Source organism: Streptomyces sp. A0642, from assembly GCF_004795105.1.
GTDB lineage: Bacteria > Actinomycetota > Actinomycetes > Streptomycetales > Streptomycetaceae > Streptomyces.
In genome coordinates, this window is the sequence record NZ_SSBL01000029.1 from 1 (window position 1) to 56,636 (window position 56,636).

Here is a 56,636-nt window from a genome sequence, read left to right on the forward strand (position 1 = left end):
CCGGCCGTCCTGGTCAGCTCGGTTCGGAGCCCGGCTCGGCGCTCGGTTCGGCGTCCGGCTCGGCGCTCTGTTCGGCCTGGAGGCTCATCGGGCCGTAGATCTTCGTCGTGTCGTCGAAGAGCGTCACCTGGTCCGCCCCGCCCTCGAGGAGTTCCTTCCAGTACTCACCGATCCAGGACTCCGCGTCGCCCTGCGTCGTGAATTCCTCCGGCTGCAGGGCCGGCTCCGTCTCCGTACCGTCGGACTTTTCGAACCGCCACGTCCACGCCATGTCCGCCTCCTGGGTCACTTTGTTCCGTCCCGCAGCCTAGTGCTTACGACCAGCGCGGGAAGGGGCCCTGACACCACCGGTGACCCCCACGTCGCGCACCCGGTGCGGGGACGCGGGAGGATCGGAGCGTGGAACTGACTCTGCTCGGCACCGGAGCCCCCGACGGGCTGCCGCGGCCCGACTGTCCTTGTGCCGCCTGCGCCACCGCCCGCGGGGCGTGGGCCCGGGCCGCGACGGCCCTGCTGATCGACGACGCGCTCCTGCTCGATCTGACCCCCGGAGCGGTGTTCGCCGCCGCCCGTGCGGGGCATTCGCTCACCGGCGTACGGCAGGTGCTCCTCACCCATCCCCACGACGGCCCCGCGGTCGAACTGCCCGCCGGACTGCCCCCGGCGGGCCGGGTGCCGGACGGACAGGTGCTGACGCTGATCAGCGGACACCGGGTGCGTGCCGTGCCGATGGACGCGCCCGGCACGGGGTACGAGGTCACGTCGCCGGTCGGCGAGCGGCTGCTGTACCTGCCGCCGGGCGGCGCGCCGGCCGGTCTCGCCGACCGGATGGCGGAGCCGTACGACATGGTGGTCGCGGATGTCGTGGGGCGGCCCGACGCGGTGGCCCGGCTGCGGGCCGTCGAGGCGGTCGGGCCGGCCACCGAGGTGATCGCGGTCCATCTGGACCATGACGCGCCGCCCGGCCCCGAACTCGACCGCCGGCTGGCGGCGGGCGGGGCCCGTGCCGTACCCGACGGGACGACGCTGACCGTCGGCGGCTATCACGCCGAGCCGTTCCTCCCCCGGCGCACGCTGGTCACCGGCGGCGCCCGGTCCGGGAAGTCGGTCGAGGCCGAACGGCGGCTGGAGACGTACCCCGAGGTCGTGTACGTGGCGACCGGCGGCGGCCGGGCGGGCGATGCGGAGTGGGCCGCCAGGATCGGGGTGCACCGGGAGCGCAGACCGGCGGCCTGGCGCACCGAGGAGACCTGCGAGCTGGTGGAACTGCTGGAGGCGGACGGACCGCCGCTGCTGATCGACTGCCTGTCGCTCTGGCTGACGGACGCGATGGACCGGGTGGACGCCTGGGACGACGCGGCCTGGGCGGGCGGCGGCGAGCGCGCGCTGCGGGAGCGGACGGCCGAGCTCGTCGCCGCGGTGCGCGGGACGCGCCGCACGATGGTCGCGGTGACCAACGAGACCGGTTCCGGCGTGGTGCCGGCGACCGCCGCGGGGCGGCGGTTCCGGGACGAGCTGGGCCGGCTGAACGCCGCCTTCGCCGACGAGTGCGAGCAGGTGCTGCTGGTGGTGGCCGGGCAGGCGCTGACGCTGCGCGGCTGAGGGCCGGCGGCCCGTCGGCGGGTGGCCCGAGGGAGGCGGAAGGGGGCCGGTGGCGGGCGGCGGACCGGAGGCGCCCGCGGCCACCCGGCGCGCTCGGCGGACCGCACCACGCACCGAGGCGGGCCGGAAATCGCGGCAGGTACTGTTCAGCGGTACGAGGCTTTCCGGTCGCAGGCCACCCGGCCGCCTCCGAGACCGACCGTCACCCGGGGGTGGAAGAAGGTGCGTACCCAGCCCCGTGACGCCGCCCCCCAGGTGACGGTCGGTGTGAGCCCGCCGCCGGGCTCCCCGGTCCCCATCACGTATCGACCCGCGAGGCAGACCCCCGTGAATCTGGACGACTTCTCCGACCTGATCGAACGCCCCGACGGGGGTGTACGGCGAGACGCCGAGGAACGCCGGGAGCGGTTCAGCGTGCCGCCGGGCGCGCTCGGCCGCCTCGACGAGCTGGGCGAATGGCTCTCGGCGGCCCAGCAGGCGGTGCCGGTCAGGCCGGTCGAGCAGGCCCGTGTGGTGCTGTTCGCCGGTGATCACGGGGTGGCGGAGCTGGGCGTCTCCGGCCGTGCGGCCGGCAGTGCGCACGAGCTGGTGCGCGCCACGCTGGACGGCTCGACGCCGCTCGCCGTGCTGGCGCGCCGGTTCGCCGTACCGGTGCGGATCGTCGACGCCGGTCTGGACTGCGAGCCGGAGCTGTTGCCGGAAGCGGTCGTGCGGACCCGGGTGCGGCGCGGCAGCGGCCGGATCGACGTCGAGGACGCCATGACGGTCGAGGAGGCCCGGGAGGCGGTGCGCCTCGGCATGGCGATCGCCGACGAGGAGGCCGACTCGGGTACCGACCTGGTGGTGCTCGGTGATCTGAGCGTCGGCGGTACGACGGCGGCGGCCACCCTGATCGCGGCGCTCTGCGGCACCGACGCCTCGGTGGTCACGGGGCGCGGCGGTGCGGGCATCGACGACCTGGCCTGGATGCGCAAGTGCGCGGCGATCCGTGACGCGCTGCGCCGGGCCCGGCCGGTGCTGGGCGACCAGGTGGAGCTGCTGGCCACGGTGGGCGGTGCGGACCTCGCGGCGATGACCGGCTTCCTGCTGCAGTGCGCGGTGCGCCGGCTCCCGGTGATCCTGGACGGTGTGGTCTCCGCGGCGTGTGCGCTGGTCGGTCAGCGGGCCGCGTTCCGGGCGCCGGACTGGTGGCTGGCGGGCCAGCTGAGCGGTGAACCGGCGCAGGCGAAGGCGCTGGACCGGATGGCGCTCAACCCGCTGCTGGACCACGGCGTCATCGTCGGTGAGGGAAGCGGGGCGCTGCTCGCGCTTCCGTTCGTGCAGGCCGCGGCGGCGCTGGCGGCGGAGCTGCCCGAACGCGCACCGGAGACCGACGAGGACGACACGCAGGACGACGGCGAGGAGGCATCCGCCGACGGAGAGGCCGGCCAGGGCGACCCGGCCGGGGAGTGACGAGCGGCAGCTGACCCCTGCGGCCGTCCGGACACCGGCCGCAGCGCGGCCCCTTTCATGCAGCGCGATGCCCCATATGATCGCTTTTCATGGGAGAGGTCCGATTGGCCAGCGAGGAATCCGGGCGGAGTGCCGCCCGGCCGCAGAACAACGACCGGCCGCGGAGCGACGGGCGGGTACGGAGCACGGGGCGGGTGCGGAGCGGCGAACGGCCGCGGAGCACCGACCGCTCGCGCCACAGCGCGGCCTTCGCGATCTGGTACCTGCGCGTCGTGTCGTTCATCAATTTCCTGAGCGCCGTCTGGGTCACCTTCGGCCAGGACCTCCGCCGCCACAACACCGAGAACTACTTCACGCCCTACCTGCTCACCGCGGGCTTCTCCTCCGGAGTCGTCGCCCTGTTCCTCGCGGTCACGATGCGGCGGCGCAAACGGGCCGCGTGGATCGTCAACCTGGTGCTGAGCGGGCTCACGCTGCTGCTCTTCGCGGCCGTGATCGGCTTCCCCGAGATCCGCCGGTACCCGCAGAACTGGATCTCGCTCGGGCTGACCGCGGCCTTCGTGCTCGCGCTCGTCCTCGGGCGGCGCGAGTTCTACGCGAAGGGCGACCGGTCCAACCCGAAGCTCGCCGCGCTGGTGGCGGTCGGCGGGCTGCTGGCCACCTCGCTGATCGCCGCCGGCCTGGTCACGCTCACCAACACCGCGCACGACGAGCACCGTTCGACGTTCCTGGACCGCTGGCGCTACGGCGCGCTGCGGCTGGTCTCCGTCGCCGCCGACGACGCCCGGTTCCCGGGCATCACGACGCCGGGGTGGGTGAACGTCGTCATCAACATCCTCTCCACCCTGCTGCTCATCGCCGTCGTGTACGCGGCTTTCCGGGCCCGGCGCGCGGTCGACCGGATCACTCCGGGGGACGAGGCGTCCCTGCGGGCCCTGCTCGACAAGCACGGCGAGCGGGACTCGCTCGGCTACTTCGCGCTGCGCCGCGAGAAGAGCGTCGTCTGGTCGCCGACCGGGAAGGCCGCCGTCGCCTACCGGGTGGTCGGCGGCGTCTCACTGGCCTCCGGCGACCCGATCGGCGACCCCGAGGCCTGGCCCGGGGCGATCGAGCCCTGGCTGGCCGAGGCCCGCGAGCACGGCTGGATCCCGGCGGCGATGGGGGTCAGCGAGGAGGGCGGCACGGTCTACGCCCGCCACGGCCTCGACGCCCTTGAGCTGGGGGACGAGGCGATCGTGGAGACCGCCGAGTTCACCCTGGAGGGGCGGGCGATGCGGACGGTCCGCCAGGCCTACAACCGGGTCAAGCGGGCCGGTTACGAGGTGAGGATCCGCCGGCACGCCGAGATCCCCGAGACCGAGATGGCCGAACTGGTGCGCCGGGCCGACGACTGGCGCGACGGCGCGACCGAACGCGGCTTCTCGATGGCGCTGGGCAGGCTCGGCGATCCGGCCGACGGGCAGTGCGTAATGCTCGAATGCCGTGACGCCGCTCCCGCCGCGGACGGCGGGGCCGGTGAACTGCGCGCCGTACTGAGCTTCGTCCCCTGGGGTCCGCACGGCCTGTCGCTCGACCTGATGCGCCGTGACCGGGACGCGGAGAACGGCCTGATGGAGTTCATGGTCATCGAACTCCTGCAACGGGCCGGGGAGATCGGCGTCACCCAGGTGTCGCTGAACTTCGCCATGTTCCGCTCCGTCTTCGAGCGCGGATCCCGGCTCGGCGCGGGGCCGGTGCTGAGGCTGTGGCGTTCCCTGCTCAGCTTCTTCTCCCGGTGGTGGCAGATCGAGTCGCTCTACCGGGCCAACGCCAAGTACCGGCCGATCTGGGAGCCGCGCTACCTGCTCTTCGAGAAGAGCGCGGACCTGCCCCGCATCGGCATCGCCGCCGGCCGCGCCGAGGGGTTCCTGGAGGCGCCCGGGCTGCCCAAGTGGCTGCACCGCGCGAGGCTCGGACCGCGTGGATGAACCCGTCGCGTTCAATCGGCCGGGCGGCCCGCCGGGAGTGGGGTCCGTTGTGGACGACCGTACGCGCCGCGCTCGCCGCCGAGCGGCTGCGGGCCGTCCCGATGACCCTGGCGGCGGTCGGTCTGACGGCGGTGCTCCACCTGGTGCAGAACACCTCCTGGGGCTACGGGCCGGTGCAGGCGCTCGGCGCGGTGCGGGCCGAGGATCCGCTCCTGCCGGCCCTGCTGCGCACCCCCCTGTCCCTCTTCGTTCCGGCGCTCGACCTGCCGGTGTGGGGCGCCCTGGCGCAGGTGCTGCTGGTGTTCGGGATCGCCGAGATCTGCCTGGGCCGGCGGCGGACGCTGCTGATCGCGTACGTCGCGACGCTCGCCGGGACGCTGTACGCGCGGATCGGCGTCGCCGTGGGCCCCGGGGGGTTCCTGGGCCTGCCGGGCTCCGACGCCCGGATCGTCGACACCGGCCCCTCGGCCGCGGTGGTCGCCCTCGCGGTCTGCGTCTGCTGGGCCTACCGGGCCCGGTTCACCGGCGGGCTGGTGGTCGTGGCGATGGCGGCGGAGGTCGCGGTGAAGGGGAACCTGGCGGGCAAGGAACACCTGGCGGCCATCGCGGCGGCGCTCGTGCTGTGCACGGTCCCCGCCCTGTGCCGCCGGCGCGGTCAGGGTTTGGACGAGGGCGCCGGGAGCCGGTCGGGCGCACCGCCGATCAAGTCCTGAAACCTGCGGCGCGGTCCGGCCCAGCGGACGTCGTGGTGGTAGGCGCGCAGCACCGAGCGGGCCCTGGCCCGGTGCCGGTTGCGGTAGAACCGCTTGGCCCACATCGAGGCCGGCCGGGCCAGCCGGACGGCCCCGATCAGGGCGACGAACGGGACCAGGGCGCCGACCACCGCCATCCGCACCTTGCCCTTGAACAGGGCGATCAGCACGAAGCAGAAGTTGACGACGAGGGTGAGGACGAGGCCGAGCCGGCCCTGCTCCTGATCGTCGCTCAGGTCGTCCACGCCGAGCGGCGAGAAGCCGCCGAGCAGGAGCAGGACCAGGGCGGCGGTCAGGACGACGACCTCCACGCTCTGTCTGCCCTGCTCCGTCCAGTACACGTCGTCCATGTGCAGGATCAGGGCGAACTCGTCAAGCACCAGCCCCGCACCGATGCCGAAGACGACCGCACAGGCGCCGGCCGCGAAGCCGTGGTTGCCACTGGCCACCGCCCCGAACCCGCCGATCACGCTCAGCACCACGCCCGGCACCACATGATGGACATGGACCCCGCCCGGCGTGATGTTGCCGAACGGCCCCTTGCCCGCCCGGATCATCCGGGTGATGACCCGCGTGATGGCGAAGGTCAGCACGAAGGCGGCCAGCGACAGGAGCAGGGGCAGCTTCCCCGGCTCGATGACGTTCCGATCGAACCAGTGACCCATCCCACCCACTCCCGATACGTCGCTTCCGACCCGGTTTCCGCCGTTCCGCACAATCTAGCGGCCGCGCCCACCGGTTAGCCTGCGCGCCGTGACCTCCCTGAACAGCCACGGCCTGCGTTTCGCCTTCGGCACCCTCACCGTGCTCCCCGTCCGCGTCACCCGCTGGGACCGCGGGACCGCCCGGGCCGGGATGCTGTGCGCCCCGCTGGCCGGCCTCGTCGTGGGGGTGCTCGCGGCGGTGCCCGGCACCCTGTTGCTGCTGCTGGGCGCGGGGCCGCTGCTCGCCGCGGTCGCCTCCGCCGCACTGCCCGCGGCCCTCACCCGGGGGCTGCACCTGGACGGTCTCGCGGACACGGCGGACGGCCTGGGCAGCGGCAAGCCGGCCGCCGAGGCGCTGCGGATCATGAAGCAGTCGGACATTGGGCCGTTCGGTGTGATCACCCTGCTGTTCGTCCTGCTCGCCCAGGTGGCGGTCCTTCAGCAGCTGTACGCCCAGGGCTGGGCGCAGGGCGCGGTGGCGGCCGTCGCGTCCGCCGTCGTCGCCCGGCTCACCCTCACGCTGGCCTCCCGCCGAGGTGTCCCGGCGGCCCGCCCGGAGGGACTGGGGGCCGCGGTCGCGGGCACCGTCCCGGCCGTCGGCGCGGGGGCGGCCGCGGCGCTGACGGTGGCGGTGTGCGCGGGCGCCGGGGCCCTGCTCGGCGGGTACGGGGCGGTGCGCTACGCCCTCGCCGCCGTGGCCGCGCTCGCGGTGGCCCAGGTGCTGCTGCGGCACTGCGTACGGCGCTTCGGCGGGGTGACCGGCGATGTGTTCGGCGCGCTGGCGGAGACGGCGGCGACGGTGACGCTGGTGGGTCTGGCCCTCGGCTGAGGCCGGCCGTCCGGCCCCTCCGTCAGCTCCCGCCCGCCGGGCACGGCTCCCGCCAGACTCCGAGCTCGTACTTCTTGAGCAGCGAGCTCAGCCGCAGCTTCCGGGACTGCGGGCAGAACCGTGCCACGGGCAGCTCGTACTCCACGTGGAAGACGGCCTTGCCCGCCTCGATGAACGGGGAGAGCTCCTCGCACTCCTCGTACTGGGCGCACTGTTCGTTCACCGCGAAGTCGAAGTCGCCGACGAGTCCGGGAATCTGCGGGAGGTCGTTCTTCAGGCCGACGGCGAGGTGGTGTCGGTGGGCGACGCGCGCGATGAGGCGGTTGTAGCGCAGCTGGTCGGCGGCGGTCAGCGGGAAGCCGCTCGGGTTGCGGTAGCCGTCCATGTTGTCGGGCTCGACCGCGTCGAAGCCCTTCTTCGCGCACATGGAGATCCGGCGCTCCATCAGCGGCTCCAGGACGTCGGTGCGCCGGATGTCGAGCCAGCGCTCCCCCTTCCAGCCGTTGCCCCTGCCGAGGACCGCGGCGGGGAACTCCGCCGCGTCCGGACGGAATTCCTCCCAGGCGCCCGTGGACAGGTAGCAGATGACCTTGCGCCCCTTGCGGTGCAGCTCCGCCACCTGAGCCGCGTCGCGGTCGAAGCCGTCGATGTCGTACACCGGGGCGTCCACCGTCGTGTCCAGCGGCCCGGAGAGCTGCCACTGCCAGGCGGTGCCCGGCTCCGGCTGCCAGCGCGCCTGGGCGGACCGCCCGGAGGGGGCGGGCGACGGGGCGGCCCCGGGCGCCGAGGTGCAGCCGGCCAGCATCATCCACAGAATCAGTACGGTGACGGGCAGCGCCGCCGGCCGGCCGCTCATCCGGGCGGCCATCCGGTCGTCCATCGCTCTCCCCAGGGTCCGCCGACGCCGTTGCGCAGGCCGTCCGTTCCACCGGAAAAGATCATCCCGGCGTGACAACGGTACGACTGCCGCGGAGCGCTGTCGGCCCGCCGCCGTAATCGGGCAGCAAAGGCGCGCGTAGGCTCATTCCCGGCACATCGCGGCGGCGTCTACGATGCGCCGGGCACGGTCGGCCACCCCCTCGACCAACACAGGCCGGAACAGAACTCAACGGAAGCGAGATTTCACCACCGTGACTGCTCTCACTCTCAGCACTGCCGGTGCGGCGACGCTGCGCGCCGACGCGCTCGTCGTCGGCGTCGCCAAGGCCGCCGGCTCCAAGTCCGGGGACCTGGTCCTCGCGCCTGGCGCCGAGGCCGTGGACAAGGCGTTCGGCGGAAAGCTCGCCGCCGTCCTGGCGACCCTGGGCGCCTCCGGTGCCGAGGGCGAGCTCACCAAGCTCCCCGCGCCCGACGGCCTGAAGGTCCCGGTCGTCATCGCGGCCGGGCTCGGCCCGGTCCCGGAGAAGGACGGCGCGTACGACGCCGAGGCGCTGCGCCGGGCCGCGGGCGCGGCCGCCCGCGCGCTCGCCGGATCGAAGAAGGCCGGCTTCGCCCTGCCCGTCGGTTCCGTCGAGGACGCCGAGGCCATCGCGGAGGGCGCCCTGCTGGGCGCGTACGCCTTCACCGCCTACCAGGCCGGCGAGAACAAGCTGGCCCCCAAGGGCGCCAAGCCCAACGGTGCGAAGCTGCCGCTCGCCGAGGTCGCCCTCCTCGGCGCCAAGCCGCGCGACAAGGCCTTCAAGGCCGCCGCCGAGCGCGCCCTCGCGCTGGCCGAGGAGATCAACCGCGCCCGCGACCTGGTCAACACCCCGCCCAACGACCTGTACCCCGAGTCCTTCGCCGCCGTGGCCACCGCCGCCGGCAAGGAGCACGGCATCAAGGTGCAGGTCCTCGACGAGAAGGCGCTCGTCAAGGGCGGCTTCGGCGGTCTGCTCGGCGTCGGCCAGGGCGCGGCCCGCGGCCCGCGCCTGGTGAAGCTGGCGTACACGCACCCGAAGGCGGAGAAGACCCTGGCCCTCGTGGGCAAGGGCATCACCTACGACTCGGGCGGCATCTCGCTGAAGCCGGCCGGCCACAACGAGACGATGAAGTGCGACATGGCCGGCGCCGCCGCCGTGTTCGCGACCGTCGTCGCGGCCGCCCGTCTGGGCCTGCGGGTCAACGTCACCGGCTGGCTGGCGCTCGCGGAGAACATGCCGTCGGGCACCGCCACCCGCCCGGGTGACGTGCTGCGCATGTACAGCGGCAAGACCGTCGAGGTCCTCAACACGGACGCCGAGGGCCGGCTCGTCCTCGCCGACGCGCTGACCCGCGCCTCCGAGGAGAACCCGGACGCGATCGTCGACGTGGCGACCCTGACCGGCGCGATGGTGCTGGCGCTGGGCAACCGCACCTTCGGCATCATGGCGAACGACGACGCCTTCCGTACCTCGATCCACGAGATCGCCGAAGAGGTCGGCGAGGCCTCCTGGCCGATGCCGCTCCCGGCCGACCTGCGCAAGGGCATGGACTCCCCGACCGCCGACATCGCCAACATGGGCGAGCGGATGGGCGGCGGCCTGGTGGCGGGTCTGTTCCTGCAGGAGTTCGTGGGCGAGGGCATCGCCTGGGCGCACCTGGACATCGCCGGGCCGGCCTTCCACGAGGGCGCCCCGTACGGCTACACGCCGAAGGGCGGCACCGGATCGGCGGTCCGCACCCTGGTGAAGCTGGCGGAGCGCACCGCGGCCGGCGACCTCGGCTGAGGTCACCGCTGTCGTACGGCCCCGGGCATACGTCCGGGGCCGTACGTGTTGCCTCCACGGCACCGCGGCAGGGGCCGGGCGGGTTTCGCTCTCGACGAAATCCGTACGTCTCTACGCAGCGGTAACCCCCTGGGACGGACGATCATCCGTCCCAGACACGGGCCCCGCGTCCCGCCCGCCGTCGACAAGTGCGAAGATGGGTTCTCGGCAGGACAGGGCCCCCACCACAGGGCCGAATGACAAAAGCGGCCGCACACCAGCCGACCGGCCGGTCACACCCCGATGACGGGGCCCCGGCGTACGGCGCACATGCATGGAGGACGTGACGTGGCGAACGACGCCAGCACCGTTTTCGACCTAGTGATCCTCGGCGGTGGTAGCGGCGGTTATGCCGCGGCCCTGCGCGGAGCGCAGCTGGGCCTGGACGTCGCTCTGATCGAGAAGGGCAAGGTCGGCGGCACCTGCCTGCACAACGGCTGTATCCCCACGAAGGCCCTGCTGCACGCCGGTGAGATCGCGGACCAGGCGCGCGAGGCCGACCAGTTCGGCGTCAAGGCCACCTTCGAGGGCATCGACATGGCGGCCGTCCACAAGTACAAGGACGACGTGATCTCGGGCCTGTACAAGGGTCTCCAGGGTCTCATCGCCTCCCGCAAGGTGCACTACATCGAGGGTGAGGGACGTCTCTCCTCCGCCACCTCGGTGGATGTGAACGGCCAGCGCATCCAGGGCCGCCACGTGCTCCTGGCGACCGGCTCCGTACCGAAGTCGCTCCCGGGCCTGGAGATCGACGGCAACCGCGTCATCTCCTCGGACCACGCGCTGAAGCTGGACCGCGTGCCCAAGTCGGCGATCGTGCTGGGCGGCGGCGTCATCGGCGTCGAGTTCGCCTCCGCGTGGAAGTCCTTCGGCACCGACGTCACCATCGTCGAGGGCCTGAAGCACCTCGTCCCGGTCGAGGACGAGAACAGCTCGAAGCTTCTTGAGCGCGCTTTCCGCAAGCGCGGCATCAAGTTCAACCTCGGCACCTTCTTCCAGGGTGTCGAGTACACCCAGGACGGCGTCCGGGTGACCCTCGCCGACGGCAAGACCTTCGAGGCGGAGCTGCTCCTCGTCGCGATCGGCCGCGGCCCGGTCTCCCAGGGCCTCGGTTACGAGGAGGCGGGCGTCGCGATGGACCGCGGCTACGTCCTCGTCGACGAGTACATGCAGACCAACGTTCCGACGATCTCGGCCGTGGGCGACCTGGTCCCGACCCTTCAGCTGGCGCACGTCGGCTTCGCCGAGGGCATCCTCGTGGCGGAGCGCCTGGCCGGCATGAAGACCGTCCCGATCGACTACGACGGTGTCCCGAAGGTGACGTACTGCCACCCCGAGGTCGCCTCCGTCGGGATCACCGAGGCCAAGGCCAAGGAGCTCTACGGCGCGGACAAGGTCGTCGCGCTGAAGTACAACCTCGCGGGCAACGGCAAGAGCAAGATCCTCAAGACCGCGGGCGAGATCAAGCTCGTCCAGGTCAAGGACGGTGCCGTGGTCGGCGTCCACATGGTGGGTGACCGTATGGGCGAGCAGGTCGGCGAAGCCCAGCTGATCTACAACTGGGAGGCGCTGCCGGCCGAGGTCGCGCAGCTCATCCACGCCCACCCGACGCAGAACGAGGCGATGGGCGAGGCCCACCTGGCCCTCGCCGGCAAGCCGCTGCACTCCCACGACTGATCAGTCGACCGGGCGCGACGACCGACCACTTCCGCATTTTCGTTAGGAGCAACTGAAACCATGTCGGTTTCCGTAACCCTGCCGGCGCTCGGCGAGAGCGTCACCGAGGGCACTGTCACCCGCTGGCTGAAGGCCGAGGGCGAGCGCGTCGAGGCCGACGAGCCGCTGCTGGAGGTGTCGACCGACAAGGTCGACACCGAGATCCCGGCTCCCGCCTCGGGCATTCTGGCCTCCATCAAGGTCGCCGAGGACGAGACCGTCGAGGTCGGCGCCGAGCTGGCCGTCATCGACGACGGCACCGGCGCTCCGGCGGCCGAGGCCGCTCCGGCCGCCGAACCCGCCGCCGAGCCCGCGGCGGTGCCCGCCCCGGCCGCCGCCGAGGCGCCGACCGCCCCGTCGACCGAGACCGCGGCTCCGGCCGAGGCCCCGACCGCCGAGGCCACGACCGGCGCTTCCTCGGCCTCCGGCACCGACGTCACCCTTCCGGCGCTCGGCGAGAGCGTCACCGAGGGCACCGTCACCCGCTGGCTGAAGGAGGTCGGCGAGGAGGTCACGGAGGACGAGCCCCTCCTCGAGGTCTCCACGGACAAGGTCGACACCGAGATCCCGGCCCCGGTCTCCGGCGTGCTGCTGGAGATCGTCGTCGGCGAGGACGAGACCGCGGAGGTCGGCGCGAAGCTGGCCGTCATCGGTGCTCCCGGCGCCGCTCCGGCCGCCGCCGCTCCGGCCCCGGCTGCTCCGGCGCCCGCGCCCGCCGCTCCTGCTCCGGTCACTCCGGCCCCGGCCGCTCCGGCCGCGACCTCCGGTGACGACGGCGCGTACGTCACGCCGCTGGTCCGCAAGCTCGCCTCCGAGAACGGCGTCGACCTGGGCGCGGTCAAGGGCACCGGCGTCGGTGGCCGTATCCGCAAGCAGGACGTCGTCGCCGCCGCGGAGGCCGCCAAGGCCGCCGCCGCCGCTCCGGCTCCGGCCCCGGCCGCCGCCCCGGCGGCGAAGGCCGCGCCGAAGCTCGAGGTGTCCCCGCTGCGCGGTCAGACCGTCAAGATGACCCGCATGCGCAAGGTCATCGGCGACAACATGATGAAGGCGCTGCACTCGCAGGCCCAGCTGACCTCTGTCGTCGAGGTCGACGTCACCAAGCTGATGAAGCTGCGCAACAAGGCGAAGGACGCGTTCGCGGCCCGTGAGGGCGTCAAGCTCTCCCCGATGCCGTTCTACGTGAAGGCCGCCGCCCAGGCACTGAAGGCCCACCCGGTCATCAACGCCCGGATCAACGAGGACGAAGGCACGATCACGTACTTCGACTCGGAGAACATCGGCATCGCCGTGGACGCCGAGAAGGGCCTGATGACCCCGGTCATCAAGGGCGCGGGCGACCTCAACCTCGCCGGCATCTCGAAGAAGACCGCCGAGCTGGCCGGCAAGGCCCGCGGTGGCGGCCTGACGCCGGACGACATGTCCGGCGCCACCTTCACCATCAGCAACACCGGCTCGCGCGGTGCGCTGTTCGACACCGTCATCGTGCCGCCGAACCAGGCAGCCATCCTGGGCATCGGCGCCACCGTCAAGCGTCCGGCAGTCATCGAGACCGCCGAGGGCACCGTCATCGGCGTCCGCGACATGACGTACCTCTCGCTCTCCTACGACCACCGTCTGGTGGACGGCGCGGACGCCGCCCGCTACCTGACCGCGGTCAAGGCGATCCTGGAGGCCGGTGAGTTCGAGGTCGAGCTCGGCCTCTGAGCACCACGGCTGTAACCAGCCTCACCAGCGGCGCCCCCGTCCGGAACACTCCCGGGCGGGGGCGCCGCCGTATTGTCTAGACACCACCGGTCGCCTCCGGCAGCCGTGTTGGTGCAGGCAGCACCGGTTTGCCCCGAAGGAGCCCCTCATGACCCCGCCCGTCGTCCACTCGCTGCGCGAACAGATCCGCGAGCACATCGTGGACGGGATCGTCAGCGGGCGCTGGAAGCCGGGCGAGCGGATCGTGGAGCGGCGCATCGCCACCGAGCTGGAGGTCAGCCAGACCCCCGTGCGCGAGGCGCTGCGCGAGCTGGAGACGCTCCGGCTCATCGAGTCGGCGCCCAACAAGGGCGTCCGGGTCCGGAACCTCACCGCTGCCGATCTCGAGGAGAGCTACCCGGTACGGGCCGGCCTGGAGCAGATCGCCGCCGAGCTGGCCGCCCCCGGACTCGGCGAGGACTGCTCGCTGCTCGCCCCCCACGTGGCGGCGCTGTACGAGGCGGACCGGCTGGCCGACGGCGAGGCGCAGGTGCGCCACACGGTCGGTTTCCACCGGGAGATGGTCCGTGCGGCCGGCAACGCGGTCCTGCTGCACACGTGGGAGGGGCTGGGCATCGAGGTGTTCACCGCGCTCTCGATCCGCTGGCTGGGCACGGTGCAGAAGTCGTACGCCGAGGAGCACGAAGCGCTCATCGAGGCGTTCCTGAGGAAGGACCCGGACATCGGGGTGCTGGTCAAGGCCCATGTGCTCGGCTGCGCGCCACGCGCCTGAGGCCGGTGCGCCGGGGGCGGTGACCGCACGGCGGGCCGGACCCCGGAGCAGCACCGCCCCGCCCCACCCCGGGCACCGCGCCGACCCACACCGGGCACAGGGCCGGCCTGCGCCGGGCACAGGGCCGACCTGCCCCTGACGCAGCGCCGTGGCGGAGCCGGGCGCAATGCCATGCCGGAGCCGTCCGGAGCCGGGCACAGTGCCGTGCCCCCAGCCGTGCCGTAGCCGGGCGCAGTGCCGTGGCTGGGGCCGACGCGCCTGAGGCGGCCGTGCCTCGCGGTGCGCATGTGTCATGCAGGGCGCTCGCTTGTGCAGCTGAGCGCCCCTTTTCCCCCGTTTAATCCCGTCACTCCGTGCCCCGTTTCGCGGCACCCCATGCCACTTTCTTCATATCGAGAAGTTTTGCCTTTCATCCTTTGATCGATCATCGATCGGAGCCTTACAGTTCACTCCGCGGGCCCACCGGCCCCATCGCCCTGTCCTGCCAGTCAGGGACTTCTCCACCCCCCTCCTCACCGGAAGGCGGCGATCATGACCGACCCCGTAGGAAAGCTTCCGAGCGAGCTCGACCAGCTCCCGGACCGCGACCCGGAGGAGACCGCTGAATGGGCGGCCTCCCTGGATGCCGTCACCAAGGCCGCGGGCCCGCACCGTGCCGCGTATCTGATGCGCCGCTCGCTCCAGCACGCCGAGGGCGCCGGTCTCGCGCTGCCCAAACTGCTGGAGACCGACTACGTCAACTCCATCCCCACCGCCGCGGAGCCCGACTTCGACGGCGACCTGGAGATGGAGTCCCGGATCACCGCGTGGAACCGCTGGAACGCGGCCGCGATGGTCACCCGTGGCTCCCGCTTCGGCGTCGGCGGCCACATAGCCACCTTCGCCTCGGCGGCCTGGCTGTACGAGACCGGCTTCAACCACTTCTTCCGCGGCAAGGAGGGGGACGGCTCCGGCGACCAGCTCTACATCCAGGGCCATGCCTCCCCCGGCATCTACGCCCGCGCCTTCCTCGACGGCCGGCTCAGCGAGCAGCAGCTCGACAACTTCCGCCAGGAGGCGGGCGGCGAGGGCCTCCCCTCCTACCCGCACCCGCGCCGGCTGCCCTGGCTGTGGGAGTTCCCCACCGTGTCGATGGGCCTCGGCCCGCTCTCGGCGATCTACCAGGCGCGCTTCAACCGCTACCTGACCAACCGCAGCATCAAGGACACGTCGAACTCGCACGTCTGGGCCTTCCTCGGCGACGGCGAGATGGACGAGCCCGAGTCGACCGCCGCCCTCGCCCTCGCGGCGCGCGAGCAGCTCGACAACCTGACCTTCGTCATCAACTGCAACCTGCAGCGCCTCGACGGCCCGGTACGCGCCAACTTCCGCGTCGTGCAGGAGCTGGAGGGCGCCTTCCGCGGCGCCGGCTGGAACGTCATCAAGACGCTCTGGGGCAACGCCTGGGACGAGCTGTTCCAGCTCGACACCACGGGCGCGCTGGTCCGCCGGCTCCGCGAGGTCCCGGACGCGCAGTTCCAGACGTACGCCACCCGCGACGTCGCCTACATCCGTGAGCACTTCTTCGGTGCCGAGCCCGCGCTCGCCGAGCTGGCGAAGCTGCTCACGGACGCGAAGATCGCCGAGTGCTTCTACACCTCCCGCGGCGGCCACGAGGCCCGCAAGGTGTACGCCGCCTACCGCGCCGCCGTCGAACACAAGGGCGCGCCGACCGTGATCCTCGCCCAGACGGTGAAGGGTTACACGCTCGGCAAGGGCTTCGAGTCCAAGAACGCCAACCACCAGATGAAGAAGCTGTCGACCGACGAGTTCAAGAGCATGCGCGAGCTGCTCGGACTCCCGATCCCGGACAGCGCCTTCGCCGACGGCCTGGTGCCTTACGGCCACCCGGGCGCCGACTCCCCGGAGGTCCGCTACCTCCAGGAGCGCCGCGCCGCCCTCGGCGGTCCGGCCCCGGCCCGCCGGGTGCACGCGGTGGCGCTGCCCGAGCCCGAGGAGCGCGCGTTCGCCGCGCTCAAGAAGGGCTCCGGCAAGCAGGAGATGGCCACCACCATGGCCTTCGTCCGCCTGGTCAAGGACCTGATGCGGGACAAGCAGACCGGAAAGCGCTGGGTGCCGATCGTCCCGGACGAGGCCCGTACCTTCGGTATGGAGTCGCTGTTCCCCTCGGCCGGCATCTACTCGCCGCTGGGTCAGACGTACGAGCCGGTCGACCGCGACCAGCTGATGTACTACAAGGAGGCCAAGGACGGCCAGATCCTCAACGAGGGGATCACCGAGGCCGGGGCCATGGCCGATTTCATCGCCGCCTCCACGTCCTACGCGACGCACGGCGAGACGATGATCCCCTTCTACATCTTCTACTCGATGTTCGGCTGGCAGCGGACCGGCGACCAGATGTGGCAGCTCGCCGACCAGCTCGGCAAGGGCTTCATCGTCGGCGCCACCGCCGGCCGGACCACCCTGACGGGCGAGGGCCTCCAGCACGCGGACGGCCACTCGCACCTGATCGCGTCCACGAACCCGGCGTCGCTCAACTACGACCCGGCGTTCGCCTACGAGATCGCGGTCATCGTCAAGGACGGTCTGCGGCGGATGTACGGCCCCGAGGCCGAGAACGTCTTCTACTACCTGACGGTCTACAACGAGCCGAAGCAGCAGCCCGCGATGCCGGAGGGTGTCGAGGAGGGCATCCGCAAGGGCCTCTACCGCTTCAAGGAGGGCACGCCGGCGAAGGCGGACGCGCCGCGCGTCCAGCTGCTGGCCTCCGGCACGGCGATCCACTGGGCCCTGGAGGCCCAGCAGCTGCTGGCCGCGGACTGGGGTGTCACGGCCGACGTCTGGTCCGCCACCTCGTGGGGCGAGCTGCGCCGGGACGCGCTGGAGTGCGACGAGGCGCTGCTCCGCGGTGAGCTGCGGGTGCCGTACGTGACCCAGGCGCTGGAAGGCGCACCGGGTCCGGTCCTCGCGGTCAGCGACTGGATGCGCGCGGTCCCGGACCAGATCAGCCAGTGGGTGCCGCAGGACTGGTCCTCGCTCGGTACGGACGGCTTCGGCCTCTCCGACACCCGTGAGGCGGCCCGCCGCCACTTCGGCGTCGACGCGCAGTCGGTCACGGTCGCGGCCCTGGCCCAGCTGGCCCGCCGCGGCGAGGTGCCGGCGTCGGCCGTCAAGGAGGCCCGCGAGCGGTACGGGCTCTGACGGCCCGGAGGACGGGGCGCGGGCGTCTGCCCCACGCCCCGTCCTCCGCGCGTCTGCCCCGCGCCCGTCCCGTCCTCCGCGCGTCTGCCCCGCGCCGGCAGAGGCCTTTCGTCCTCCATCGCCGGACGGGCTGATGTGCATGCCCGAGCACTGTGACGGGCGGCCGACGCGGCTGCCTGCCCCTCAGCCCCCGCCCGGAGGACCAGCGGTCTGCCCGGCCCAGGCACCGGCTCTGTCCTCCATCGCCGGACGGGCTTGATGTGCCGGTCCGAGCGCTGTCATGGGCGGCTGCTTGCCGGCAGCCGGTCCGGGCTCAGTGATTCCCGGCCCGGTGCGGGCCCACTGTTCAAGCCCGGCCAGGCGTGCGATTCAAGCCCGTCCGGCGATCGAGGACATCTTTTGAGCCGGCCGGCGTTTGGGGCCACACCCCGGCCGGCCAGGCCCGGGGCGCGGCGACCGCGGCCACAATGGCCGCATGCGTGCTGCCCGGCTCATCAGAATGGTGCTGCTCCTGCAGTCCCGCCCCGCCATGACCGCCGCCGAGCTCGCCCGGGAGCTGGAGGTGTCCGAGCGGACCGTCGCCCGGGACGCCCAGGCGCTGTCCGAAGCCGGGGTCCCCGTGTACGCGGAGCGGGGGCGGGCCGGTGGGTACCGGCTCGTCGGCGGGTACCGCACCGGGCTGACCGGGCTCGCCCGTGACGAGGCCGAGGCCCTCTTCCTCTCCGGGCTGCCCTCGGCCCTGCGCGAGATGGGCCTGGAGGACGCCGCCTCCGCCGCCCGGCTGAAGGTGTCGGCCGCCCTCCTCCCCTCCCTCCGGAACGCCTCCGCCAGCGCTTCCCGGCGCTTCCACCTGGACGCGCCCGGCTGGTACCAGGAACCCGCCACCCCCGCCCTCCTGCCGGCCGTGGCCGAGGCGGTGTGGGACGACCGCACGGTCCGCGCCCGCTACCGTCGGGCCGGCCAGGACGCCGAGGTGGAGCGCGAGCTGGCCCCGTACGGTCTCGTGCTGAAGGCCGGGGTCTGGTACCTCTGTGCGCGCGCGGAGGAGGACTTCCGGGTGTACCGGATCGACCGCTTCACGGCGGTGACCGTGTCGGAGACCCGGTTCGCCCGGGACGAGGGCTTCGACCTGCCCGCCTTCTGGGACGAGCGCGCGGCCCAGTTCGCCCGGTCGATCCTGCGGACCGAGGTGACGCTGCGGCTCTCGGAAACGGCCGTGCGCCGGCTGCCGCACTCCGTGGACCGCGTCGCCGCCCGGGACGCCCTGGAGGCCGCCGGCCCGGCCGGCCCCGACGGGTGGACCACGGTCACCCTGCCGGTGGAGTCCCTGGACGTCGCATACGGTCAGCTGCTCGGTCTGGGACCGGAGTTGGAGGTCCTCGCGCCGGCCGCCCTGCGGGACAGGTTCGCGGCGGCCGCCCAAGCGCTGCACGCGCTCTATGTGAGGCCGTAAGGCTTCATTTCGGTGTCTCCGCGTGCATCGCCCGCTGCCAGGGCAGATGCTGGAGCGGTGATGGACGAGACGGAATTCTGGGAGCTCATCGACCGTACCCGCGAGGCCGCCGACGGCGACCCCGAGGACCATGCCGACCTGCTCGTCGAACGGCTGGTGCAGCTCGATCCCGATTCCGTGCTGGACTTCGCCCGGCACTTCGAGGCCCGCTACAACCGCGCCTACCGCTGGGACCTGTGGGGCGCCGCGAGCGTGCTGCTCGGCGGGGCGAGCGACGACGCCTTCGACTACTTCCGCTGCTGGCTGATCGGCCAGGGCCGGGAGATCTTCGAAGGCGCGGTGCACGATCCGGACGGCCTGGCCGAACTCCTCGACGACTTCGACGAGGAGCTCGACGGAGACGCCGAGGAGCTGGGTTACGCGGCCGACGAGGCGTACGAGCAGCTCACCGGCGTCGTCGCCCCGGATCTCGGGCTGCCGCCCCAGGCCGCCGAGCCGGAGGGCACCCCGTTGGACCTGGAGGACGACGCCGCACTCGCCGCGCGGCTGCCCGCCTTGTGGGAGCGGTTCGGCGCCGAGTGAGGGGCGGCCGCCCGGTCACGGGCCGAGCGGCCGGCCCATCAGCACGTCGTCCACGTAACGCCCGCCCAGGAAGAACTCACCGGGCAGCACCCCCTCGACGGTGAACCCCTCCGACTCGTACAGCGCACGGGCGGGCGCGTTGTGGCCCAGCACCCGCAGGGTGATCCGGTTCGCCCCCTGACCGCGTGCCGCCGTGCACGCCGCGCGGATCAGCGTGCGGCCCAGGCCGCGGCCCCGCGCCCAGGCGGCCACGGCGAGGCCCTGTATCTGCCGGACGTGCGCGTTGCAGGCGAGCGGGGTGGGCGGCACGATGCGGATGTAACCGGCGATGACCGTCTCGCCCGCCGGGTTCACCGCCTCGGCCACCAGGATGTCCTGCGGCCGGTGCCGGTCGTCGAAGAACGGCTTGTAGGGCGGCTGCGGACGCGGCATCACCTCGTGCAGCGTCGACCAGGTGCTCCGGTCGAGCTCCGCGAGGGCGGCGTCGTCGTCGAGGGCGGCAGGTCGGACGGACGGGGCGGGTGGAGTGAAGGACTCGGCCATGGGCGTCACTGTGCCACGCCCCTGGGGCGGCCCATGGGGCAGGATGGGACCCATGCCGCACTCCCGTATCGCCCTCACCGGATCGACCGGACTCATCGGAGCGGCGCTGGTGCGCTCGCTGCGGGCCGACGGGCACGAGGTGGTCCGGCTGACCCGGCGCCCGGCGCGGACCGGCGACGAGGTGGAGTGGGACCCCAAGCGGGGTTATGTGGACGTGGCCGGTCTGGTGGGCTGCGACGCCGTCGTCCATCTCGCCGGGGCGGGCGTCGGCGACCACCGCTGGACCGAGGCGTACAAGCGGGAGATCCGGGAGAGCCGGGTGCTCGGCACGGCCGCGATCGCCGAGGCCGTCGCCTCGCTGGACGTACCGCCGAAGGTGCTGCTGTCCGGGTCCGCGATCGGCTTCTACGGTGACACCGGGGACCGCGCGGTCGACGAGGGCGCGCCGCCCGGTGACGGTTTCCTGCCCTCGGTGTGCGTGGAGTGGGAGGAGGCCACGGCCGCCGCGGAGGAGGCCGGTGTACGGACCGTGCACGCGCGCACCGGACTGGTCGTCGCCCGTGAGGGGGGCGCCTGGGGCCGCCTCTTCCCGCTGTTCCGCGCGGGGCTCGGCGGCCGGCTCGGAAATGGCCGGCAGTACTGGAGCTTCATCGCGCTGCACGACGAGATCGCGGCGCTGCGGCACATCCTGGACACCCCGGAGCTGTCCGGGCCGGTGAATCTGACCGGGCCGGACCCGGTCACCAACGGCGAGGTGACGGCGGCGATGGGCCGGGTGCTGCGCCGGCCCACCCTGTTCACCGCGCCCGCGCCGGCGCTGCGGATCGCCCTGGGCGACTTCGCCGAGGACGTGCTCGGCAGTCAGCGGGTGCTGCCCGGCCGGCTGCTGGACTCGGGGTTCGCCTTCGCCTTCCCCGGAATCGACGCCGCCATCCGGGCCGCACTGCGCTGACGCGCGCCCCATTACCGTCCCCGGTCGCCCCGTTCGGACGGGCGTGCGACCCCGTGCACCGGTGCCCCGGTCCGCGCGCGACTGCGCGGAATCCCGCCACCCTCCTAGCCTCGTGCCGAACTCGCGCATTCCGGGGGCCGGTAGAGGGCAAGAGCCTCCCACCAGTTGCGCCGACTCGGGGAGGGGCACGTGCTCAGCACGGCACACCACGCGGACGTCGTCATCATCGGGGCCGGGATCGCCGGCCTGTCAGCGGCCCACCGACTGATCAGTGCGGGAGTGAGCGTCAGCGTCCTGGAGGCCGGCCCCCGGGTCGGCGGCCGGATGATGACGGACGAGGTGGACGGGTTCCTGCTCGACCACCTCGGACCGCTTCTCAACACCTCGTACCCGGAGCTGTCCACGACGCCCGGACTCGACGGACTCGTCCTGCGGAACTTCGATCCCGGCGTCCTCGTCCACAGCGAGGGACGCCGCTACCGGACGGGGGAGACACGCCGGCACCGGACCGGTGAGATACGCGGCCGCAGGGGCTCGCGCAGCGCACGGGGCGCATTCAAGGCGGCGCGCGCCCTCGCGAGCGCCCCCCGCGCGCCCCTGGCCGGAAACCTCACCGGGACCATGGGCGGGGCGATCGAGCAGGCCCGGCTCGGCGTGGCCCTGGCCCGACTCGCCGCCACCCCCCGCGACCGCGTCCTGGCCCGGCCCGAACGGGCGGCGCTCGACGCCCTGTCGGGCCGCGGCCTGTCCGCCCGGACACTCAACGGATTCGTGCGTCCCCTGCTCACGGCGCTGCTCAGCGACCCGGCGCTCGCCACGTCGAGCCGGTGCGCCGACCTCGCGCTGCGCGACTACGCGAGCGGCAGGCTCTGCGTACCGTCGGGTGGTTCGGCGACGCTGCCCGAACTGCTCGCGGCCGCGCTGCCCCCGGGCACCGTGAGAACCGGCGTGCACGTCACGGCGGCGGACATCACCTCGGTGCGCACCAAGGAACACGGCGAACTGGGCTGCCGCTCCCTGCTCCTGGCGACCGGCGCGAGCGCAGCGGCCGAACTGCTGCCCGGTCTGCGCGTGCCGCCCTTCCACCCGGTGACGGTGCTCCACCACACCGCCCCCGCTCCCCCGCCGGCCGGCGCCTCCCTGCTGCTGGACGCCGACCACTCGGGCCCGGTCGCGCACACCGCGGTGATGAGCGAGGTCGATCCGGCCCGCGCCCCGGACGGCCGGGTCCTGATCAGCTCGACGGTGCTCGGCGCCCGGCCGCCCGATCTGGACCGCACGGTCCGCGCGCACCTCGCGGCGCTCTACGGGACGCCCACCGACGATTGGGAGCTGCTGGCCGCCCATCACGACCCGGAGGCGGTGCCCGCGATGCCGCCCCCGCACGATCCGCGGCGCCCGGTGCGGCTGCTCGCGGGGCTGTACGTGTGCGGCGACCACCGCGACACCGGCTCGGTGCAGGGAGCCCTGTCCTCCGGCCGTCGCGCGGCCGGGGCGATCCTCACCGACCTGGGCGTACGGGCACCGTCCGGGAAGACCGCGGTGCTCCCGGAGGCGGCCTGAGGCCCCGCGTCACCCCAGGGCGGCCACCCGCTCGCGGTAGCCGCGGACCGCGGCGGCGTCCCGGAAGGGTTCGAGGCGCCGCTCGAAGTCCCGTACGTACTCCGTGGCGCGCACCGACCGCATCTCGGCGGCCTGTTGCGCGGCCTCGGCGCCCAGGCGGCAGGCCTGGTCGAGTTCACCGAGCCCGAGGCGGGCGGAGGCGAGGACCACCCGGCAGAACAGCCGGCTGCGGACGTAGGCCGGGGCCCGCAGCTGGAGCGAGCGCTCCGCGTGCTGGGCGGCGGCCCGGTGCTGCTGGAGGTCGCGGTGGCAGTGGGCGAACTCGTCGGCGAGCTGGGCCTCGTCGAAGTAGCGCGCCCAGTGGGGCACCTCGTCGCCGGGGCGGGTGGACTCCAGCGCGTGTTCGGCGCGCGCCAGCGAGGCCGCGCATGCCTTGGACTCTCCGAGGACGCCGTGTCCGCGTGCCTCGACCGCGTGCAGCAGGGCCAGGACGGCGTGGGGCGCCGAGGAGCCGACACCCTGCTGGGCCACCCGCGCCAGTTGCACCGCCTCCCGGCCGTGCCCGAGGTAGACCGCCTGCCGGCTCATGGTGATCAGGACGAAGCTGCCGTAGGCCCGGTCGCCGGCGGCCTGCGCCAGCCGCAGCGCCTGGACGAAGTAGCGCTGGGCGAGCCCGTGGGCCGCGATGTCGTACGACGTCCAGCCGGCGAGGCGGGTCAGATCGGCGGCGGCGGCGAAGAGCCGCCGCCCGGTGGCCTCCCCGTACGTCCCCCGGAGCATCGGCTCCGTCTCGTGTTCCAGGTACCGGACGAGGGCCTGCCGGGCATGGCCGCCGCCGTAGGCGTTGTCCAGGGTGCGGAAGAGTTCGGCGACCGAGCGCAGGGCGGCGACGTCGCCGCTGCCGACCTTCTGCCCGGAGCCCCGTTCCGACTGGCGCTGCCGGGGGAAGCCGGGGGCGGCCGGTGAGCCGCCCGGCGCGTGCGGTCCGGCGGGCCGGGACGGCGTGGGGCCGCGCAGGCCGTGGCGGGTGCCCGCCCCGGGAGCGCCGCCCTGCTCGGGCACGAGCGCGCCGCCGGGTCCGGGAGGTCCGCCGCCGTGCTGCCCGTTCGCCGCGCCGCCGTACGTCCCGGGGGCCGCGGGCGCGGTACGCGGCCCGGCGTGTGCCGGGACGGTCCCGTGCATCCGGCCGGCCGGCCCGGGCCCGCCTGCGGCCGGGGCGGCCTCGCCGGCCCGGCCCACCCACTCGTCGGCCCGTCCGATCAGCCAGTCCCGGCTGGGGACGACCAGGCCCGCCGGGGTGAAGGCGATCTTCCGCAGCTCCGCATGGCTGCCGGAGTCCTTGCGCCACAGTCCGCTGACGATGTCGACCGCCTCGGCGGGCGTGGCCGCGAACTCGAGCCCGGCGTAGACGGGCGCGCAGGCGTCCAGGCCGAGGTCCTGCGTGGAGAGCCGGCGGCCGAGCCTCCTGGTGAAGACCTCGGCGATCAGCGCGGGTGTGGTGCCCCGCGGCTGCTGGCCGCGCAGCCAGCGGGTCACGGAGGTCTTGTCGTACCGCAGGTCGAGGCCGTGCTCGAGACCGAGCTGGTCCACGCGGCGGGCGAGGCCGGCGTGGGAGAACCCGGCTTCGGCGATGAGCGACGCGAGTCGGCGGTTGGGGGTGCGCTGCGGAGGTCGTTCCGACATCAGCTGTACGGTCTCCTGCCTTCGGGGCCGGGCGGGCAGCCCTGAGGGCCTGCTCTGACGATTCCCCGCGCGGTCGTGGTGGGCGGGGGAACGGCGCGAATTTAGCCGCCTCCGGCGCAGCCCCGGCCACTCTCGCTTCACATTCATCCGATCGTGTGAGGATTCAGGACGGCGCTGACGGGAACCACCTGCCCGGCTCCCACTCCCGTGCCGGTCGTACAGTGGCGGGAGGCGCGATTCGGTGCATGGTGACGCGATGACGGGACACCCCCGGGCCCCGGCACCACGAGGAGAGAGGCTGCTGTCGTGACTGAGCTTCGGTTCGTCCGTCTGGGATTCGGCGAGAACGCCGTCGACTACCGGGAGGCATGGCAGAAGCAGCGCGAGGTGCACGCGGCACGGTTCGAGGACACCGTCCCCGACACCTGCCTGCTGCTGGAGCACCCGCCCGTCTACACGGCGGGCCGCCGCACCGCCGACAGCGAGCGTCCGCTGGACGGCACCCCCGTCATCGACGTGGACCGGGGCGGCAAGATCACCTGGCACGGCCCGGGCCAGCTGGTCGGCTACCCGATCCAGAAGCTGCCGCGCCCCGTGGACGTCGTCGCGCACGTCCGCCGGCTGGAGGAGGCGCTGATCCGTACGGCCGCCGAGTTCGGCGTGGAGACCAGCCGGGTCGAGGGCCGCAGCGGCGTCTGGGTCCTGGGCGACCCGGTCGAGCAGCGCCCGGCGATCGGCGGTCTTTCGCTCGACTTCGACCCGCGGTTGCAGGACGAGGAGTTCGACGCCCGCCTCAACGGCCCCGAGTACGCCCCGTCCAACGCCGGTCAGCGCCGCGAGGACCGCAAGCTCGCCGCGATCGGCATCCGGGTCGCCAAGGGCGTCACCATGCACGGCTTCGCCCTCAACGTGAACCCGGACAACACCTCCTTCGACCGGATCGTGCCGTGCGGCATCCGGGACGCGGGCGTCACCTCGCTCAGCTACGAACTCGGGCGCGAGATCACGATCGCCGAGGTGCTCCCGGTCGCCGAGAAGCACCTGCGGGACATCCTGGAGAACGCCGAGCTCGCGCCCCGCCTCATCGAGCGCCGGGACGAGGCCGTGGCCACGGTGTGACTCTCGGAGCACCCGTCCGGGAATAGGTCCTGTCGCCCACAGGTTGGGGAGACGTAAAGCCGTTTGAACAACGGGCGTACCCTGGGGTTCGCCGAAGAATCCAATGCAGCGAAAGCAAAGGGGAGTGCCGGAGTGTCCGCTGTCGCACCCGACGGGCGCAAGATGCTGCGCCTCGAGGTCCGGAACAGCCAGACCCCCATCGAGCGCAAGCCCGAGTGGATCAAAACCCGGGCGAAGATGGGCCCCGAGTACAACCAGCTGCAGAAGCTCGTGAAGAGCGAGGGTCTGCACACGGTGTGCCAGGAGGCCGGCTGCCCCAACATCTTCGAGTGCTGGGAGGACCGGGAGGCCACGTTCCTCATCGGTGGCGACCAGTGCACCCGGCGCTGTGACTTCTGTCAGATCGATACGGGCAAGCCGCAGGCGCTGGACCGTGACGAGCCCCGCCGCGTCGGAGAGTCCGTCGTCACGATGGACCTGAACTACGCCACCATCACGGGCGTCGCGCGCGACGACCTGGAGGACGGCGGCGCCTGGCTGTACGCCGAGACCGTGCGCCAGATCCACGCGCAGACGGCGGAGCGGGAGGGCGGCCACACCAAGGTCGAGCTGCTGATCCCCGACTTCAACGCGGAGCCCGGGCAGCTCGCCGAGGTCTTCGCCTCGCGCCCCGAGGTGCTGGGCCACAACGTCGAGACGGTGCCGCGGATCTTCAAGCGGATCCGCCCCGGCTTCCGTTACGAGCGCTCCCTGGAGGTCATCACCCGTGCCCGCGAGGCCGGTCTGGTGACCAAGTCCAACCTGATCCTCGGCATGGGCGAGACCCGCGAGGAAGTCAGCCAGGCGCTCCGGGACCTGCACGACGCGGGCTGCGAGCTCATCACGATCACCCAGTACCTGCGGCCCACCCCGCGCCACCACCCGGTCGAGCGCTGGGTGAAGCCGCACGAGTTCGTGGAGCTCCAGGAGGAGGCCGACGCGATCGGCTACTCCGGCGTGATGTCCGGACCGCTGGTCCGCTCCTCGTACCGCGCGGGCCGGCTGTTCCAGCAGGCGATGGAGCGGCGCGGCGCGGCAGCCCAGGCGCCGACCGCGTGACCGCACCCGTGTGAATCCGGGCACAAGAAGCTACTGAGCAGTAATGGCTGATTCGACGCGGCCCCTCCGCTCCTCGCAGGTCCGAGGCGCGGATGGGCCGCGTCGGCGTGCGCGGCACCGATATCAAGGTTTCATTGGTGTTTGACCGCCAGGTCATGCGCTGGTAACACCAAGCAGTGACCCTGGATGCACGCGGCACGGTGGCTCTCGCGGGCCGCTGTCACCCCGCGTCCCGTATCCAGTCCGCGCAGCACACACCGCCCGCCGGGCACCGACCGGTGAGCGCATCCGTTCCGAGGGGACTTCCACGATGCAGGCCGTGCCGGTACGCGCCACCGCCCTTCCGTCCGTCACCGATGCCCTCCGCGCCGTCGAGTCGCTGCTGCTGAGCAGCGGCCAGCGCACCGCCCGCCGCAACGCCTGGACCGCGGTCCTCGAGGACCGCCGACGGGCCAAGGACCGGGTCGAGTCCGAGTACGTACTGGAGGCCGTGGCCGACCACCGTTCCTAGGCCACGTAAACTTCATTGCATGGCGAGGAAGGCAGAATCCACTGAAGGCGCGGACAGCGCCGAGAACGCGGGGCGACTCAAGCAGATCGCCCTGACCTACAAGATGACCAGGCGGACCGACTCCAAGATCGGTCTTGTCGTCGCGGGTGTGGGAATCGTCACCTTCGGTGTCCTCCTCGCGATCGGTTTCTTGATCGACCACCCGATCTACCTGGGCATCCTGGGCTTCGTGCTCGCCCTCCTCGCTATGGCGATCGTCTTCGGGCGGCGCGCCGAGCGGGCGGCCTTCGGGCAGATGGAGGGACAGCCCGGCGCCGCGGCGGCCGTGCTGGACCGGGTGGGCCGTGGCTGGACCACGACGCCGGCGGTGGCGATGAACCGCAGCCAGGACGTGGTCCACCGTGCCGTGGGCAAGGCGGGCATCGTGCTGGTGGCCGAGGGGAACCCGAATCGGGTGAAGTCCCTGCTCGCGGCCGAGAAGAGGAAGATGGCCCGCATCGTGGTCGACGTACCCGTGCACGACATCATCGTCGGCAACGGCGAGGGTCAGGTGCCGCTCAAGAAGGTGCGCACCACGATGCTGAAGCTGCCGCGCGTCCTGACCGGCCCGCAGGTGACGGCCGCCAACGACCGGCTGCGCGCCATGGGCGACCTGATGAGCAACATGCCCCTGCCGAAGGGCCCCATGCCGAAGGGCGCGAGGATGCCGCGCGGCGGAAAGATGCGCTGAGGCGGAGAACGTGCGAAGGGGGCGGGCGGTGAACCACGCGGTTCACCGCCCGCCCCCTTTTCCTTCGCCTGGCGTGCTCGTTCCTCAGATCCGGACCTGCACGGCGCGGGCCAGCCGGTCGTGCAGCCCGCGGCCGTCCCGGTCCCAGACCAGGGCCGGGATCACCAGGCACAGCAGCACGCTGCGCACGAGCACCCGTCCGAACCCCAGACGCCCGCCGTCCTCGGCGACGACCCTGATGCCCAGCAGGCGCTTGCCGGGCGTGCAGCCGATGGTGCCGACGGTGAGCACGCTCAGTACGAGGAAGACGCCGAGCGCCCAGTTGCCCGTCGCCTGCTGGTCACCGCGAGCGAACAGCCCGTATGCGATCAGCATGCACAGGGCCCAGTCGATGAAGATCGCGCCGAAGCGCCGCCCGAGCGGCGCAATGGCTCCCGGCCCCGTCTCGGGAAGCCCGAGCCGCTTGCCCCGGTACCCGAAGTCGGCGCCCATCGCCTCGGCGGCCGCGCGCGGCCCGGAGAGCCACGATCCGATTGCTTGCCTGTTGTCCACCCGACCACGGTACTGCGCCCGCCTCCGGACCCTGCCGGGCGGGGCGGGGACGGACCGGGACACCGCGCCGAAACCGGGCCGGAACGTGCCCGGAACCGGCCGTTCCCCCGCTCGTGAGGCGCCGCCCACACCCGGCCCGGTTAACTTCCGCGAAACAAATGGGTCATGCTTGAGAAATCCGGTCTGCCTATGGTCGGGTCCAGCGTGTGCCACCGCACTGGCCACACAACGAGCTGCAACCCCGTCCCTCCCGGGCCGGGAGTAGGAGGAGTTGGATGTTCCAGAACGCCGACGACGTGAAGAAGTACATCGCCGACGAAGACGTCAAGTTCATCGACGTCCGGTTCTGCGACCTGCCCGGTGTGATGCAGCACTTCACCATCCCGGCGGCGGCCTTCGACCCGACCGAGGAGCTCGCCTTCGACGGTTCCTCGATCCGCGGCTTCCAGGCCATCCACGAGTCCGACATGGCGCTGCGCGCCGACCTGTCGACGGCCCGTGTCGACCCGTTCCGCCGCGACAAGACCGTCAACATCAACTTCTTCATCCACGACCCGATCACCGGCGAGCAGTACAGCCGTGACCCGCGGAACGTGGCCAAGAAGGCCGAGGCGTACCTGGCCTCCACCGGCATCGCCGACACCGCGTACTTCGGCCCCGAGGCCGAGTTCTACGTGTTCGACAACGTCCGCTTCCAGACCTCGGCGAACGAGTCCTTCTACCACATCGACTCCGAGGCGGGCGCCTGGAACACCGGGTCGGAGGAGAACAACCGCGGCTACAAGGTCCGCTACAAGGGCGGTTACTTCCCGACCCCGCCGGTCGACCACTTCGCCGACCTGCGTGCCGAGATCTCCATCGAGCTGGACAAGAACGGCCTCCAGGTCGAGCGCCAGCACCACGAGGTCGGCACCGCCGGCCAGGCGGAGATCAACTACAAGTTCAACACGCTGCTCGCCGCGGCCGACGACCTGATGCTCTTCAAGTACATCGTGAAGAACGTCGCCTGGCGCAACGGCAAGACCGCGACCTTCATGCCGAAGCCGATCTTCGGTGACAACGGCTCGGGCATGCACGTCCACCAGTCCCTGTGGGCCGGCGGCGACCCGCTGTTCTACGACGAGCAGGGCTACGCGGGCCTCTCGGACATGGCGCGCTACTACATCGGCGGCATCCTGAAGCACGCCCCGTCGCTGCTCGCCTTCACCAACCCGACGGTGAACTCCTACCACCGCCTGGTCCCGGGCTTCGAGGCCCCGGTCAACATGGTGTACTCGCAGCGCAACCGCTCCGCCGCGATGCGCATCCCGATCACGGGCTCCAACCCGAAGGCGAAGCGCGTCGAGTTCCGCGCCCCGGACCCGTCGTCCAACCCGTACCTCGCCTTCTCGGCCCTCCTGATGGCCGGCCTGGACGGCGTCAAGAACAAGATCGAGCCGCCGGAGCCGATCGACAAGGACCTGTACGAGCTGGCTCCCGAGGAGCACGCCAACGTCCAGCAGGTCCCGACCTCCCTCCCGGCCGTCCTCGACGCCCTCGAGGCCGACCACGAGTACCTCCTGGCGGGCGGCGTCTTCACGGCCGACCTCATCGAGACGTGGATCGACTTCAAGCGGACGCACGAGATCGCCCCGATCCAGCTGCGTCCCCACCCGCACGAGTTCGAGCTCTACTTCGACCTCTAAAGAGCACGGCCGGACGTCCGCGTCCGGCGTGAGCGCGCACCGGTGAGGGCCGCCGTCCCCGAGGGGACGGCGGCCCTCACCGGTTTTCCCGGGTCACCGGCCCTGTTTCCCGGGTCACGCGCCCTGGAGGATCTGGATCAGATTGCCGCAGGTGTCGTCCAGGACCGCCACGGTCACCGGGCCCGCCTCCACCGGCTCCCGGATGAAGCGCACACCGAGCCCGCGCAGCCGGGCGAACTCCGCGCGGACGTCGTCCACGGCGAAGGAGGCGGCCGGGATGCCGTCCCTGACCAGGGCCGTCTTGTACGGCTTCACCGCCGGATGGCCGTCGGGCTCCAGCAGGAGTTCGGTCCCGCCGGGGTCCTCCGGCGAGACGACCGTCAGCCAGCGGTCCTTGCCGACCGGCACCTCGGCCTTCTTCACGAAGCCGAGCACCTCCGTGTAGAAGCGCAGGGCCCTGTCCTGGTCGTCGACGAAGACGCTGGTCAGGTGGATCCTCAAGGGGGCCTCCGGGCGTCGGGCCCGAGCCGTCGGTTCACCCGCGGCTCAGGCGGTTCGGTGGATCTTCGCGCCAGGTCATCGTGCCGAACCGGCCGGCGATCCGCGGCCGCGCCACCCCCCTGACGCCTCGCCCCGTCGGCCGGACGGGTGAGGGGGCGGGGGCGGTGGGGTCGCGGGCCGGGCGTGGACGGCCGAGGCTGGGGGGATGAGCGAGCAGACCGCCCCCGGCCCCCCGGTCCCGCCGCCCCCCAGGCGGCGGCTGTGGCCCTGGGTGCTGTTGCTGATCGCCGTGGTGCTCGCCCTCGGCGCCGGCGCGGTCTCCGCGGTGCTGGCCCGTGAGGTCTCGGCGGAGCGTGCGCGCACGGTGCACATCCGGTACGAGGTCACCGGCGCCGCCCGGGACGTGACGCTCACCTACAGCACGTGGAAGGGCGAGGAGCTGTCGACCGGGCGGCTGACCCTGCGCAGCCTGCCGTGGACCGGAGAGCTGGACACCAAGGGCTTCATGAGCGGGGGCTCGTTCGTCGTCAGCCTCGGCAAGTCGGGCGGAGAGGTGGCCTGTTCGGTGACGGTGGACGACGGCACGCACCGCACCGCCAGGGCCTCGGGCGCCTTCGCCACCGCCACGTGCAGCGGGTTCTGAGAGGCGACCCCACCCGGGACCGCGGGTTCCTCCTGATTCCGAGAGGGCGACCCCACCCCCGGACCACGGGTTCCGCCGGGTCCTGAGACGCGACCGCACCCCGGACCGCGGGTTCCTCCGCGGTCGCGGACGCGACCGCGCCCCCGGTGTCCGTCCGGGGGCGCGGTCCTCGACGAGTGGCGGCTGCCGGTCAGCGGCCGTAGCGGATGAGCGCGCGGACCATGCGGCAGGTGGTGTCGGACGGCGGGTGGATGGCGAGGCGCTCGGCGGCCGTACGTATCCGGGCGTTGCTCGCGCTCGACGGGTGGTAGACGCCCGTGTCGAGCAGGGCGATCGCCAGGCGCATCGCCTTCAGCCGGCGATTGTGGGAGACGTACCACTCACGGGGCCGTCCGGCGGGGAGCGGCTTCTTCTTCAGGGGTGTGTGGAGCGGCTTGGTCGTGACTGCGGCTACGGCCATTGGCAACCTCCCGGGCGCGGTGGTGGAACCCTCACGAACTCCCTCCATTTTACTGCCCCCCACTGACAATCGGCCCTGGCCAGAGGGGTTTTCGGGCGGTCCATCGCGTACCTTTGACCCCATGGAGATCTGGATCAATCCCGCCTGTTCCAAGTGCCGCGCCGCCCTGACGCTGCTCGACGCGGAGGGCGCCGACTACACCGTCCGCCGCTACCTGGAGGACGTGCCGTCGCCGGACGAGATCCGGGCCGTGCTCGGCCGGCTGGGGCTGGAGCCGTGGGACATCACGCGGACCCAGGAGGCGGAGGCGAAGGAGCTGGGCCTCAAGGAGTGGCCGCGGGACGCGGACGCGCGGGAGCGCTGGATCACGGCCCTCGCCGAGCACCCGAAGCTCATCCAGCGGCCGATCATCACGGCGGAGGACGGCACGGCCGTGGTCGCGCGCACGGACGAGGCGGTCCGGGACGCGCTGGGGCGCTGAACGGGGGTCCCCCTCAGGGCCGCCTCTCGTCGTCGTCAGTGCTGAGGAACTCCCGCATTCTGCGGTTGAGTTCCGGCACCGCCGGGCCGTACAGGGGCAGCGCGTGGTGGGAGACGCCGGGCAGCACGGCCGTCTCCGCGTGCGGCAGCAGCCGGTCCACGGCCGCGGCCACCCGGGGGGCGTCCTGAGCCCGCCCCTGTCCGGCGAGGAGGACCAGGGCCGGCACGCCGAGTCCGCGCAGGGCCTCGGGCGACGGGCGGGGGCCCGTGACCGGGCGGGTGGAGGGGAAAGCGGCCGCCGCTTCACGCAGCCGCAGCCAGTCCGGGTCGAGCGCGGCGCGGCCCGTCTCCCACTCCAGGAAGGCGCGCGTCCGTGCGGCGCTCGGACGGAGCAGCATCGGCAGCGCGTGCAGCAGATAGCCGGGACGGAAGCCGGCGAAACAGCCGGTGGGGTCGAGGAGGATCAGCTTCCGGACCCGGTGGGGTGCGTGCAGGGCGTAGTGCAGGGCGATCCAGCCGCCGTACGAGTGGCCGCCGAGTGCGACCGGCCCGGCGCCCAGGCCGTCCAGCAACGCGTCGAGCCAGCCGTTCAGGTCGTCCACGGTACGGATCGGCCGCTCCCCCACCGTGCTGCGGCCCGGCTCGCCCACGAGGTCGACGGCGTGGACCCGGTGGGTGCGGCCCAGCTCGGCGGCCTGGGCGTACCAGACGGTGGACGTCGCCCCGCCGCCGGGCAGCAGGAGCAGGGGCGGGGCGTCCTGGGGGCCGTAGCTGTTGAGCCGGGTGCTGCCCCACGGGGTGGGGATGTCCGTGCAGGTGGTTCCGGCGGGCCATGCGGCCGCGAGAACGGCGTCGTAAGCGGCGAGGAAGGCCGTGGTGCCGGTGACGGGCGGGGTGGAGGTCATGGGGAGCGCTCCCTGGGATCCGTACGCCTGGATATTATCTCGCTGAGCGAGATAATAGCGAGGAGTCGGAGATGAGCGAGCAGGAACCCGGACTGGAGATCGTCCATCTGCTGCGGAAGGTCACGGTCGCGTTCGGTCTGCGGCAGGCGGAGTTCGCGACCCGGCACGGCATGCACCCCACTGACGTACGGGCCCTGATCTGCCTGCTCGACGCGGAGCGGAGCGGCAGCGACGTCACCGCCGGACGGCTGGGAGCGGAGCTCGGGCTCAATTCGGCGGGCACGTCGTCGCTCATCGACCGGCTGGAGCGGCTGGGGCATCTGACGCGCACCCGCGACGAGCGGGACCGGCGGCGGGTGCTGCTGGGCGTGACCCCGCACGCGGTGGAGCTGGGGTGGGAGGCGTTCGGCCCGGCGATCGGGCGCGCCGTGGCACTGCTGCGGGAGTTCGACGAGACGGAGACCGCCGCCGTCCGGCGGTTCCTGCGCGGTTTCCTCGCCGCGCTCTCGACGGAGTCCGGGGCGGCGGCGCCCGGCGCCCCGGCCGAGCCGGACGGGACCGGCGGGTCCGGGGCCTGACCGCGCGGGCCGCCCGCCGGCTCCCCCGCCGCCTGCTACTTCCCCGCCTGCGCCTCGGCCTCCGCGAGGAGTTCCGTCAGCCGCAGCCCGAACCGTACGTCGCAGGGGTGCGCCTCACCCGTACGCACCGACGCGATCAGCGCGTCCACCGCCGCGGCGAACGCCGCGACGGCGCCGTCCCACCGGGGCAGGCCGACGACGCCGTGCTCGCCCCTGAGTTCGATCCCCACCCCCGCCGCCTCGAGCGGCGCCGCCAGGGTGAGGGTCACCGTGCTGGAGGCGCCGGAGGCGTGGCGCAGGATGAGGTGGTGGGTGCCGGCCGGTCCGGGGGCCGCGGTCAGGGCGGTGACGTCGCCGAGCACCGGGATGAGGACCGAGAGCGCGTGCGGGCCGACGTCCCACAGGCCGCCCTTCTCGCGGCGCCAGGGGGACGCGGCGTACTCGCTGTCCGCGCCCGGTGCCCACAGCGCGCCGATCCACTCGGCGTGCGCGGTGAACCAGTCGCCCGTCGCCTGCTGTTCGGCGATCCACCGCGCGGTCTCCGGCGCGAACCGCAGCGTGCAGAAGACGATCGACGCGACCCGCGCCCGCTCCGCGGCCTCGGCCACCTCGCGGGCGGCCTCGACCGTCGTGGCCACCGGCTTGTCCATCAGCAGGTGGCAGCCGGCGGCCGCGGCCCGGGCGGCCAGGGGCGCCTGGACGTCCGGCGGCAGGGCGAAGGCGATGGCGTCGCTCGCGGCGAACAGCTCGTCCAGCCCCGCGTCGCCGCTGTACGCCGTGGCGCCGTGGGCGGCGGCCAGCTCCCCGGCCGCCTCGGCCCTGCGGCCCCACACCCCGCTCAGCACGGCGCCGGGGTGGGCGGCGAGGGCGGGGGCCTGGGTGATGCGGGCCCAGGGGCCCGTCCCGGCCAGGCCGATACGCAGGGGTGCCACGGGTGTCGTCATGGGACCAGTGTGCCCGGTGCCTCGTCGGGGGCGTTCGAATCCGGTGGCGGGGCGTGTGAGGAGGTCGTTATGTTGACGGGGCCGGCCGCGGGACTCCGGGGCGACTTCCGGGACTTGCCTATGAAGCAAACATTTCGCTGTTCGCCCCCTCATTCCCCGGCCGGCTTCCGCATGCGCGCACCGCCGCGCGGAAGATCACGGGGGATGCATCATGACGACCGGGACCCGGGCCGACCTCGTCGCCGCCGAGGACGTGCTCCTGTTCGTCAACGCGGCGATCACCGCGACCGGACAGCGTGAGTTCCACTCGGGGGCTCACGGACAGCAGCTCTCGCTGGACTTCCTGCACGCCTACGTACGGGTCAACTACCGCCGGGTGTACGCCGCCTCGCTCGCGCTGGACATCAACGACCACAATGCCGCGCGCATCGTGCACGGTCTGCTGGAGCACGCCGCCGACGCCTCGGCCGAGGAGAAAGCCACCGAGGGCCGTCTGATCGCGGCACGGCTGGCGAGGATGCCGCCGCAGCGGGTCTACCGGCTGTTCCGGGGGCTGCGCTCCGCGAAGGTCAACAACCGGCGCACCCGGGCGATCATGCGGGACTGGCTGGCCGGGCGGCCGGATCCGGCGCATGACGCGGTGAAGTACCGCGCGGGGCTGAAGACCGCGGCCCGTCACGCCCATCTCCGGCTGAACGACGGTGCCGCGGCGACGGGCGAGGCGCAGGGCGATCCGCGCGACACCGAGCTGGGCGCCTTCCTCTTCCGGCCGGGGCGGCTGCCGCGCTACCGGCACCGGCTGCTCGACGCCTGGCGCCGCGCCCACTACGCGCAGGGCGCCGTCGACGAGCTGCCGTTCACCGTCGCCGAGGGCTTCGCCGCCCGGCACGGCATGGAGCGTGAGGCGTTCCTGGACCGGATGACGCCCCGGATGACACGGCTGGAGCGGCTGCGCACCCAGGGGCAGCGGGGCAGGGCCACCCCTTCGGAACTTCCGGCGGATGTGGATCTGACCGTCATGCCGCTGACCCGGCTCGCGCTCTACGTCCTGACGTTCGGCACGGAGCTGCGGGTGCGTCACCGTGCGCGGCTGACCGCGGCCCTGCGCGCGGCCGCCCGCCGGGCCGTGGGCCCGCACGAGGGGAGCTGGGGCCGGGTCGCGGCCGTGCTCGACGACAGCTACTCCTCCTCCGGTTCGGGCGAGAAGCGCCGTCGTCCGCTCGCGGTGGCGCTGGCCTGCCACTTCCTGCTGGAGGCGCTCGCCGCGCCCGGCGCGTACACGGCGCTGTGGACCAGCGGCGCGAGGGACCCGCTGCTGGTCAGGCCGTGGGGGCCGACTCCGCTCGGCATCCGCGTCCTGGACGCGCTGGAGCACGGTCCGGAGCGACTGGTCATCGTCTCCGACGGCTGGGACAACGCCCCTCCGGGGCTCGCCGGTGAGGTGCTGCGGGTGTGGCGGACGCGGCTCGATCCGGAGGGGCGCACGGCCGTGATCCACCTGAACCCTGTATACGACGCGGACGGTTTCGACGTCCGGCGGCTGGCGCCGGGCGTGCCGACGGCAGGTATTCGGGACGCCGAGGACCTGGCCGCCCTGGTCGGGATCGCGCGGTTCTCCGAGGGGCGCACCGGCCTCGCGGAGCTGTACGCGTATCTGGACCGGCAGGTCGCCCGGTTCGTCGACGCCCCTCCGGGAGGACCGCGGTGACCAGGCTCGAACTGTCGGGGCTGACCGCCCGCCCCTCGCAGGTGTGGGGCGGCATCCGGCTGGTGCCGCTGGTGCGCGAGAAGCCGGTCGAGGGGCTGCGTCTGCACCGGGAGGTGTACGAGGGGCACGGAAGGGCGGACACGGTGGAGGTGGGTCCGGGCACGCACTACACCTCGTACATCCCGCACGGCTTCGTCGCGGACTGGACGGGGGGAGGGGCGAACACGGCGGCGTACGGCACGCAGTTCGGCGGCGGAGCGGGGAGCGCCCCGCCCCGGACGCTCACACTGCCGCGCCACCGGCACCACCGCATGGCCAAGCGGCAGCCCGGGGACCGGCTGCGTTTCCTGCCGCTGCACCTCGCGATGGAGGGCTATCTCGCCCTGCACTTCGGAGGCCCCTCGACCGCCTGGGAGGAGTGGTCGCGCCAGGCGCTGCGGGACGGGCTCTCGCCGCGGGCGGAGGACGCGTATCTGGGGTGGTCGGTGCGCGGGCTCGGCGACGCGCTGCGGGCGTTCGAGATCCACCCCGGCCAGTGCGGGGTCATGGTGTACGCGGCCGACGCGCTCGCCGCCGCCTTCGTGGTGCCGCACCCCGACGACTACCGCCTGCTGCACCCCTCGCTCGTCCAGGACCTGTACGGGGAGCTGGTCCACCAGTACGCGATGTACGGCGCTCCGGTGGCGGACTTCACGGCGCGGATCCCGGACGGGACGCGGCTGCGGACGCTCGCGGATCTCCGGGCGGCCGCGCTGCGGCAGGGGCGGAAGTGGAGCGAGGCGCACGACACCCTCTTCGCGCGGGAGCTGCTGGAGACCTCGTACGGATTCGAGCGGGTGTACCGGATGGGCTCGTTCACGCTGTGGCGGTTCCTGCCGCCGTTCCTGCGCAACCGGGGCGGGCAGCACATCGGCGAGACGATCACCGATCACAAGGGGCGGGTCGCCTATCTGAAGACGTTCCGGCTGTCCGAGGCGCAGATCCGCCGCGGGCACCTGTTGCGGCGGCTCGCCGACGCGGACTGGCAGCTCTCGCGGGCGGCCACGTCGCTGGGCACCAGCCAGGACGAGCTGATGCGCCGGATCCGGGCCGCCGGCTTCGAGTCCCTGCTCCGGGACGGAAGCCGGTGACCGGAGCCGGTGGCCACGGCCGGTGACCCGGGCCCCGGCGGGCCACGACCCCATGCCCGGGCCGTCTCACGCGGGAAACGTCGGTAACACGGGGTTCACACGAGGGCAACGGTCGGGAAATCGCGTCTTGCGAAGCTGCGCTGCATAGACCGCAGCACCCGCAAAGGATGGGCTTCCGTGACGTTCAAGGCTGAGTACATCTGGATCGACGGCACCGAGCCGACCGCCAAGCTCCGTTCCAAGACCAAGATCATGGCCGGTGCCCCGTCGTCCGACGTGGCCGAGCTGCCCATCTGGGGCTTCGACGGTTCGAGCACCAACCAGGCCGAGGGCCACGCCTCCGACCGGGTGCTGAAGCCGGTCTTCACCTGCCCGGACCCGATCCGCGGCGGTGACGACGTCCTGGTCCTGTGCGAGGTCTTCAACATCGACATGACCCCGCACGAGACCAACACGCGGGCCGCGCTGCGCCCGGTCGCCGAGCAGTTCGGCGCCCAGGAGCCCATCTTCGGCATCGAGCAGGAGTACACCTTCTTCGACGGCCACCGGCCGCTCGGCTTCCCCGAGGGCGGCTTCCCGGCCGCGCAGGGCGGCTACTACTGCGGCGTCGGCGCGGACGAGATCTTCGGCCGCGACATCGTGGAGAAGCACCTCGACAACTGTCTGAAGGCGGGCCTGGCCATCTCGGGCATCAACGCCGAGGTCATGCCCGGGCAGTGGGAGTTCCAGGTCGGCCCGGTCTCCCCGCTGGAGGTCTCCGACCAGCTGTGGATCGCCCGCTGGCTGCTCTACCGCACCGCCGAGGACTTCAACGTCTCCGCGACCCTCGACCCGAAGCCGGTCAAGGGCGACTGGAACGGCGCGGGCGCGCACACCAACTTCTCCACCAAGGCGATGCGCGAGGGCTACGACGCGATCATCACCGCGTGCGAGTCGCTGGGCGAGGGCTCGAAGCCCATGGACCACGTCAAGAACTACGGCGCCGGCATCGACGACCGCCTGACGGGCCTGCACGAGACCGCCCCGTGGAACGAGTACAGCTACGGCGTCTCCGACCGCGGCGCCTCGGTCCGCATCCCGTGGCAGGTCGAGCAGGACCAGAAGGGCTACATCGAGGACCGCCGGCCGAACGCCAACGTCGACCCGTACCTCGTCACCCGGCTGATCGTCGACACCTGCTGCACCGCGCTGGAGAAGGCCGGCCAGATCTGATCCCGCCCCACCGCACGTACGAACAGGCGCCCGCCGGCAGGTCCGGTGGGCGCCCTTTCGCGTGCCCGGGACGCTGTCAGAGGGGTGTGCCAGGCTTGCGCGCATGCTCGACATCAAGATCGTGACCCAGAACCAGCAGACGCACACCCGCGTGTCGGACCAGGAGTTCGGCGCCCTGGTGCGCCGGATCGGCATGACGGGGGACCGATTCCTGGTCGTGCAACGGATACCGGACATCCCGGGCACCTTCATCCAGGTGTGGCACGAGGCCGACGGGGCGTACGACGTGGAGCACCGCGCCGGCGGAGCCGCCACCCATGTCCGCGCTCTCGTCGGGACCCCCGAGGAGGTCGCCGCGCTGATGGTCCGCTGGGCCCGCCAGGAGCCCCGGTGGGACGCGGGCATCAGCTGGGAGAGCCTGGGCCTGCCGGAGCCGGAGCCCGTTCCGGAGCCGGCGCCGGAAATCCGCGAGCAGGTGGAGGAGCGGGTACGGGAGTTGCTCCGCGGTGGATACGGCGGCGTGGCGGAGCTCGCCGAGTCGGCCGAGGACTACCTGGTGAAGGACGGCGTGCATCCGGTCACCCTGGCGCAGGCGCGGCAGTTGGTGGAGCGGTTGTGGCTGGAACGTGTCGAGGAGCAGCGGCTGTGGACGGACGTGACCGGTGCGGACCGGGTGGAGCGCGCGTTCGCCGTCCTGGACGGGCGTGGAATCACGGCCCGGGAGCATTTCTCGTGCTGCCGCTCGTGCGGGCTCGCTGAGATCCATGCCGACGGGCGGGACGACGCGCGGGGCTTCGTCTTCTTCCACATGCAGGGTACGGAGAGTGCTGCGGCCGGGCACGGACTGACGCTGTACTACGGCGGGTTCGACGAGTCCGCTGAGACGACGGCGGCGGTGGGGCGGGAGGTCGCGGCCGTGCTGGGGGAAGCCGGGCTGACGGTGGAGTGGGACGGTTCACCGGACCGGGCGATCGAGCTGACGGGTCTGGACTGGCGCAAAAGGCTGGTGGGCTGACGGCGAGGTGCCCGTCCTCGGCAAAGGGACCGTATCGACGGGTGAGAGGGGCCTGCTGCCGCGCGCCGTTCTCTGGTTCAATGGGGGCATGGCCAGCATCCAGCACACCTCGACAGGTCGCAGCGACCTCGAGCCGTTCTGGCCTTCCCGTCAGCATCACGACTTCGACCGGGTGTGTTGCCGCGCGACGAACGCGCAGGCCCTCTAACACCGCTCACCCCGGTCTTCGGTCCGCGCGCACGAAGCAAGTCCGTCCACAGACGACTCCCTCGCGCGAAAGAGCTGACCCTCATGGCGAACGCCCGTACCTTCTCCGCCGCAGCCGCTGCCACCGCAGTGCCGACGGCGACCGCTGCGACCGCTTCCGCCCGTCCCCCTTCCCCCAACCGTCACCGGCTGCGAGCCGTGGCCCCGGACGAGGTCGTCCAGCCGGCCGACGTCTCCGCGTTCCTGACTCCGGGCGCCACCTGGCTGCCCGCCCCCCAGCACACCCTGCCGGCCCTGCCGGGCCGGCCGCCGATGGTCGGCTACCTGGTGCTCGTCCCCGCGGACCAGCAGCCCGCCATCGCGGCCGCGGCCGCCCAGTACGTGGTGCCCGAGGTGCTGGAGGACGCGGGGCCGGTTCCCGGCCCGGTGCGGATCGACTCCGTCCGGCGCACGGCCGCCGTGAACGGGAACACGCTCGACCTTACCTACCTGGAGTTCGAGCTCCTCGCCCATCTGGTGGCGCACCCCCACCGGGTCCACACCCGCGACCAGTTGGTGACCACGGTCTGGGGCTACGGGCACGTGGGCGACGGCCGCACCGTCGACGTCCACGTCGCCCGGCTGCGCCGCAAGCTGGGGGCCGAGCACCGCCGCTCGATCCAGACGGTGCGGCGCGTCGGCTACAAGTACGCGCCCTGACCCCGCACGAGGCGGGCCCCGGCCGAAGTACGTCACCGCGCCGGGGCCCGTCCCGTTCGCACCGGGTCAGCCGTGCATCACCGGGGCCGCCACGGCAGCGGGCTCCGGCTCGCCGTGGTCCGCTTCCGGCAGGCGGGAGAGCCCGCGCGGGGTGCGCCAGTTCCGCTCGCCCAGCAGCGCCATGACGGAGGGCAGCAGCACCATCCGTACGATCGTGGCGTCCAGCAGCACCGCGACGGCCAGGCCGACGCCCATCTGCTGCATGTCCTGCATGGACAGCGTCCCGAAGACCGAGAACACCGCGACCATGATCACGGCGGCGCCCGTCACCGCGCCGGCCGTGCGCCGGATGCCCTCGTCGATCGCGGCGCGGGTGGAGAGACCCCGGCCGTGTGCCTCGCGGATCCGGGAGACCACGAAGACGTGGTAGTCCATCGAGAGCCCGAACAGGACGACGAGGACGAACAGCGGCATCCACGACTCGATCGCGCCGACCCCCTCGGAACCGATCAGCGAGGCGCCCCAGCCGTGCTGGAACACGGCGGTCATCACCCCGTAGGCGGCCGCCACGGAGAGCAGGTTGAGCACGATCGACGTCACGGCGATGACGTAACTGCGGAAGCAGAACAGCATGAGCAGGAAGGTCACCGCGGTGATGAAGAGGAAGACGGGCACGATGCCGCGCTTCAGCTGGTCGTTGAAGTCCACGGACCCGGCCACCTCCCCGGTGACGTAGGTCCGGGCGCCGGTGCCGTCGAACGCGGCCGGCAGCCGGTCCTCCCTCAGGCCGGCCAGGGCGGCCTTGCCGCCGGGCAGCGGTACCTCGAACTCCGCGATGTCGCGCTCCCGGTGGACGGTCACCCCGTCGAAGCCGGCGAGTGCCTTGCGCACGGCGGGCGCGTCGATGTCGTCCGCCTCGACGACGACCTGGGCGGGGGCGGGGCCGCCGGGGAAGGTCTCGCTGATGTGCCGGTAGGCGACGGACAGCGCGGAGTCCGAGCCGAACTGCTTCTCCAGGCCGAGGGATTCGGTCTTCATGTGGAGGGCCGGCGCGGCGAGCACCAGCAGGACGACGACCGAGGCGGCGGCGAAGAACGCCGGCTTGGCCAGGACGGGCCGCAGCAGCCTTCCGGCGACCCTGCCGCTCTCCTTCTTGCCGCGCCTGTCGCGCCGGTTCAGCAGCGGTACGCGCCCGGCGTCGATCCGGTCGCCCAGCCAGGAGAGCAGCGCGGGCAGCACCGTCACGGAGCCCATCATGGCGACGAAGACGACGATGATCGTGGCGAGGGCGAAGCCCTTGAACAGCAGCAGCCCGGACAGGAACATGCCGGCCATCGCGACCATGACGGTCAGCCCGGACACCAGCACGGACCGGCCGCTGGTCGCCGCGGCGATCCGCAGCGCCGTCTCCGCGTCGCGCCCGGCGGCCCGCTCGTCGCGTTCGCGGCGCAGATAGAACAGGCAGTAGTCGACGCCGACGGCGAAGCCCATCAGGAACATCACGGAGTACGTGGTCTGGAAGAGGTGCAGCTGATGGCTGGCGAGCGAGAGCAGTCCGAACGCGGCCATGCACGCGGTCAGCGCGAGTCCTACCGGCAGCAGGGCCGCCACGACGGCCCCGAAGGCGACCAGCAGGATGCCGAGCGCCAGGGGCACGGCGGTGAACTCGGCCCTCTTGAAGTCCTCGGAGAGCAGGTCGCCGAGCCACTTGCCGGCGCTGGCCTCGCCGAACTGGTGGACCGTGACGTCCGCCCGGTCCTCACGGACCCCCGCCACGGCGTCCAGGACGGGCTGCACCCGGTCGGCGGAGGTGGCCGGGTCGCCCTTCATCTCGAAGGTGATCAGTGCCTCCTTGCCGTCCTCGGACGGGACCGGGGCCGCGAGGCCCGTGACCTCGCCGGTTCGTCCGAGGGCCGCGGAGAGCTCCTTGGCCGCCGTCCGCCAGCCGTCGGGCTCCGTCGAGGACACCATGACGAGCTCGCCCGCCCGGTGGCTGAGGCCGGCGTCGGAAAGGATCTTCTCGGCGCGGGCCGAGTCACCGGCGCCGTTCTCCGCGTTCGTCATCTCGACCATGCCCGACGCGCCGCCGATGCCCGCGGCAAGAACGACGAAGAGCAGCCAGCCGAGAATGGCCGTCTTGCGATGGTGTGCACTCCACACACCGATACGTGCCGCGAGATTACGCCTCATGGCGTGGTCGCCCCCTGGGGTAGACGTCGGACCTGACACCGCTGAATCTAGGAATTCCGCGCCCGCCTCCCCAGCCGCCGGACCCCCCTCTCCCCGCGACGTAGGGCGAGGTCACGGGGTGGTGGTAGGTACACCCCCGGCGGGTGGCGGAACGGCTGACGCCGCCGCTGCCGGAAGGGCCAGACTGGGGCGGAAACGGGGACTGCCACGAGTGCCCGGCAAGGGAAGAGGGACCGTCATGAACAGGCCGACCGGACGGATAAGGGCCGCGTTGCTGGCCGCTGGACGCGGGCTGGTGCTGTCGTTCGCCTCGATCGTGGGTTCGGTCACGCTGTTCGTGCTGACGGTGCTCGCCATCGCCTTCATCCCGCTGGGCATCGGCCTCGTCACCACCCCCTACACGCTGACGGCGGTCCGCAAGCACGCCAACCGGCGCCGGCTGCTGGCGGCGACCTGGTCGGACGTCCGCATTCCCGTTCCCTACCGGCCGCTGCCCGAGGACGTGCGCAGCGGGTTCACCGGTCAGGTGGAGCGGACCACGCTGATGCTGAAGGACCCGGCGACCTGGCGGGACATCCGGTGGCTGCTGGTCGACATGACCGCCGGCTACGCGGTGGTGACCCTGGCGGCGGCGCTGATGATCTATCCGGTGGAGGGTCTGGTCCTGGCGGTCGGCCTGTGGCGCGTGTTCACGGACGACCGGTACTGGTACGCGTTCGTGCCGGTCGACAGCCAGGCGACGGCGCTGGCCGCCGCCGCGGTCGGCGTGATGTTCTTCGCCGCGGGTGTGGCCCTGAGCGAGCGGCTGCTGCGGGCCCACTTCCTGCTCGCCCGCTCGGTGCTGGCCCCCACCCATGAGCAGGAACTGGCGCTGCGCGTCGACCGGCTGACGGAGACCCGGCACGAGGCGGTCGACACCGCCGCCTCCGAGCTGCGGCGCATCGAGCGGGATCTGCACGACGGGGCGCAGGCCCGGCTGGTCGCCATGGGCATGAACCTCGGCACGATCGAGGCGCTGATCGAGAAGGACCCGGCGCAGGCGAAGCAGCTCCTGGCGATGGCCCGCGCGTCCTCGGCCGAGGCGCTGACGGAGCTGCGCGATCTGGTGCGGGGCATCCACCCGCCGGTCCTGGCGGAGCGCGGTCTCGGGGACGCGGTCAGGGCGCTGGCGCTGCGGATGCCGATCCCGTCGGAGGTGGAGGTGGACCTGGGCGGCCGGGCCGAGGCGCCGGTCGAGTCGGCGGCGTACTTCGCGGTCAGCGAGACCCTGACCAACGCGGCGAAGCACTCGGGTGCGGACCGGATATGGGTGGACCTCCACCACGCCGACGGCATGCTGCGGATCTCGGTCACGGACAACGGGAGGGGCGGTGCGGTGGCCGGAGGGGGCTCGGGCCTGAGCGGTATCGAACGCCGGCTCGGTACATTCGACGGCATCATGGCCGTCAGCAGCCCCGCCGGCGGTCCCACCATGGTGACCATGGAGATCCCTTGCGAGTTGTCCTAGCCGAAGATCTCTTCCTGTTGCGCGACGGTCTGGTGCGCATGCTGGAGGCGTACGACTTCGAGATCGTGGCCGCCGTCGAGAGGGGGCCCGAACTCACCCGGGCACTCGCCGAGTTGGAGCCGGACGTCGCCGTGGTCGACGTCCGGCTCCCGCCGTCCCACACGGACGAGGGGTTGCAGTGCGCCCTCGCGGCCCGGCGGGTCAGGCCCGGGCTGCCGGTGCTCGTACTCTCCCAGCACGTCGAGCAGTTGTACGCGCGCGAGCTGCTGGCGGACGGCAACGGGGCGATCGGCTACCTGCTCAAGGACCGGGTCTTCGACGCCGACCAGTTCATCGACGCGGTGCGCCGGGTCGCGGCGGGCGGCACGGCGATGGACCCGCAGGTGATCTCGCAGCTGTTGTCCCGGCGGGCCCAGGACAAGCCGATGGGCGGGCTCACGCCGCGGGAGCGGGAGGTCATGGAACTGATGGCGCAGGGCCGTTCGAACGCGGCGATCGCCTCGCAGATGGTGATCACCGAGCGGGCGGTGGCCAAGCACACCTCGAACATCTTCGGCAAGCTCGGCCTGCCCCCCTCCGACGACGACAACCGCCGCGTCCTCGCGGTGCTCGCCTATCTGGACCGGGGTTAGGACGTGCGGGGGCCGGCCCGGGGCGCAGCGGGCCGATGCGCCCCGCCCGGTCAGCCGTTGAACCAGGCGGCCATATCGAGCCGGAAGGCGTCCGCCGCGGCCATGGTGCGCAGGTCGGCCTCCATGGCGCGGACGCGCTCGGCCCCGAGCACCCGCACCCACTCGGCGCGCAGCCGGTCGAAGCCCTCGGCGGAGCGCACCAGCATGTCCATACCGCGCGGGGAGAGCCGGACCAGCTTGCGCCGGCCGTCCTGCGGATCGTCGACGCGCTCGACGTAGCCGAGGGCTTCGAGCTTCTCGACGGTCTTCCCGGCGGCCTGCTTGGAGACCCCCAGCCGTCGGCCGATCTCGCCGGCGGTCGAGCCGTCCCGGCCCACCGACTGAAGCGCGTACCCGTAGGCGGGGCTGAGGTCGGGGTGACCCTGCTCGGCCAGTTCGCGGTGCAGGGCGTCGACGATCGAACGGAATCCGGCGAAGAGCAGAACCGGCAGCTCGACGCCCGCTCCCGCCTCGTCGGGGGTGCCCTCCGCGCGCTCAGCCATTGCGAAACTCGACAACCTGGTTTACCTTTTCGTCAATCACGTTGTCGAGTTTACCGCGAGAGGCCCTCCATGCCCGCCACCGCCTTCCCCGACCACACCCTCGAATCCGCTCCCGCCGCCGCCCGCCCCGCCATGGCCGCCGTGGCACAGAAGCAGGGGTACCTCCCCGCCGCCGTCGCCCGGCTCGCCTCGTCCCCGGAGCTTCTCGGCGGCTTCCTGAAGATGAGCGCGCTCTTCGAGTCGACCACGCTGGACCCGCTCTCCCGGGAGACCCTGATCATGACGGTGGCCGCCCGCAACGGCTGCCATCTCTGCGTGGCCATGCACACCGCGAAGCTCACCGCCCTCGGGGCCGACGCCGGCGTCATCGCCGCACTGCGCGACGGGACCCCCCTGCCGGACGGACGACTGGAGGCGGTACGGCAGTTCACCCTGGCCGTGATCGCGACGGGCGGGGCGGTCGACGACGGCGCACTCCAGGCGTTCCTGGCGCACGGGTACACCCCCCGCAACGCACTGGAGGTGGTCCTGGGCATCGGCGCCTACACCTTGTCCACCCTGGCCAACCGGCTCACGGACGCTCCGATCGATCCCCAACTGGCCCGTTTCAGCTGACACTTGCGTCACCGCCTCCTCAGGAATTCCGCCGCCCGTTGAACACTGCGCGCGCCCCCGCCGTATGGAACGTCACGCTTCTCCCCCGCGAAGCCTGAGGAGTCCGAGGAGTTCCATGGGACGCACATCGCGCAAGAAACGCTCCACCCTGGCCAACCGGGCGATCATCGCCTCGGCCGCACTGATCCTGGGCGGGGGTGGGCTGGCCGCGGTCAACGTCTACGCCTCTGCGGGCGAGGGCACATCGCCCGGCTCGGCCCACGGCCGGAACTGGCAACCGGTCCGACAGGCGTCCACCATCGACTGCCCCGAAGTGGTCAACGAGATCCCCGAGGTGCCGGATGCCGCGCGGGCGGAGGTCGACCGCGAACTGGCGGCCATGGACACCCAGATCACCGATGCCTACCGGGAGTTCGCCGACCGACGGGACAGGATGGCCCGCGATCCGCAGCTCGCGCAGAACAGCGTGCTCGGCCCGCTGAAGGCCCGGCGCACCGCCAGCATCGACCGCATCGCGACCGCCATCGGGCGCAGTGCGGAGCGTCCGGAGGGGCTCGGATCGCTGGCCCCGTGCAGCCTGCGCGCGGACGACGAGGCGGAGAGCCAGGGCCCGGGCGAAGACCCCGGGCAGAGCGAAGACCCCGGCCAGAACGGCGGCGGAGACGGCCAGGACCAAGGCCAGGACGGCGGCGGAGACGGCCAGGACCCGGATCAGGGCCGGGGCGGCAACGGTCCCGAGGACTCCGACTTCGTCGACATCCAGTCCGTCCAGCCGAACGTCGACAAGCCCGCCCGGCGCCGCGGCGCCTCACGGGGCGCCTTCCTCACCGAGTGCGGGCGCAACCAGAACGGGAAGTTCAATCCGGACAACGTCATCGCCGCACCCGGTGTCGGCAACGGCGCCCACCACATGCACGACTACGTCGGCAACCAGGCCACGGACGCCTTCTCGGGCGACGACGACCTGGCGGCCGGTGACACCACCTGCCGCAACCAGGGCGACCGGTCCACCTACTACTGGCCCGTGCTCCGCCTGCAGAACGGGGAGGCGGAGAACGACGCCGCCGCCGACGGCGGGGGCAAGGACCAGAACGTCGGCGAGATCCAGACGCCGTCCCAGGTCACGCTGAAGTTCGTCGGGAACCCGACCGGGAAGGTCACGGCCATGCCGCGCTTCCTGCGCATCATCACCGGTGACGCCAAGGCGCTGACCAACGGCGACGCCAACGCCAACGCCTCCTGGAGCTGCACCGGATTCGAGGACCGGCAGCTCAAGGACAAGTACCCGATCTGCCCTGAGGGCAGCCAGGTCGTCCGCTCCTTCGCCTTCCAGAGCTGCTGGGACGGACGGAACACCGACAGCGCGAACCACCGCACCCACGTGGCCTTCGCGCAGGACGACGGACGGTGCCCGAACGGGTTCCGGGCCATTCCGCAGCTGGTCCAGCGGATCGTGTACGACGTGCCGCCGGGGCCGGGATTCGCCGTCGACTCCTTCCCGGAACAGCTGCACAAGCCCGTCACCGACCACGGTGACTTCATCAACGTCTTCGACGACAAGCTGATGCGCAAGGTGGTGAGCTGCATCAACGACGGGCGCAAGTGCCGCTGAGGCACGCCGCCCCCCGTAAGCCTGCGCGGTCCGCTCATCCCCTGGCACCGGGTCACGTCCGGCGTGCGCCGCCCCCGTGAGCCTGCGCGGTCAGCTCCCGTGGTGACCGGAGTCCCCCGCGCCGCTCCCCCCATGCGGTGCGGCGTTCTCCACGGTCCCCCCGAGCCGGCCGCGCAGGGCCGCGATCACGGTGGCGTCCGAGACGGCCACCCACCTGCGGCCGATCAGATACGAGCCGCCGTAGTCGTTGGCTTCGTTGATCCACTCGCGCTGGCCCCGGTCGGTGGCGAAGGTGGCCAGCACATAACGCCCGTCCTTCGTGGTGCAGTTGGCCTGGCGCAGCTCCTGCGCGTCGGTCTGGAGCCTCGGCTCGCAGTGCGCCTTCGCGGCGAGTTCCTCCAGCGTGCCGGTGGCGGTCGGCGGGGTTCCGTCCCCGTCGCCGCCACCGCCGCATGCCGTGAGCAGGACCAGGCCGGCGCAGCAGAGCACGCCGGCGGCCGCGCGCCACGCGTCCCGCGACGCCCTTCGCGTACCGTTCCGCTTCACCATCCGGCCATCGTGCCGCTTCGGGCCGGGTCCTGGCAGCCGAACGCGAGAAGGCCACGGGGCGGCTGGACAGGCCGGGCGGGCCCGGGCGGGACGGCCTCGCGCCCCCCGGGGTGACCATCGCACGATTCGCTCGTTCTGCTGAACGTGCGTCCACTGCCAGAGGTACCGTCAGCCGCCGCCCGGGCCGATGCGCCGCCGTCCGGGGCCGCGCTCGTCGAGCACTACCCGCGGCTGGCCCGGCTCGGCTACCTCGTCCTGCCGCACTCGCTGAGCCGCGACCGGCGGGTCCTCGCCGCCCACGCGCTGGCCCAGCGGTCCCTCCAGGCGGCGCGCCGGGCCGGGGCCGCGGAGGGCGGCCCCGTGCCGCCGCCGCGCCGTCCCGGCCGTGCGGAGGCGGCCGATCCCGGATACGCGTACGTCCGGCGGCAGGTGCTGCGGGGAGCGCTCGCGGCGGGGCGGCCGTTGCGCCTGCGGCGCCGGCCGCTCCGCGCCCAGTTCCCGCCCGTCCTCCCGCTGACGTGGGGGCTGCGGCTGTTCCCCCACTCCGGTGGTGCCGATGAACTCGCCCTGGAACAGCGGCTGTCGGCGGTGAGCGGGGCGGCGCGGGCCGCGTTCGTCCTGCGCGGGCTGGAGGGGCTGGCGGACCGCGAGGTCCGGCGGGTGCTGTCCGACGCGGGGGTCGCCGACCCGCATGCGGCGCTGCTGGAGGCGGACGGGGTGCCGGCCTCCTACGCGCTGCTGGCGTCGCCCGAGTTCGACCCCTGCTCGCTCCACGCCCGGCCGCCGGATCTGCCGCGCCGCCGCAGATACGTCCGGGCGGCGCTGGCCGGCGCCGCCGCCCTGCTGGTGTGCGGGACGCTGCTGGGGCTGCCGGGCGAGGGCTGGGGCCGCGGCGCGCTGTCCGAGCCCCTGTACGCGCGCAATCCGGCCGCCGAAGCGGCCCTGGACCCGGGGGCGCTGCGGCGCGTGCCGGCGACGTTCTGGCAGCGCTCGGCCCGTGCCGACTTCACCGCATGGCCCACGCGCGGTGACCGCACCGACGACATCCGGCTGCTGCGGCGGGCACTGCGGGTGTGGGCGCGGCCGGGCGGCGCCGTGCGGACGTCGACGACGCCCCTGACGCCGGTGGGGCCGCCGATGGGGCCGCCGCAGCTGTTGTACGCGGGCGAGGTGGGCGCGTCCGCGGTGGTGCTCTTCCACGACGGGCTGCGCGTCGTGCGGTACGCGGAGCCCCGTGACGCGGACCCGTCCGAGGGCGCGGCGCTCGACTTCGCGCGGGTCGACGGGGCGGACGAGGCGTCGGCGGGCGCCCTCGTCGTGAGCCGCACCCAGGGGGCGGTCCGCTATCTGACCGCGCCCTGGGTGCGCCGGGTTCGGGTACGGGACCTGCTCGCGCCGGGCCGCGCGCCGCACGCGCTGCACCGCTCCCCCGACGGGGTGACCGACCCGCTGACCGTCCCCGCGGCCGCGCCCGGCTGCCGCTCCTGGAACGCGGTCGAACTGGCCGGCGCCGCAGCGGTGCGGCTCGTGACGGATCTCGGGGAACTGGCCCCGGCCCGGCTCACCTCGGGCCCCCCGGCGAGGCCGCGCGACGTGTCCGGCCGCGCGGCGTACGACGGCTGGGCGCGCACCGCCTGCCTGCTGCCGGCCGTCCGCGCGCACGGGGTGCGGGTGGTGAACTCCTGGGTGTACGCGCAGCAGTCGCTGCCCGAGGGCAACGGCACGGCCCAGTGGCTGTGCACCCGGGCGGAGACCTGGCGGGGCACCGGAAGCAGGGTCCTCGCCCAGTTCCAGGCCCCGTCCGGGCGGCCGCGCGGAAGCAGGCCGCCGGGGGTGGTCGCGGCGCGCGCCGAGGACGCTGCGGAGTGCGGGACGCGCGCGCCCCGGGTGCTGGCGGGCGTGCTGTGGAAGTCGCGCGGCGGCCGCTGGTACGTACTCGCTGCGGGCAGCGGGCAGTTCGTGTCCCTGTCCACATCCGGCGGGGTGACGAGCCGGGTGCGGGGGCGGCTGCTCGCGGTGCCGGCCGGGGCGGGCGACCGCGCGCGGCTGACCGGGCGGCTGGCGGACGGGAGCCGGGTCACCGCACTGCACTGAGCCCGGCGGCGGGCCGCCGGGAGCGGAGGCGCGAATTCAGGGGATGCGCGCCCCTGTTCCTCGGCCGTACCCCTCAGTACATTGACACCATGTCTTATAAGAAGCCCGCGGCGGTGGCCTCGGAACGGGCAGACCTCAAGGCCCGCCGGGTGTCCTTCGCCTGGGACGGGACACCTCTGCACTGGGTGCCGGGTGATCCGTTCACCACCCACACCATCAACGTGCTCCACCTGCTGCTCCCGGCCGGGGAACGCTGGTTCATCCACGTCTACCGCCAGGTGCTCCCGTACATACGCGACGAGCGACTGCGCCAGGACGTCATCGGGTTCATCGGCCAGGAGGCGATGCACTCCCAGGCCCACGACGACGTGCTCCCGCACCTGAAGGGACTCGGCCTCGACCCGACCCCGTACACCGCCCAGGTCGACTGGCTCTTCGAGAAGCTGCTCGGCGACCGGACGCTGCCGCCGGGCCGGGCACGCCGGTGGTGGCTGATGGAGCGGGTCGCGGTGATCGCGGCCATCGAGCACTACACCGCGTTCCTCGGCGACTGGATCCTGAACGCCGACGAGCTGGACCGGCGCGGCGCCGATCCCACGATGCTGGACCTGCTGCGCTGGCACGGAGCGGAGGAGGTCGAGCACCGCTCGGTGGCCTTCGACGTCTTCATGCACGTCGACGGGGGTTACCGGCGGCGGGTGCGGACCTGGGCGACGGCGTTCTCCGCGCTGTTGTTCCTCTGGCAGCGCGGGGTCCGGTTCTTCATGGAGAACGACCCGAGCCTGACGGCCGGCAAGGCGTCGTTCGGGCAGTTCTACCGCAGCGGCCGGCACGGCACCCTGCCGAGCACTCCTGCGATGCTGCGGTCCGTCCCGCGCTATCTGAGCCGCACGTACCACCCCTCGCAGGAGGGCAGCACGGCGCAGGCCGTCGATTACCTCGCCCGTTCGCCCGCCGCGATCGCGGCCGAGGCCCGTACGACGGAAGCCCGTTGACCATGCCGCGTCCCCTCCCCCGTCCGCGTACCGTCGCCGTGCTGGCCGGAGCCGCGCTCCTCGCCAGGCGGGCGATGCGCCGGCGCATCGAGACGTCCCCGCTGTGGCCCCTGCCCGCGCTGGACGAACCGGTGTCCGGTCGGGCGCGACGCCGTTCCACCACCGGGCGGCGGCTGCTGATCACCGAGCGGACCGTGCCGGCGGAGGGTGTCGTGCAGCTCCGCCTGGAGGGACCGGACCTGCCGCCCTGGGAGCCCGGCGCCCATCTGGACCTGGTGCTGCCCTCCGGACTGGTGCGGCCCTACTCGCTGTGCGGCGACCCGGCCGACCGCGGCACCTACACCGTCGCGATCCGGCTGGCCGAGGACGGCCGCGGCGGCTCCCGCGAGGTGCACGCCCTGCTGCACGAGGGCCTGGAGGTCGAGGTGCGGGGCCCGCGCAACCGCTTCCCGCTGGCGGCCGCCCCTTCGTACGTCTTCGTCGCCGGTGGCATCGGCATCACCCCGGTCCTGCCGATGCTGCGCGCCCTCGCGGCCTCCGGCGCCGACTGGCGGCTGCTGTACGGGGGACGCGGCCGGGCGACGATGCCGTTCCTGGCAGAGATCGAGAAGCTGGGCGCCGACGGGGACCGCGTCACCGTCGTCCCGCAGGACGAGGCGGGCCACCCGGACGTCGCCGCGGCTCTCGCGGGCGCCGCCGAGGGCACCGCGGTCCACTGCTGCGGCCCCCAGCCCCTGATGGACGCGGTGGCGGCCGCACTCCCGCCCGGCTGCACCCTGCACCTGGAACGGTTCTCCGCCGCGGGCGCGGACGCCGCGGGGTCGGTCCCGTTCGAGGTGGAGCTGCGCCGCTCGGGCCGCACCGTGCCGGTCGCGGCCGGTCAGTCGGTGCTCGACGCCGTGCGCGCCGAACTGCCGCACGTCGCGTACTCCTGTGAGCAGGGCTTCTGCGGTACGTGTCAACAAAGGGTCCTGGAGGGTGAGGTGGAGCACCGGGACGAGCTGCTGACGGACGAGGAGCGGGGCGAGTCGATGCTGATCTGCGTGTCCCGGTGCCGGGGCGGGCGGCTGGTGCTGGACCTCTGAGGCGCGCCGGTCGGTACGCTGTTCCTCATGACGACCGGGGTGCGGCGCAGGATGGGCGTCGAGGAGCGCAGGCAGCAGCTGATCGGTGTCGCGCTGGAGTTGTTCGGTCACCGGTCTCCGGACGAGGTGTCGATCGACGAGATCGCCGCTGCCGCGGGGATCTCCCGGCCGCTCGTCTACCACTACTTCCCGGGCAAGCAGAGCCTGTACGAGGCGGCGTTGCGCCGGGCGGCGGACGAGTTGGCGGCCCGGTTCGTGGAACCGCGCGAAGGCCCGCTGGGAGCGCGCCTGTTGCGGGTGATGGGGCGGTTCTTCGACTTCGTCGACGACCACGGCCCCGGGTTCGCCGCGCTCATGCGGGGCGGTCCCGCGGGGGGTTCCTCGACGGCGAACGCGATGATCGACGGGGTGCGCCGGGCGGCCTGCGAGCAGATCCTGGCCCATCTGGGCGTCGAGGAGCCTCCGGCCCGGCTGGAGCTGGTCGTCCGGTCATGGGTGTCGCTCGCCGAGTCGACGGCCCTGATGTGGCTGGACGGGCGGCGCATTCCGCGTGCGGAGCTGGAGTTGCAGCTGGTGCACGACTTCGCCGCGCTGGCCGCCGTGAGCGCCGCCTACAACGAGGAGATGGCGGGCGTGGTGCTGCGGGTGCTCGCGCAGGAGCCGGCGGACGGGCCGTTCGGAGACCTGCTGGTGCGGCTCTCCTCACTGGCGCCCGCCGTGCCGGCCGTGCCTGCGCAGCGACTGCCGTAGCGCGTGGGGCGGCGGTGCCCCGTCAGGGCTGTGGCCCGGCCGACAGTTCGCACCCCGGCCGTGCCCCCGACGCTCAGACCTTGCGGTAGGACGGGTCGAGGTCGTGCGTCTCCGCCGAGAGGTGCAGGGTCAGGCCCTCGGCCGGCCGGATGTGGGCGCTCAGCAGCTCCAGTACGGATTCCGTGAGCCGGGCCCGGACCTCGGGGGTACGGCCGGGCAGCAGCGAGATGCCCACGTGCACGAGCGCGTCCCCGCCCGGGGCGTCCGCCACCACGGTCTCCTCGGCGCGCCGGAAGCGGGTCTTGCAGGCAGCGATCTTGGTGTCGACGGTCTCGGCGACCAGCGGGTGCAGCGCGAGGGCGAAGGCGGGGCGGTCGAAGGCGTCGTCGAGTTCGGCGGAGTAGTCGACGGTGATCTGCGGCATGGGGGTCTCCAAGGAGGGGTTCGGGCGACGGACGCCGCCCAGCTTTCCCCGGACCGGTGGGAGCGCACAACAGCGATTCATCATGTGGGCCGGTCCCGGCCCCCGCGCGGACGCGGGGGCCGGGACCGGCCGGGGACGGGCTCTCGATCCGGCCCGGTGCGGGTCAGCGCAGCGAGAACACCGCCACCGTGCGGCCCGGAACGGTGAAGCTTCCCGAACTCCTCTCGTACGCCGACCGCTTGACGATGAGGTCAGCGCCCGCCGCCTGGACGGGGTGCAGGGCGTAGTCCTTTCCGGCCAGGGCGGCGACCTTCTGGGTGGTGACGCCGGGGGCCGCGTTGAGGACGACCACCAGCTTGCCGAGCCGCATCGTGATCACGCCGGGCGTCTCGCCCTCGCCGGAGAGCGGGAAGGAGAGCGTGGACTGCACCTGTCCGGCGGTGGAGAGGTCGAAGTCCTTCTCCGTGGCGCGGATGGTGAGCAGGTCCTGGTACGCGGCCGAGGCGCCGTCGATCTCCGCGCAGCCGGGGCTGATCGCCGCGTTGGCGAGCAGCGGCCTGGCGTAGGACCACTTGGCCTTGTTGTCCGCGGCGGGCGGCAGTCCGCGGCCGAAGCCGTTGCCCGCGCGGCAGTCCCAGTGCAGGGCGTTGAACCAGTCGCCGCTGTCGAACGAGTTGCGGTCCAGCGACTTGGAGCGCAGCAGGTCCGTGCCGGCCTGCGAGAGCGAGGGGCCCTGCGAGAGGGTGGCCGTCGCCATGGCGAGGACCTGCATGCGGGCCCGGTCGGCCGCCGAGGTGCCCGCCGGGAGCTTGAAGGCGAGGGCGTCGTACAGGGTCTCGTTGTCGTGGGCGTCGGAGTAGGCCAGGGCGTCACCGGGGGCGGCGGCGTATCCGGCCGGCGCTCCGTTGTAGTCGACGCCGGAGCCCTTGACCGTGGCGCCCGTGGTGTCGGTGAAGGTGAAGTCGGCGAGGTTGCCGGTGAGTCCGACCTTGATCAGGTCCTGGTAGTGGAGCAGTCGGGCCTTCTGCTCGGCCGCCGTGCCGTTGTGGGTGGAGGTGTTGGGGTCGGTGTAGAGGCCGGTGGCGAAGCCCTGCACGCCGGGGTCCTCGTCGAACGGGGAACCGCCGCGCACGGCGTCGCGGGCCCGGTCGGAGAAGGTGGCGATGCCGGTGCCGGCCATGTTCTTCTGGGTGGCCTGGACGAAGCGGGCGTCGTCGGCGATCTCTCCGAAGTTCCAGCCCTCCCCGTACAGGATGATGTTCTTGCCGTCGACGCCGTCCTCGGCCACGGTCAGCGCGTCGAGCGCCTTGCGGACGGCCAGGATGTTGGCCTTGGGGTGGTGGCCCATGAGGTCGAAGCGGAAGCCGTCGACCTTGTACTCCTTGGCCCAGGTGACGACGGAGTCCACGACGAGCTTGCCCATCATGGTGTTCTCGGGCGCGGTGTTGGCGCAGCAGGTGGAGGTGGCGACGGTGCCGTCCTCGAGGAGCCGCTGGTAGTAGCCGGGCACGATCTTGTCGAGTACGGACTTGTCGGCCTGGCCGGAGGCGACGGTGTGGTTGTAGACCACGTCCATGACGGTCCGCAGTCCGGCGCCGTTGAGGCCCTGCACCATCCGGCGGAATTCGACCGTGCGCTTCGTACCGTCCGGGTCGGAGGCGTAGCTCCCCTCGGGGACGGTGTAGTGCAGCGGGTCGTAGCCCCAGTTGAAGGCGTCCTTCGCGGCGGCCTTCGCCACGCAGGCCTGCTGCTCCTCGGAGTCGGGGGCGTAGACGGACAGGTCGCAGGCCGGCTTCTGCTGGTCGGCCTTCTTCTCGGGGATGGTGCCGATGTCGAAGGCGGGCAGCAGGTGGACGTAGTCGGTGCCGGAGCCGGCGAGCTCCTTGAGGTGCTTCATCCCGTCCGAGCGGGTGTCGGTGAAGGCGAGGTACTCACCGGGGTGCCTGGAGGTGGGGTCCGCGAGGGAGAAGTCGCGGATCTGGAGTTCCTGGATCTGTGCGTCGCGCAGCGGCACGGCGGCGGGCTTGGCCAGCGAGCCCCAGCCCTTGGGCGCGAGCGCCCGGTCGTCGAGGTCGACGACGAGGCTGCGGGCGGAGTCGGTGGTGAGAGCGGTGGAGTAGGGGTCGGTGACCTTGTTGGTGACGAGCTTCTGGACGGTGGGCGCCCAGACGTTCACGGCGTACCGGTAGGGCTTGCCGTTCCAGCTCCTGTTTCCGGTCACGGACCAGACGCCGGTGCGGTCGTCGCGCCGCATCGGGACGGTCTTCCCGTCGAGTTCGAGGGAGACGGTCCGCGCGGTGGGCGCCCAGACGGACAGCGTGGGGCGGCCGTGACGGAAGACGGGGCCGAGCGAGGCGCCGCTCGCCTTCGTCCCGTAGAGGTCGTCCAGCACGCCGGCGCTCTGTACGCCGGTGGCGGCGAGCAGCGCGCCGTTGGCGGCACGCTGGGTGGCGATCAGCTGGCCGCGCAGGGCCTCGCGGACCCTGTCCCGGTCACGGGCGTCGACGGTGAAGGCCGGGTAGTCCTTGAGGTGCGGGTACTTCGCCTTCTGCGCGTCGGTGAGCGCGGACGGGGTGAGCCGCAGCCACTGGCCCTCGTCGGTCAGGGCGCCGTCGGCGACGGAGATCCCGCCGCTCGGTGCGTAGACGAGCTGCTGGCTGGTGGCTCCGGTGGCCTTGACCTTCCAGACGACGGTGTCGGCGTCGATCCACTGCGCCTCGGCCTTGGTGAGGTCGGGGGCGGGGACTTGGCCGGTCTGCGGGAGCAGGTAGCCGGACGTACCGCCGAGCATCCAGACCTCGTGGCCGTAGGTGGCCAGGTCCAGCGACTGGTCGCTGGGGAGGTCCTTCTCGTCGCCGCGGTGCAGGATGTAGCTGAGCGCGGTGGCCCCGTCGGCGAGCGGTACTTCGAAGGTGAGGCCGGAGGCGTCCTTCTTCACCGGCTGGAGGGGCCTGGACCAGTCGGTGGGCTCCTTGGCGCCGGTCCAGGTGTGGAGTCCCCAGCCGTCGTAGTCGCCGTCGGCCCGGTAGTAGTGCAGGACGGCCTTGGTGGTGTCCGGGGCGGGGTAGGCGCCGTCGGGGGCGGTGTCGGCCTGGCCGTCCTTGCCCTGCTCGATCCAGACCTGGCCGGTCCTCGCGAGGTCGACGGTGCGCTCCGGCCCGTCGGCGGCACCGGACTTCTCGACGGTGTACGGGACGGCGGACGCGCCCTCGGGCACCTTGATCCAGGCGAAGGCGCCGAAGGCGTCACGCCCGGCGAAGGCGGCG

49 protein-coding genes and 1 pseudogene (1 of these 50 running past the window's edge) are annotated in these 56,636 nt (G+C 72.7%); 35 read left to right on the forward strand and 15 right to left on the reverse strand.

All coding sequences use genetic code 11. From position 1 onward, the window contains the following. Positions 1-13: 13 nt before the first annotated feature. Positions 14-271, reverse strand: coding sequence for a hypothetical protein (locus E6R60_RS31275; protein ID WP_136330079.1), 258 nt, complete (start codon positions 269-271; stop codon positions 14-16). Between the two features lie 128 nt (positions 272-399). On the opposite strand from E6R60_RS31275, the gene E6R60_RS31280 reads away from it, so the two are divergent. The 4 genes from E6R60_RS31280 (at position 400) to E6R60_RS31295 (ending at position 5,734) form a co-directional block, all read left to right on the forward strand. Then, the gene (locus E6R60_RS31280) at positions 400-1,602 is read left to right on the forward strand and encodes a bifunctional adenosylcobinamide kinase/adenosylcobinamide-phosphate guanylyltransferase (protein ID WP_136330080.1); all 1,203 of its coding nucleotides are present in this window, start codon (positions 400-402) and stop codon (positions 1,600-1,602) included. 327 nt (positions 1,603-1,929) lie between these two features. Further along, positions 1,930-3,054 (forward strand): nicotinate-nucleotide--dimethylbenzimidazole phosphoribosyltransferase, encoded by a 1,125-nt coding sequence (gene cobT / locus E6R60_RS31285; protein ID WP_136330081.1) that lies wholly within the window; start codon positions 1,930-1,932, stop codon positions 3,052-3,054. A gap of 89 nt (positions 3,055-3,143) precedes the next feature. Continuing rightward, positions 3,144-5,021, forward strand: coding sequence for a phosphatidylglycerol lysyltransferase domain-containing protein (locus E6R60_RS31290; protein ID WP_240802756.1), 1,878 nt, complete (start codon positions 3,144-3,146; stop codon positions 5,019-5,021). Then, complete coding sequence (locus tag E6R60_RS31295; RefSeq protein ID WP_136330082.1) at positions 5,018-5,734, forward strand: hypothetical protein; 717 nt, start codon at positions 5,018-5,020, stop codon at positions 5,732-5,734. The genes E6R60_RS31290 and E6R60_RS31295 overlap by 4 nt, the downstream gene beginning before the upstream one ends. Here the strand turns inward: E6R60_RS31295 and E6R60_RS31300 are convergent. After that, complete coding sequence (locus E6R60_RS31300; RefSeq protein WP_136330083.1) at positions 5,677-6,438, reverse strand: hypothetical protein; 762 nt, start codon at positions 6,436-6,438, stop codon at positions 5,677-5,679. The two genes, E6R60_RS31295 and E6R60_RS31300, sit on opposite strands and share 58 nt — an antisense overlap. Positions 6,439-6,526: 88 nt before the next feature. Between E6R60_RS31300 and E6R60_RS31305 the strand changes: the two genes are divergently transcribed. Beyond that, positions 6,527-7,306, forward strand: coding sequence for an adenosylcobinamide-GDP ribazoletransferase (locus E6R60_RS31305; protein ID WP_136330084.1), 780 nt, complete (start codon positions 6,527-6,529; stop codon positions 7,304-7,306). 22 nt (positions 7,307-7,328) lie between these two features. Here the strand turns inward: E6R60_RS31305 and E6R60_RS31310 are convergent, their stop codons facing one another. Beyond that, positions 7,329-8,186, reverse strand: a complete 858-nt coding sequence (locus E6R60_RS31310) for an endo alpha-1,4 polygalactosaminidase (RefSeq protein ID WP_136330085.1) — start codon at positions 8,184-8,186, stop codon at positions 7,329-7,331. A gap of 250 nt (positions 8,187-8,436) precedes the next feature. On the opposite strand from E6R60_RS31310, the gene E6R60_RS31315 reads away from it, so the two are divergent. The 7 genes from E6R60_RS31315 to E6R60_RS31345 all read left to right on the forward strand — a co-directional run bounded on the left by E6R60_RS31315 (position 8,437) and on the right by E6R60_RS31345 (position 19,457). Next, positions 8,437-9,990, forward strand: coding sequence for a leucyl aminopeptidase (locus E6R60_RS31315; protein WP_136330086.1), 1,554 nt, complete (start codon positions 8,437-8,439; stop codon positions 9,988-9,990). A 327-nt stretch (positions 9,991-10,317) separates the two neighbouring features. Beyond that, positions 10,318-11,706: a dihydrolipoyl dehydrogenase gene (lpdA, locus tag E6R60_RS31320; RefSeq protein WP_136330087.1), complete on the forward strand. Its 1,389-nt coding sequence runs from the start codon at positions 10,318-10,320 to the stop codon at positions 11,704-11,706. Positions 11,707-11,766: 60 nt separating this feature from the next. Beyond that, entirely contained in the window at positions 11,767-13,449 is a 1,683-nt protein-coding gene (gene sucB, locus E6R60_RS31325) for a 2-oxoglutarate dehydrogenase, E2 component, dihydrolipoamide succinyltransferase (protein ID WP_136330088.1), read from the forward strand. Positions 13,450-13,597: 148 nt separating this feature from the next. Further along, positions 13,598-14,221 (forward strand): GntR family transcriptional regulator, encoded by a 624-nt coding sequence (locus tag E6R60_RS31330; protein ID WP_136330089.1) that lies wholly within the window; start codon positions 13,598-13,600, stop codon positions 14,219-14,221. A 531-nt stretch (positions 14,222-14,752) separates the two neighbouring features. After that, positions 14,753-17,422, forward strand: coding sequence for a pyruvate dehydrogenase (acetyl-transferring), homodimeric type (gene aceE / locus E6R60_RS31335; protein WP_136330090.1), 2,670 nt, complete (start codon positions 14,753-14,755; stop codon positions 17,420-17,422). A gap of 475 nt (positions 17,423-17,897) precedes the next feature. After that, positions 17,898-18,875, forward strand: coding sequence for a YafY family protein (locus tag E6R60_RS31340; RefSeq protein WP_136330091.1), 978 nt, complete (start codon positions 17,898-17,900; stop codon positions 18,873-18,875). 60 nt (positions 18,876-18,935) lie between these two features. After that, the gene (locus tag E6R60_RS31345) at positions 18,936-19,457 is read left to right on the forward strand and encodes a DUF4240 domain-containing protein (protein ID WP_136330092.1); all 522 of its coding nucleotides are present in this window, start codon (positions 18,936-18,938) and stop codon (positions 19,455-19,457) included. A 15-nt stretch (positions 19,458-19,472) separates the two neighbouring features. On the opposite strand, the gene E6R60_RS31350 is transcribed toward E6R60_RS31345, so the two are convergent. Beyond that, positions 19,473-20,000, reverse strand: coding sequence for a GNAT family N-acetyltransferase (locus E6R60_RS31350; RefSeq protein WP_136330093.1), 528 nt, complete (start codon positions 19,998-20,000; stop codon positions 19,473-19,475). A gap of 52 nt (positions 20,001-20,052) precedes the next feature. Here E6R60_RS31350 and E6R60_RS31355 point away from each other — a divergent pair, with 52 nt between their 5' ends. Both E6R60_RS31355 and E6R60_RS31360 read left to right on the forward strand, forming a co-directional pair. Next, entirely contained in the window at positions 20,053-20,952 is a 900-nt protein-coding gene (locus tag E6R60_RS31355; protein ID WP_136330094.1) for a TIGR01777 family oxidoreductase, read from the forward strand. Between the two features lie 189 nt (positions 20,953-21,141). After that, on the forward strand, positions 21,142-22,515 hold the full coding sequence (locus E6R60_RS31360; RefSeq protein WP_136330095.1) for an NAD(P)/FAD-dependent oxidoreductase: 1,374 nt from the start codon (positions 21,142-21,144) through the stop codon (positions 22,513-22,515). A gap of 9 nt (positions 22,516-22,524) precedes the next feature. Here the strand turns inward: E6R60_RS31360 and E6R60_RS31365 are convergent, their stop codons facing one another. Continuing rightward, complete coding sequence (locus tag E6R60_RS31365; RefSeq protein ID WP_136330096.1) at positions 22,525-24,198, reverse strand: regulator; 1,674 nt, start codon at positions 24,196-24,198, stop codon at positions 22,525-22,527. Between the two features lie 306 nt (positions 24,199-24,504). On the opposite strand from E6R60_RS31365, the gene lipB reads away from it, so the two are divergent. From lipB to E6R60_RS31385, 4 genes are all read left to right on the forward strand, one after another. Next, positions 24,505-25,317 (forward strand): lipoyl(octanoyl) transferase LipB, encoded by an 813-nt coding sequence (gene lipB, locus E6R60_RS31370; protein WP_136330097.1) that lies wholly within the window; start codon positions 24,505-24,507, stop codon positions 25,315-25,317. A 132-nt stretch (positions 25,318-25,449) separates the two neighbouring features. Then, the gene (lipA, locus tag E6R60_RS31375; protein WP_136330098.1) at positions 25,450-26,415 is read left to right on the forward strand and encodes a lipoyl synthase; all 966 of its coding nucleotides are present in this window, start codon (positions 25,450-25,452) and stop codon (positions 26,413-26,415) included. Between the two features lie 310 nt (positions 26,416-26,725). Continuing rightward, a complete protein-coding gene (locus E6R60_RS31380) occupies positions 26,726-26,926 on the forward strand; it encodes a hypothetical protein (protein WP_136330099.1) in 201 nt (66 codons plus the stop codon). 19 nt (positions 26,927-26,945) lie between these two features. Next, positions 26,946-27,656 (forward strand): DUF4191 domain-containing protein, encoded by a 711-nt coding sequence (locus tag E6R60_RS31385; RefSeq protein ID WP_136330100.1) that lies wholly within the window; start codon positions 26,946-26,948, stop codon positions 27,654-27,656. A gap of 84 nt (positions 27,657-27,740) precedes the next feature. On the opposite strand, the gene E6R60_RS31390 is transcribed toward E6R60_RS31385, so the two are convergent. After that, the gene (locus E6R60_RS31390; protein ID WP_136330101.1) at positions 27,741-28,208 is read right to left on the reverse strand and encodes an RDD family protein; all 468 of its coding nucleotides are present in this window, start codon (positions 28,206-28,208) and stop codon (positions 27,741-27,743) included. Positions 28,209-28,483: 275 nt separating this feature from the next. Here E6R60_RS31390 and glnA point away from each other — a divergent pair, with 275 nt between their 5' ends. Beyond that, on the forward strand, positions 28,484-29,893 hold the full coding sequence (gene glnA, locus E6R60_RS31395) for a type I glutamate--ammonia ligase (RefSeq protein WP_136330102.1): 1,410 nt from the start codon (positions 28,484-28,486) through the stop codon (positions 29,891-29,893). A gap of 114 nt (positions 29,894-30,007) precedes the next feature. On the opposite strand, the gene E6R60_RS31400 is transcribed toward glnA, so the two are convergent. After that, positions 30,008-30,394, reverse strand: a complete 387-nt coding sequence (locus E6R60_RS31400; RefSeq protein ID WP_136330103.1) for a VOC family protein — start codon at positions 30,392-30,394, stop codon at positions 30,008-30,010. Between the two features lie 205 nt (positions 30,395-30,599). Between E6R60_RS31400 and E6R60_RS31405 the strand changes: the two genes are divergently transcribed. Next, positions 30,600-31,037 (forward strand): hypothetical protein, encoded by a 438-nt coding sequence (locus tag E6R60_RS31405; RefSeq protein WP_136330104.1) that lies wholly within the window; start codon positions 30,600-30,602, stop codon positions 31,035-31,037. Positions 31,038-31,227: 190 nt separating this feature from the next. Here E6R60_RS31405 and E6R60_RS31410 read toward each other — a convergent pair whose 3' ends face one another. Continuing rightward, complete coding sequence (locus E6R60_RS31410) at positions 31,228-31,497, reverse strand: hypothetical protein (RefSeq protein ID WP_136330105.1); 270 nt, start codon at positions 31,495-31,497, stop codon at positions 31,228-31,230. Positions 31,498-31,618: 121 nt separating this feature from the next. Between E6R60_RS31410 and E6R60_RS31415 the strand changes: the two genes are divergently transcribed. Beyond that, positions 31,619-31,978: an arsenate reductase family protein gene (locus E6R60_RS31415; RefSeq protein WP_136330106.1), complete on the forward strand. Its 360-nt coding sequence runs from the start codon at positions 31,619-31,621 to the stop codon at positions 31,976-31,978. 13 nt (positions 31,979-31,991) lie between these two features. On the opposite strand, the gene E6R60_RS31420 is transcribed toward E6R60_RS31415, so the two are convergent. Beyond that, a complete protein-coding gene (locus E6R60_RS31420; protein WP_136330107.1) occupies positions 31,992-32,882 on the reverse strand; it encodes an alpha/beta fold hydrolase in 891 nt (296 codons plus the stop codon). A gap of 71 nt (positions 32,883-32,953) precedes the next feature. On the opposite strand from E6R60_RS31420, the gene E6R60_RS31425 reads away from it, so the two are divergent. Next, positions 32,954-33,460 carry a MarR family transcriptional regulator gene (locus E6R60_RS31425; protein WP_136330108.1) on the forward strand — a complete coding sequence of 169 codons (507 nt, stop codon included), beginning with the start codon at positions 32,954-32,956 and terminating at the stop codon, positions 33,458-33,460. A 35-nt stretch (positions 33,461-33,495) separates the two neighbouring features. Here E6R60_RS31425 and E6R60_RS31430 read toward each other — a convergent pair whose 3' ends face one another. Further along, the gene (locus E6R60_RS31430) at positions 33,496-34,404 is read right to left on the reverse strand and encodes a Gfo/Idh/MocA family oxidoreductase (protein ID WP_136330109.1); all 909 of its coding nucleotides are present in this window, start codon (positions 34,402-34,404) and stop codon (positions 33,496-33,498) included. Positions 34,405-34,575: 171 nt separating this feature from the next. Here E6R60_RS31430 and E6R60_RS31435 point away from each other — a divergent pair. The 5 genes and pseudogenes from E6R60_RS31435 (at position 34,576) to E6R60_RS31455 (ending at position 40,375) form a co-directional block, all read left to right on the forward strand. Next, positions 34,576-36,112, forward strand: a pseudogene (locus E6R60_RS31435) (hypothetical protein). Further along, positions 36,109-37,242 (forward strand): hypothetical protein, encoded by a 1,134-nt coding sequence (locus E6R60_RS31440; protein ID WP_136330111.1) that lies wholly within the window; start codon positions 36,109-36,111, stop codon positions 37,240-37,242. The pseudogene E6R60_RS31435 and the gene E6R60_RS31440 overlap by 4 nt, the downstream one beginning before the upstream one ends. A 177-nt stretch (positions 37,243-37,419) precedes the next feature. After that, a complete protein-coding gene (gene glnII, locus E6R60_RS31445; protein WP_136330112.1) occupies positions 37,420-38,454 on the forward strand; it encodes a glutamine synthetase in 1,035 nt (344 codons plus the stop codon). A gap of 103 nt (positions 38,455-38,557) precedes the next feature. Next, the gene (locus E6R60_RS31450; RefSeq protein ID WP_136330113.1) at positions 38,558-39,469 is read left to right on the forward strand and encodes a hypothetical protein; all 912 of its coding nucleotides are present in this window, start codon (positions 38,558-38,560) and stop codon (positions 39,467-39,469) included. Positions 39,470-39,760: 291 nt separating this feature from the next. Continuing rightward, positions 39,761-40,375: a winged helix-turn-helix domain-containing protein gene (locus tag E6R60_RS31455; protein WP_136330114.1), complete on the forward strand. Its 615-nt coding sequence runs from the start codon at positions 39,761-39,763 to the stop codon at positions 40,373-40,375. Between the two features lie 66 nt (positions 40,376-40,441). Here the strand turns inward: E6R60_RS31455 and E6R60_RS31460 are convergent, their stop codons facing one another. Continuing rightward, positions 40,442-42,565: an MMPL family transporter gene (locus E6R60_RS31460; RefSeq protein ID WP_206309566.1), complete on the reverse strand. Its 2,124-nt coding sequence runs from the start codon at positions 42,563-42,565 to the stop codon at positions 40,442-40,444. Between the two features lie 238 nt (positions 42,566-42,803). Here E6R60_RS31460 and E6R60_RS31465 point away from each other — a divergent pair, with 238 nt between their 5' ends. Both E6R60_RS31465 and E6R60_RS31470 read left to right on the forward strand, forming a co-directional pair. Beyond that, entirely contained in the window at positions 42,804-44,072 is a 1,269-nt protein-coding gene (locus tag E6R60_RS31465; RefSeq protein WP_136330115.1) for a sensor histidine kinase, read from the forward strand. Beyond that, positions 44,057-44,704: a response regulator transcription factor gene (locus E6R60_RS31470; protein WP_136330116.1), complete on the forward strand. Its 648-nt coding sequence runs from the start codon at positions 44,057-44,059 to the stop codon at positions 44,702-44,704. The genes E6R60_RS31465 and E6R60_RS31470 overlap by 16 nt, the downstream gene beginning before the upstream one ends. Positions 44,705-44,754: 50 nt before the next feature. Here E6R60_RS31470 and E6R60_RS31475 read toward each other — a convergent pair whose 3' ends face one another. After that, on the reverse strand, positions 44,755-45,246 hold the full coding sequence (locus E6R60_RS31475; RefSeq protein WP_136330117.1) for a MarR family transcriptional regulator: 492 nt from the start codon (positions 45,244-45,246) through the stop codon (positions 44,755-44,757). Between the two features lie 69 nt (positions 45,247-45,315). Between E6R60_RS31475 and E6R60_RS31480 the strand changes: the two genes are divergently transcribed. Together E6R60_RS31480 and E6R60_RS31485 are read left to right on the forward strand one after the other, a co-directional pair. Further along, positions 45,316-45,861: a carboxymuconolactone decarboxylase family protein gene (locus E6R60_RS31480; protein WP_136330118.1), complete on the forward strand. Its 546-nt coding sequence runs from the start codon at positions 45,316-45,318 to the stop codon at positions 45,859-45,861. A gap of 115 nt (positions 45,862-45,976) precedes the next feature. Beyond that, a complete protein-coding gene (locus E6R60_RS31485; protein ID WP_136330119.1) occupies positions 45,977-47,473 on the forward strand; it encodes a DUF1996 domain-containing protein in 1,497 nt (498 codons plus the stop codon). A 90-nt stretch (positions 47,474-47,563) separates the two neighbouring features. Here E6R60_RS31485 and E6R60_RS31490 read toward each other — a convergent pair whose 3' ends face one another. After that, on the reverse strand, positions 47,564-48,022 hold the full coding sequence (locus E6R60_RS31490; protein ID WP_240802757.1) for a hypothetical protein: 459 nt from the start codon (positions 48,020-48,022) through the stop codon (positions 47,564-47,566). Between the two features lie 144 nt (positions 48,023-48,166). Between E6R60_RS31490 and E6R60_RS31495 the strand changes: the two genes are divergently transcribed. From E6R60_RS31495 to E6R60_RS31510, 4 genes are all read left to right on the forward strand, one after another. After that, positions 48,167-50,116 carry a hypothetical protein gene (locus E6R60_RS31495; protein ID WP_136330120.1) on the forward strand — a complete coding sequence of 650 codons (1,950 nt, stop codon included), beginning with the start codon at positions 48,167-48,169 and terminating at the stop codon, positions 50,114-50,116. A gap of 89 nt (positions 50,117-50,205) precedes the next feature. After that, a complete protein-coding gene (locus tag E6R60_RS31500; protein ID WP_136330121.1) occupies positions 50,206-51,111 on the forward strand; it encodes a metal-dependent hydrolase in 906 nt (301 codons plus the stop codon). Positions 51,112-51,113: 2 nt separating this feature from the next. After that, entirely contained in the window at positions 51,114-52,196 is a 1,083-nt protein-coding gene (locus E6R60_RS31505; RefSeq protein ID WP_136330122.1) for a PDR/VanB family oxidoreductase, read from the forward strand. 27 nt (positions 52,197-52,223) lie between these two features. Next, positions 52,224-52,946, forward strand: coding sequence for a TetR/AcrR family transcriptional regulator (locus E6R60_RS31510; RefSeq protein ID WP_136330123.1), 723 nt, complete (start codon positions 52,224-52,226; stop codon positions 52,944-52,946). Positions 52,947-53,019: 73 nt separating this feature from the next. Here E6R60_RS31510 and E6R60_RS31515 read toward each other — a convergent pair whose 3' ends face one another. Continuing rightward, a complete protein-coding gene (locus tag E6R60_RS31515; protein WP_136330124.1) occupies positions 53,020-53,370 on the reverse strand; it encodes a 5-carboxymethyl-2-hydroxymuconate Delta-isomerase in 351 nt (116 codons plus the stop codon). A 163-nt stretch (positions 53,371-53,533) separates the two neighbouring features. After that, positions 53,534-56,636, reverse strand: the 3' portion of a protein-coding gene (gene pulA, locus E6R60_RS31520; RefSeq protein WP_136330125.1) for a pullulanase-type alpha-1,6-glucosidase. 2,222 nt of this gene lie beyond the right edge of the window; 3,103 of the gene's 5,325 nt are visible here — the last part of the coding sequence; its start codon lies beyond the right edge, outside the window; the stop codon is at positions 53,534-53,536.

Excerpts from the sequence above, each read along its gene's own strand:
- E6R60_RS31275 (WP_136330079.1), bottom strand. The coding sequence starts at position 271 with ATGGCGTGGACGTGGCGGTTCGAAAAGTCCGACGGTACGGAGACGGAG.
- E6R60_RS31290 (WP_240802756.1), top strand. The coding sequence starts at position 3,144 with ATGGGAGAGGTCCGATTGGCCAGCGAGGAATCCGGGCGGAGTGCCGCC.
- E6R60_RS31295 (WP_136330082.1), top strand. The coding sequence starts at position 5,018 with ATGAACCCGTCGCGTTCAATCGGCCGGGCGGCCCGCCGGGAGTGGGGT.
- E6R60_RS31300 (WP_136330083.1), bottom strand. The coding sequence starts at position 6,438 with ATGGGTCACTGGTTCGATCGGAACGTCATCGAGCCGGGGAAGCTGCCC.
- E6R60_RS31310 (WP_136330085.1), bottom strand. The coding sequence starts at position 8,186 with ATGGACGACCGGATGGCCGCCCGGATGAGCGGCCGGCCGGCGGCGCTG.
- sucB (WP_136330088.1), top strand. The coding sequence starts at position 11,767 with ATGTCGGTTTCCGTAACCCTGCCGGCGCTCGGCGAGAGCGTCACCGAG.
- E6R60_RS31330 (WP_136330089.1), top strand. The coding sequence starts at position 13,598 with ATGACCCCGCCCGTCGTCCACTCGCTGCGCGAACAGATCCGCGAGCAC.
- aceE (WP_136330090.1), top strand. The coding sequence starts at position 14,753 with ATGACCGACCCCGTAGGAAAGCTTCCGAGCGAGCTCGACCAGCTCCCG.
- E6R60_RS31340 (WP_136330091.1), top strand. The coding sequence starts at position 17,898 with ATGCGTGCTGCCCGGCTCATCAGAATGGTGCTGCTCCTGCAGTCCCGC.
- E6R60_RS31345 (WP_136330092.1), top strand. The coding sequence starts at position 18,936 with ATGGACGAGACGGAATTCTGGGAGCTCATCGACCGTACCCGCGAGGCC.
- E6R60_RS31350 (WP_136330093.1), bottom strand. The coding sequence starts at position 20,000 with ATGGCCGAGTCCTTCACTCCACCCGCCCCGTCCGTCCGACCTGCCGCC.
- E6R60_RS31355 (WP_136330094.1), top strand. The coding sequence starts at position 20,053 with ATGCCGCACTCCCGTATCGCCCTCACCGGATCGACCGGACTCATCGGA.
- E6R60_RS31365 (WP_136330096.1), bottom strand. The coding sequence starts at position 24,198 with ATGTCGGAACGACCTCCGCAGCGCACCCCCAACCGCCGACTCGCGTCG.
- E6R60_RS31380 (WP_136330099.1), top strand. The coding sequence starts at position 26,726 with ATGCAGGCCGTGCCGGTACGCGCCACCGCCCTTCCGTCCGTCACCGAT.
- E6R60_RS31385 (WP_136330100.1), top strand. The coding sequence starts at position 26,946 with ATGGCGAGGAAGGCAGAATCCACTGAAGGCGCGGACAGCGCCGAGAAC.
- glnA (WP_136330102.1), top strand. The coding sequence starts at position 28,484 with ATGTTCCAGAACGCCGACGACGTGAAGAAGTACATCGCCGACGAAGAC.
- E6R60_RS31405 (WP_136330104.1), top strand. The coding sequence starts at position 30,600 with ATGAGCGAGCAGACCGCCCCCGGCCCCCCGGTCCCGCCGCCCCCCAGG.
- E6R60_RS31410 (WP_136330105.1), bottom strand. The coding sequence starts at position 31,497 with ATGGCCGTAGCCGCAGTCACGACCAAGCCGCTCCACACACCCCTGAAG.
- E6R60_RS31415 (WP_136330106.1), top strand. The coding sequence starts at position 31,619 with ATGGAGATCTGGATCAATCCCGCCTGTTCCAAGTGCCGCGCCGCCCTG.
- E6R60_RS31420 (WP_136330107.1), bottom strand. The coding sequence starts at position 32,882 with ATGACCTCCACCCCGCCCGTCACCGGCACCACGGCCTTCCTCGCCGCT.
- E6R60_RS31425 (WP_136330108.1), top strand. The coding sequence starts at position 32,954 with ATGAGCGAGCAGGAACCCGGACTGGAGATCGTCCATCTGCTGCGGAAG.
- E6R60_RS31430 (WP_136330109.1), bottom strand. The coding sequence starts at position 34,404 with ATGACGACACCCGTGGCACCCCTGCGTATCGGCCTGGCCGGGACGGGC.
- E6R60_RS31450 (WP_136330113.1), top strand. The coding sequence starts at position 38,558 with ATGCTCGACATCAAGATCGTGACCCAGAACCAGCAGACGCACACCCGC.
- E6R60_RS31455 (WP_136330114.1), top strand. The coding sequence starts at position 39,761 with ATGGCGAACGCCCGTACCTTCTCCGCCGCAGCCGCTGCCACCGCAGTG.
- E6R60_RS31460 (WP_206309566.1), bottom strand. The coding sequence starts at position 42,565 with ATGAGGCGTAATCTCGCGGCACGTATCGGTGTGTGGAGTGCACACCAT.
- E6R60_RS31465 (WP_136330115.1), top strand. The coding sequence starts at position 42,804 with ATGAACAGGCCGACCGGACGGATAAGGGCCGCGTTGCTGGCCGCTGGA.
- E6R60_RS31475 (WP_136330117.1), bottom strand. The coding sequence starts at position 45,246 with ATGGCTGAGCGCGCGGAGGGCACCCCCGACGAGGCGGGAGCGGGCGTC.
- E6R60_RS31480 (WP_136330118.1), top strand. The coding sequence starts at position 45,316 with ATGCCCGCCACCGCCTTCCCCGACCACACCCTCGAATCCGCTCCCGCC.
- E6R60_RS31485 (WP_136330119.1), top strand. The coding sequence starts at position 45,977 with ATGGGACGCACATCGCGCAAGAAACGCTCCACCCTGGCCAACCGGGCG.
- E6R60_RS31490 (WP_240802757.1), bottom strand. The coding sequence starts at position 48,022 with ATGGTGAAGCGGAACGGTACGCGAAGGGCGTCGCGGGACGCGTGGCGC.
- E6R60_RS31500 (WP_136330121.1), top strand. The coding sequence starts at position 50,206 with ATGTCTTATAAGAAGCCCGCGGCGGTGGCCTCGGAACGGGCAGACCTC.
- E6R60_RS31505 (WP_136330122.1), top strand. The coding sequence starts at position 51,114 with ATGCCGCGTCCCCTCCCCCGTCCGCGTACCGTCGCCGTGCTGGCCGGA.
- E6R60_RS31510 (WP_136330123.1), top strand. The coding sequence starts at position 52,224 with ATGACGACCGGGGTGCGGCGCAGGATGGGCGTCGAGGAGCGCAGGCAG.
- E6R60_RS31515 (WP_136330124.1), bottom strand. The coding sequence starts at position 53,370 with ATGCCGCAGATCACCGTCGACTACTCCGCCGAACTCGACGACGCCTTC.